The sequence below is a fragment of the Singulisphaera chitinilytica genome, assembly GCF_049331405.1.
Lineage (GTDB): Bacteria > Planctomycetota > Planctomycetia > Isosphaerales > Isosphaeraceae > PoT.
On the sequence record NZ_CP186274.1, the window covers coordinates 4,016,680 to 4,074,350 of the forward strand.

At 63.5% G+C, this 57,671-nt stretch carries 37 protein-coding genes, 1 other RNA gene and 2 pseudogenes (2 of these 40 only partly in view); 26 read left to right on the forward strand and 14 right to left on the reverse strand.

The features are described 5' to 3' along the window. On the forward strand, positions 1-2,014 hold the 3' portion of the coding sequence (locus ACOYYX_RS16190) for a hypothetical protein (RefSeq protein WP_422930949.1). The gene continues 71 nt to the left of window position 1, outside the view; only the last 2,014 of its 2,085 coding nucleotides appear in the window; its start codon lies beyond the left edge, outside the window; the stop codon is at positions 2,012-2,014. A gap of 334 nt (positions 2,015-2,348) precedes the next feature. On the opposite strand, the gene ACOYYX_RS16195 is transcribed toward ACOYYX_RS16190, so the two are convergent. Beyond that, entirely contained in the window at positions 2,349-3,623 is a 1,275-nt protein-coding gene (locus tag ACOYYX_RS16195; RefSeq protein ID WP_422930950.1) for a cobyrinic acid a,c-diamide synthase, read from the reverse strand. A gap of 520 nt (positions 3,624-4,143) precedes the next feature. On the opposite strand from ACOYYX_RS16195, the gene ACOYYX_RS16200 reads away from it, so the two are divergent. Continuing rightward, positions 4,144-7,755, forward strand: a complete 3,612-nt coding sequence (locus tag ACOYYX_RS16200; RefSeq protein ID WP_422930951.1) for a mechanosensitive ion channel domain-containing protein — start codon at positions 4,144-4,146, stop codon at positions 7,753-7,755. A gap of 115 nt (positions 7,756-7,870) precedes the next feature. Here the strand turns inward: ACOYYX_RS16200 and dacB are convergent, their stop codons facing one another. From dacB to rnpB, 7 genes are all read right to left on the reverse strand, one after another. Then, positions 7,871-9,454, reverse strand: a complete 1,584-nt coding sequence (gene dacB, locus ACOYYX_RS16205) for a D-alanyl-D-alanine carboxypeptidase/D-alanyl-D-alanine endopeptidase (protein ID WP_422930952.1) — start codon at positions 9,452-9,454, stop codon at positions 7,871-7,873. Positions 9,455-9,682: 228 nt separating this feature from the next. After that, positions 9,683-10,441 (reverse strand): succinate dehydrogenase iron-sulfur subunit, encoded by a 759-nt coding sequence (locus tag ACOYYX_RS16210; RefSeq protein ID WP_422930953.1) that lies wholly within the window; start codon positions 10,439-10,441, stop codon positions 9,683-9,685. A 213-nt stretch (positions 10,442-10,654) separates the two neighbouring features. Then, positions 10,655-12,502 (reverse strand): succinate dehydrogenase flavoprotein subunit, encoded by a 1,848-nt coding sequence (gene sdhA / locus ACOYYX_RS16215; protein WP_422930954.1) that lies wholly within the window; start codon positions 12,500-12,502, stop codon positions 10,655-10,657. A gap of 61 nt (positions 12,503-12,563) precedes the next feature. Then, on the reverse strand, positions 12,564-13,031 hold the full coding sequence (locus ACOYYX_RS16220) for a succinate dehydrogenase hydrophobic membrane anchor subunit (RefSeq protein WP_422930955.1): 468 nt from the start codon (positions 13,029-13,031) through the stop codon (positions 12,564-12,566). Positions 13,032-13,151: 120 nt separating this feature from the next. After that, a complete protein-coding gene (locus ACOYYX_RS16225) occupies positions 13,152-13,562 on the reverse strand; it encodes a succinate dehydrogenase (protein ID WP_422930956.1) in 411 nt (136 codons plus the stop codon). Between the two features lie 317 nt (positions 13,563-13,879). Then, positions 13,880-14,155, reverse strand: coding sequence for a hypothetical protein (locus ACOYYX_RS16230; protein WP_422930957.1), 276 nt, complete (start codon positions 14,153-14,155; stop codon positions 13,880-13,882). Between the two features lie 263 nt (positions 14,156-14,418). Beyond that, an RNA gene (gene rnpB / locus ACOYYX_RS16235) (RNase P RNA component class A) lies at positions 14,419-14,863 on the reverse strand. A 191-nt stretch (positions 14,864-15,054) separates the two neighbouring features. Here rnpB and ACOYYX_RS16240 point away from each other — a divergent pair. Next, the gene (locus ACOYYX_RS16240; protein WP_422930958.1) at positions 15,055-15,552 is read left to right on the forward strand and encodes an aminoacyl-tRNA deacylase; all 498 of its coding nucleotides are present in this window, start codon (positions 15,055-15,057) and stop codon (positions 15,550-15,552) included. A 111-nt stretch (positions 15,553-15,663) separates the two neighbouring features. Here the strand turns inward: ACOYYX_RS16240 and ACOYYX_RS16245 are convergent, their stop codons facing one another. Continuing rightward, complete coding sequence (locus tag ACOYYX_RS16245) at positions 15,664-18,723, reverse strand: proline dehydrogenase family protein (protein ID WP_422930959.1); 3,060 nt, start codon at positions 18,721-18,723, stop codon at positions 15,664-15,666. Positions 18,724-19,052: 329 nt separating this feature from the next. Here ACOYYX_RS16245 and rplM point away from each other — a divergent pair. From rplM to ACOYYX_RS16260, 3 genes and pseudogenes are all read left to right on the forward strand, one after another. After that, positions 19,053-19,463, forward strand: a pseudogene (rplM, locus tag ACOYYX_RS16250) (50S ribosomal protein L13); the annotation flags it as partial. Between the two features lie 283 nt (positions 19,464-19,746). Continuing rightward, entirely contained in the window at positions 19,747-20,151 is a 405-nt protein-coding gene (gene rpsI / locus ACOYYX_RS16255; RefSeq protein WP_422930960.1) for a 30S ribosomal protein S9, read from the forward strand. A gap of 242 nt (positions 20,152-20,393) precedes the next feature. Further along, positions 20,394-21,266, forward strand: coding sequence for an inositol oxygenase family protein (locus ACOYYX_RS16260; protein WP_422930961.1), 873 nt, complete (start codon positions 20,394-20,396; stop codon positions 21,264-21,266). 294 nt (positions 21,267-21,560) lie between these two features. Here ACOYYX_RS16260 and ACOYYX_RS16265 read toward each other — a convergent pair whose 3' ends face one another. After that, a complete protein-coding gene (locus ACOYYX_RS16265; protein WP_422930962.1) occupies positions 21,561-22,172 on the reverse strand; it encodes a PEP-CTERM sorting domain-containing protein in 612 nt (203 codons plus the stop codon). 394 nt (positions 22,173-22,566) lie between these two features. Next, the gene (locus ACOYYX_RS16270; RefSeq protein ID WP_422930963.1) at positions 22,567-23,817 is read right to left on the reverse strand and encodes a cysteine desulfurase-like protein; all 1,251 of its coding nucleotides are present in this window, start codon (positions 23,815-23,817) and stop codon (positions 22,567-22,569) included. A 240-nt stretch (positions 23,818-24,057) separates the two neighbouring features. Between ACOYYX_RS16270 and ACOYYX_RS16275 the strand changes: the two genes are divergently transcribed. The 9 genes from ACOYYX_RS16275 to ACOYYX_RS16315 all read left to right on the forward strand — a co-directional run bounded on the left by ACOYYX_RS16275 (position 24,058) and on the right by ACOYYX_RS16315 (position 39,996). After that, positions 24,058-25,554, forward strand: a complete 1,497-nt coding sequence (locus ACOYYX_RS16275) for an ArnT family glycosyltransferase (RefSeq protein ID WP_422930964.1) — start codon at positions 24,058-24,060, stop codon at positions 25,552-25,554. 729 nt (positions 25,555-26,283) lie between these two features. Then, a complete protein-coding gene (locus ACOYYX_RS16280; protein ID WP_422930965.1) occupies positions 26,284-28,035 on the forward strand; it encodes a glycosyltransferase family 4 protein in 1,752 nt (583 codons plus the stop codon). Between the two features lie 37 nt (positions 28,036-28,072). Beyond that, a complete protein-coding gene (locus ACOYYX_RS16285) occupies positions 28,073-30,328 on the forward strand; it encodes a GumC family protein (RefSeq protein WP_422930966.1) in 2,256 nt (751 codons plus the stop codon). Positions 30,329-30,532: 204 nt separating this feature from the next. Further along, entirely contained in the window at positions 30,533-32,095 is a 1,563-nt protein-coding gene (locus tag ACOYYX_RS16290) for an O-antigen ligase domain-containing protein (protein WP_422930967.1), read from the forward strand. Positions 32,096-32,342: 247 nt separating this feature from the next. Further along, positions 32,343-35,345 carry a hypothetical protein gene (locus ACOYYX_RS16295; protein WP_422930968.1) on the forward strand — a complete coding sequence of 1,001 codons (3,003 nt, stop codon included), beginning with the start codon at positions 32,343-32,345 and terminating at the stop codon, positions 35,343-35,345. A 139-nt stretch (positions 35,346-35,484) separates the two neighbouring features. Further along, entirely contained in the window at positions 35,485-36,546 is a 1,062-nt protein-coding gene (locus ACOYYX_RS16300) for an exosortase/archaeosortase family protein (protein ID WP_422930969.1), read from the forward strand. Positions 36,547-36,628: 82 nt separating this feature from the next. Continuing rightward, the gene (locus tag ACOYYX_RS16305) at positions 36,629-37,303 is read left to right on the forward strand and encodes an EpsI family protein (RefSeq protein ID WP_422930970.1); all 675 of its coding nucleotides are present in this window, start codon (positions 36,629-36,631) and stop codon (positions 37,301-37,303) included. 81 nt (positions 37,304-37,384) lie between these two features. Then, positions 37,385-38,398 carry a GDP-mannose 4,6-dehydratase gene (gene gmd / locus ACOYYX_RS16310; RefSeq protein ID WP_422930971.1) on the forward strand — a complete coding sequence of 338 codons (1,014 nt, stop codon included), beginning with the start codon at positions 37,385-37,387 and terminating at the stop codon, positions 38,396-38,398. A gap of 182 nt (positions 38,399-38,580) precedes the next feature. Continuing rightward, entirely contained in the window at positions 38,581-39,996 is a 1,416-nt protein-coding gene (locus ACOYYX_RS16315; RefSeq protein ID WP_422930972.1) for an alkaline phosphatase family protein, read from the forward strand. A gap of 144 nt (positions 39,997-40,140) precedes the next feature. Here the strand turns inward: ACOYYX_RS16315 and ACOYYX_RS16320 are convergent, their stop codons facing one another. Then, positions 40,141-41,346: a glycosyltransferase family 39 protein gene (locus ACOYYX_RS16320; RefSeq protein WP_422930973.1), complete on the reverse strand. Its 1,206-nt coding sequence runs from the start codon at positions 41,344-41,346 to the stop codon at positions 40,141-40,143. 423 nt (positions 41,347-41,769) lie between these two features. Continuing rightward, entirely contained in the window at positions 41,770-42,402 is a 633-nt protein-coding gene (locus ACOYYX_RS16325; RefSeq protein WP_422930974.1) for a class I SAM-dependent methyltransferase, read from the reverse strand. Between the two features lie 386 nt (positions 42,403-42,788). Between ACOYYX_RS16325 and ACOYYX_RS16330 the strand changes: the two are divergent. The 7 genes and pseudogenes from ACOYYX_RS16330 to ACOYYX_RS16360 all read left to right on the forward strand — a co-directional run. Further along, positions 42,789-43,307, forward strand: a pseudogene (locus tag ACOYYX_RS16330) (transposase family protein); the annotation flags it as partial. A 128-nt stretch (positions 43,308-43,435) separates the two neighbouring features. Further along, positions 43,436-44,558, forward strand: a protein-coding gene (locus ACOYYX_RS16335) for an IS3 family transposase (protein ID WP_422926310.1) whose coding sequence is annotated in 2 segments (ribosomal slippage) — positions 43,436-43,716 and positions 43,715-44,558 — 1,125 coding nt in all. Because the reading frame shifts where the segments join, the coding sequence is not laid out codon by codon here. Positions 44,559-44,773: 215 nt separating this feature from the next. Beyond that, positions 44,774-45,205, forward strand: coding sequence for an ISAs1 family transposase (locus ACOYYX_RS16340; RefSeq protein WP_422922865.1), 432 nt, complete (start codon positions 44,774-44,776; stop codon positions 45,203-45,205). Positions 45,206-45,325: 120 nt separating this feature from the next. Continuing rightward, a complete protein-coding gene (locus tag ACOYYX_RS16345; protein WP_422930975.1) occupies positions 45,326-46,642 on the forward strand; it encodes a glycosyltransferase family 4 protein in 1,317 nt (438 codons plus the stop codon). Continuing rightward, complete coding sequence (locus tag ACOYYX_RS16350) at positions 46,633-48,027, forward strand: hypothetical protein (RefSeq protein WP_422930976.1); 1,395 nt, start codon at positions 46,633-46,635, stop codon at positions 48,025-48,027. The genes ACOYYX_RS16345 and ACOYYX_RS16350 overlap by 10 nt, the downstream gene beginning before the upstream one ends. Positions 48,028-48,092: 65 nt before the next feature. After that, positions 48,093-49,301 (forward strand): glycosyltransferase, encoded by a 1,209-nt coding sequence (locus ACOYYX_RS16355; protein ID WP_422930977.1) that lies wholly within the window; start codon positions 48,093-48,095, stop codon positions 49,299-49,301. 88 nt (positions 49,302-49,389) lie between these two features. Then, positions 49,390-50,613 carry a glycosyltransferase gene (locus ACOYYX_RS16360; RefSeq protein ID WP_422930978.1) on the forward strand — a complete coding sequence of 408 codons (1,224 nt, stop codon included), beginning with the start codon at positions 49,390-49,392 and terminating at the stop codon, positions 50,611-50,613. Between the two features lie 50 nt (positions 50,614-50,663). Here the strand turns inward: ACOYYX_RS16360 and ACOYYX_RS16365 are convergent, their stop codons facing one another. Continuing rightward, complete coding sequence (locus tag ACOYYX_RS16365) at positions 50,664-51,776, reverse strand: glycosyltransferase family 4 protein (RefSeq protein ID WP_422930979.1); 1,113 nt, start codon at positions 51,774-51,776, stop codon at positions 50,664-50,666. Positions 51,777-52,063: 287 nt separating this feature from the next. On the opposite strand from ACOYYX_RS16365, the gene ACOYYX_RS16370 reads away from it, so the two are divergent. The 4 genes from ACOYYX_RS16370 to ACOYYX_RS16385 all read left to right on the forward strand — a co-directional run. After that, positions 52,064-53,041, forward strand: coding sequence for an AAA family ATPase (locus ACOYYX_RS16370; RefSeq protein ID WP_422930980.1), 978 nt, complete (start codon positions 52,064-52,066; stop codon positions 53,039-53,041). Between the two features lie 150 nt (positions 53,042-53,191). After that, the gene (locus ACOYYX_RS16375; protein ID WP_422930981.1) at positions 53,192-54,568 is read left to right on the forward strand and encodes a DUF58 domain-containing protein; all 1,377 of its coding nucleotides are present in this window, start codon (positions 53,192-53,194) and stop codon (positions 54,566-54,568) included. A gap of 2 nt (positions 54,569-54,570) precedes the next feature. After that, positions 54,571-56,895 (forward strand): transglutaminase TgpA family protein, encoded by a 2,325-nt coding sequence (locus tag ACOYYX_RS16380; RefSeq protein ID WP_422930982.1) that lies wholly within the window; start codon positions 54,571-54,573, stop codon positions 56,893-56,895. Positions 56,896-57,182: 287 nt separating this feature from the next. After that, positions 57,183-57,671, forward strand: partial view of a fumarylacetoacetate hydrolase family protein gene (locus tag ACOYYX_RS16385; RefSeq protein WP_422930983.1) — the 5' portion only. 471 nt of this gene lie beyond the right edge of the window; the window shows 489 of its 960 coding nt (coding positions 1-489); the start codon lies at positions 57,183-57,185; the stop codon falls past the right edge of the window.

Sequence of the window (57,671 nt, forward strand, 5' to 3'; positions counted from 1 at the left end):
CTTACTCGCGCAAGCCCCTCCCGGCCGAGCTGGCCTGCCCGTGGCGCTAGAAGAGATCCGGAAGGCCTCGGTTTCCTGGGAACGCAAGATCGGCCCGAACCGCCGCGTCGTCGACCAGGTCTGCCTCGTCCCCGACGTCGAGACGTATTTCGAGGTCATCGCCACCTGGGACGAGCAGCATTTCTTCCCGGTGCTCTTCGACGACGTCGAATACTCGTTCAAGTTCCTGAGGGCGTTCGCCCCCGCACGGATCGTTCGCTATCCGAAGAAACCGGCGCGGCTTACGCCGGAAAAATACTGGGATGCCGCCGGGCTCGCCGTCGCCCGTTCGTGGACGACCGACGATCAGAAGGTCAAGGAAGGCTCGGCGGCGGAGGTCATCCCCAAGAGCCTGGTTGCGACCCCGCCGGGTGTCGTACTCTCATCGGCGGATGCCCCGATGCTGGCCGGTGCAGTGGCCCTGGCGGCGGGCCGATTCCAACCCCTCCTGCGATGGGATTGCCCCAAGCATTTCGGCGACGTCCTCACGGCCGAGGAGGCCCAGTCCTTGCTCCTCTCGCTGGAGGAGAAGATCGCGCATCGGATTCCCCACTACGACCGGATCAACGACGACTGCGACTTCATCACCTTGGGGGGCGACTGGCCCTATCGCTACGAGGCGAAGGGGGAGCTTGAGGTGCGCGATAAGCGCATCTTGCCCTTCTACAACGCGAACGGAGGACCCCTTTCGCTCGATGACCTGATCGGTCGCGCATCGAACCGAGATCAGCAGCGCTGGGGGTTCACGGGGAGGCTCCTCGGCGACGCCAGGTCCAGCGTCTACGCCGCCATGTGCAGCCTCTTCCTCCAGCCGCGCTCGGCGATCATGGTGAACACCTACGACGAAAACGACAAGATGTGGGCGATGTACACCATGGGGTCGGCCGCCAAGGTCCTGCAGAAGGCCGTCCCGGGAGGCGACGTGACTCACAAGTCGGGGGCCTCGGCCGACCTGTCGAGCTGGCACCGCACCTTCGACCCGGTGAACCGCTTCGGCCTGGTGATGATCAACTCGCACGGGGGCTCGTCTCAGTTCCACGTCACGAACGGCACGGCGACGACGAGCGATGTCCCCATGACCGACCCCGCGGCCGTCGTCATGATCCACAGTTTTTCCGCCACGAACCCGAACGACCCGAGTACCATCGCCGGCCGCTGGATCGCCAACGGGGCGTACGTCTACTATGGCTCGATGAATGAGCCCGCACTCCAGGCCTTCCGCCCCCCGACGCTCGTCTCGCTCCTCATGGCCGAGAAATACCCGCTGGGCGCCGCCTTGCGTCGGTCGACGGTCGAGGAGTTCGGCTGCCCCTGGCGTCTCATCTACATCGGCGATCCCCTCTATCGAGTCAAGCCGGTGAGCAGCATCGCCCGGCTCCGCCCCAAGGACTGGACGCCGGTCGCGAACTGGCCGCGTTACTCGGCCATCCCGACCATCGAGGAGAATGCGAACGACGAGCAGAAGCTCCAGTGGGCGGTCAAGACCTGCATGGCCAGGTTTCAGCGTGAGGAGACGATCCGGTCGAAAGGCGACCTCGCCATTATGCTCCGAACCATCCGACGCGATGGCCTGTCCGAGCCCGTCCGCCCGTTCTTCGACGCCCTCGTGGCGGATACATTCTTCGAGGCCAATCGGCTCAGCGAGTTGAACGATCGGCTCGGGGCCATTCCGAGGGCCTCGCAAAGCCCCTACGTGAAACGGACGCTGGAGACTTGCCGCACGATCCTTTTCGAGCGTTACGCCCAGGCCCGCGACTTCGCAAGGGCCCAACGCCTCTGGACCGAGGCGGCCTCGGCCGATCCCTCGCGACAGTACGTCGAGCAGATCACGTCCAAAGTCGGGGCCCTGGCCGACAGCCCCACGCGCAAGGAAGAGTGGGTAAAGCGTTTGCGAGATGCGGAACGCGACCTCAAGGCCACCGAGGCTGCGGAGGTCATCGCGGCCGAGCGTAAGAAGGTCGAAGCCCAGAAGTAATCCTCGAGTCTCGTAATGACTCTCTAAACTACCTGGGAGATCGAGCAAGGAGCCGAGATTTACTGTACAGGCGTTGACAAAAAGTCGATCTCTCGTTTGAAATCGCGATTCTGCCGCCTATTCTGTTCAAGTGACCAGGTAGGGGCGGCAGCTCTTTCCAAACGGGAGGCGAAGATGGGGCATCCGATACCCGCAGGTCACCATTTGATTTGATGGCGCCCGCCTCGAAGGTGGCGACGAGACGTTCCTCGTCCCACCTTCGAACTCAACGAGCGTCAATTCACTGTGACCTCGGCCGCTATCTGGGTCGCTTTGGACCGAGGTGGAGGATGGCTCAGGGGCGGGAGTAAGGCAGCGTGTAGGAGCATCGGTGCGGGACAGCGAAGGCTGAGACCACTTCCGGCAAGGATCCGAGGTGGAGGTGGATCAGGCTGCCGATGGCCTGCTGGTGGTAGGTGATATCCCCCTGGGTCGTGAGCATTCCGCAGTGCGTGGGACAATCGACAGGCTCGAGGCTGGGGTGGAGTCGCCAACGCCCCGGGTTGTAGCCACGTACGACCGTGCCCTTGGGGCCGATCCAACGCTCGTGGCTGAGGGTGGACGTGACAGCAGTAGGTGCTGAAGGAGTCGCAAGCCTTTCCGCATCGTAGGGGAAGATGCCCGCGCCGCTGACGCGACGACCATCGAGGAGCATCGACTGGCAGAGGTAAGCGGTGCCTCCCCCTTCCGTGTAGATCCTCTGCCCGCGACAGACGTGTGAGCGGAGCGCCGAGATCAGGCTCAGGTTCTCGGCAAGTTGATCGGCATGCTTGTCCGGGAAGCCGCACCCGATCATGACGAGGTCAATGCCGTGAGGTAGGCGCTCGTCGGTCAGGGGCGAGAACTCGACGAGCTCGGCTCCGAGGGCTTCGAGCGTCTCGAGCGTGTCCGGGAAGTACGACCCGAAGGCCTCATCTTGCGCATAAGCGACGCGGAATCGACACGTCCCTCGCGATTCCTCGACTTCGGCCGTGCTGCCGGGGAAGGGCCGGCTCCTGGCGAGGGCCTGGATCGTGTTGAAGTCGGCGAAACGCAGGAAGCTGGCCCGCAACTGTTGGATCATGCTCTCCGGTAGCGCCTGATCCCAGGGGTTCTCGCTCAGGAAGGTGCGAATCTCCGGCAGGGCCTCGACGGCGCCGATCACCGGTCTCCTCGTCAGCATGGAGACGATCGAGCGATATGCGGAATAGGCGTTCGGATCCTCAATGCCGTCGATCAGGATCGCCTCGACCTGGCGAGGCAGGCAAGGCAGATGGAGCTGGCCCCAGGGCTGATACGGAACGACAGCCACGACGGGGAGGTCGAGGGCATCGACGATCGGCTGGAGCTCTCCGGGACGGTCGCACTCGACCTGATCCGGCACGAGCGAGGGTTCTTCGAGCGTCCCTTCGACTATGGCGAGGTCCGATTGCCTCGCGCCTCGCTCGAAGACCTTGCGGCAGACATCCTTGGGCATGAGCCAGGCGTCGAGGTGACGCCCGGGGAGTCCTGTCACCTGTCCGACAGACCCCGTCGCCAGGGGGCAGGCCCGGGAGCGGAAGTGCTGGACCCGGCATCGCCGTTCGGTCATCCCGGCGAGCATCGCCAGGCTTACCAGCGAAGGTTCGGGCCCAGTCGCAGACGTCGCCAGGGCAAGGCGAGCAAGATGGGTCATAGAGGTTCCAAATCGAAAACCCCGGACGTACCGGCAGGTCGCCGAGGCCCATGCTCAGGCCGCGGAGCAATGCCACCAACGGGTTGATACAGGTGTGAGTTCAAAAGCATCATGCGTACCCCCTGACTGGGGGCCACAACTTTCGACGCAGGTGAAGGAATGATAGAGCCGAAGGCGGCTCCGTCAAGATCCGTCAAGGCCGTTGCGGGCCCCGATCTCGCCTTGCCGCCCATAGACACATCGGCTAATTTACCGCACCACAAGTGTCTCCGTGTCTACCGAAAGCCGAGGTAGACGGGTCGGCCGGCGATGCGTGAACACCTCTGAAAACTAGCGCCACAAACGTCTGGATCGACTGTCGTCGCCTGAATCGCGAGCGTGACGACGCGGGCGGCCAAGATGGCTGCGCCTTCATCGACTGAGGAGCATACCAAGGATGGGAAAGACCTGGGCCGGACGCCTTGCATTGTTCCTGGGCATTGTCGGGTTTCCCCTGATCGTCAGCGCAGACGGACCAGCGACTCCCCCCGCGCCGGCCGCAGCCGCAACGCCCGCCCCTGCCCTGCCGCCGGCCGCCGAGGCCATCGCCGATCCCGAGGCGACCCCGATCGATACGGCGCAAATGCGCGCCGAGCTCACCGAGAAACTCAAAGAATCGACCGACAAGACTGGCAAGGATGGCTCCCCCGCCATGCCCAAGCCGCTCCGTGACCTCCTTGAGGAACGATTGAAGCTCCTGGGCGAGTGGGACAAGGCCTACAAGAGTCGCCAGGAGGCCGAGCATCCCAAGAAGTCACCCGAGCAGCAGATCTCCGAGATCAAGGCGGAGCTGGCCCGCGTCCAGAGCACGCTCGACAAGTCGGCCAAGGATACTTCCATCATCCTGCCCGCGGCCTTCCGGCAGCCCGCAAAGGACCTGGGGGCGGTATCCGCGGAGATGAAGGAATGTATCGACGCGGCCAAGGCCGAGCTGAAGGACTGGAAGAACAAGTTCGAAAAGATCCGGAGCGCCGAGGCCTCGAGAACGACGACTTCTTCGATCGCCGCACTGCGCAATCAGCGGGACAAACTCCAGCAGAGCGTGGCATCGCTCGCCCCGCGGCGGAAGGAAATCGAGGCTGCGGTCACGGAAGCGAAATCGCCAGATGAGCAAGCCCTCGCCAACGAGCGTCTCGCCACGTTCGAGCTCGAATCGAAGGTCGAGGTCGAGCGGCTCCTCGGCCAGGAGGCCCGCATCTCCCTCGAGATGAAGCGGATCAGCCTCCCCGACCTCGAGAAGAAGACGTGCGAAGCTCACATCGAGCTCACTTCGAAGTCGCTCAGCCTAATGCAGGCGAAGTACCAGGCCCTGGCGAATGTCGTCGAGCAGAACCTCAAGAAGAATGCGGACGTCGAGCAGGACATCGCCGCGCGGTCGAATGATCCGCTGGTGAAATACCAGGCCCGTTGCAAGGCCCAGCTTCTCGAGCTCCAGGCGCAGGTCGTCAAGCATGAGAACGTCCTGGCCTCCAGCATCTCGCCGTCGCCGGAAGAACAGCGCATCCTTGGGGATCGCGCCGTGACCGACTTCCAGAGCATCAAGCAACTGCTCGACGACGGTCGGATCAGCCACCTCGACGCCATGCGGTTCAACAACGACTTCCGCCGGATCCGGCCGGAACGGGCGCGGATCGTCAGTCGAGAGCTCGCCACGGCCGAGGCACTCCAGGCCCACTTCGAGAACCTCCTCAGCTCGGTCGAACTCGAGCTCCTGCAAGATCAACGGATCGACCAGTACGAGCACGAGACCCTGCTCGAGCAGCTCCCCCCAGAGAAACATGAGAAGGCCAAGGCGCTCTTCGCCGAGATCGACAAGCAGCACCTGGAGTTGCTGAACAAGAACCGGGCGATCCTCATGAGGCTGGCCGCACGGGCCGAACAGACGCAGAAGGAGATCGTGCGTCGGCTCGACATCCTCGACGAGCAGTACGGCTTCATCCGGACCCACATCTTCTGGGTCCGTGACCAGGAGCCGCTAGGGTTCTCGACGCTGCTCCAGGCCCAGCGCGGGACTTACGTGATCTTCAAGGGCCTCTTCCGCCTGGCCCTCGAACTCGGAGACCGATCCCTCTGGGGCCGGATCTCGGCCGAGTTCGTCACCGCCACCGCGTTCCTGGCGATCCTCCCCTGGCCGTTCTTTCGCCTGAGGCAGTTCCTCAGGGCCCGGCCCCAGGCGGCCGAGGGATGCGTCCCGAACACCTGGTCCCTGAATTGCTATGTGCTGCTCTTCGGGATCGCCTCGGCGACGATCTGGCCGGGCTATTTGCTGCTCCTGGCCTATACGACCCGGCAGGCCCCCTGGCCGCGTAACATCGCCATCCCGGTCGCCACGGCGCTCCTGATGCTGACGCCGGCCATGGTCTTCCTGAGCTTCATGCGGTGGTTCCTCCGCCATGAAGGTTGGGCCGAACGCCAACTGTCGATCCCGGCGGAAGTCACCAGGCAGCTTCGTCGAGCCGTCCTGATGCTCGTCTGCATCGGCTCGCCCCTGGCGATCTCCCAGTTCTTGCTCGATCAGAATTTCGTGGCTCCGGGCGGAAGACCGATCTCAGCCCCCTCGGTCACGAGGCTCCTGGGCCTCGGCATCGAGATCCTGCTGATGTACGTGGTCTTTTACCTGACGCGGGGCAACTCGGCGTTCATCCAGTGGCTGTTGCAACTACCACAACGGCTGGGCTGGATCAGCCGGAGGCGGCGTGAAATATGCCTCGCCTGCCTCTTCGGGTTGGGTGGGATCATCGCCCTCGACGTCTGCGGCTATAGCTTCACAGCCCAGCGGCTCACGATGGCGATCGGCCAGGGCATGCTCCTGATCGGGATATGCTTCCTGATTTATCGGACCCTGATCCGCCTGATCGACCAGCACGCCTGGCGCTGGATCCGGATGGGGCCCACGCTCGCCGTCCCCGCGGCCCAGAAGGATCCGAGTGCGCCCGATGACCTGGCCAACCGGCTGCGACGCCTGGTCGCCTTCGCCATGCCGGTCGTGGGCCTCTTCATCGCCGCCTGGATCTGGAGCATCGACTGGGCCCTGTTCGAGTTCGTCAGCAACATCCAACTCGTCAGCGGCGACGAGAAGACCGCGATCACGATCGGGAATGCTTTCGAATGCCTGGTCATTCTTGGAGTGACTTCCTTCGTCTGGCACCACACCAGCACCCTGTTCGCCGTGGCCATCTTCCCCAGGATGAGCGAGGATCCCGGAATTCGGTTCGCCGTTGTCACACTCTCGCGTTACGCGGTGCTGGCCGTGGGCCTGCTGTCCGGGCTCTCGGCGGTCCACCTCGGTCTCGAGAAGATCGGAATGGTGCTGGCGGCGCTGGGCGTCGGCTTGGGATTCGGCCTCCAGGAAATCGTGTCCAATTTCGTCTGCGGCATCATCCTGCTGCTCGAACGCCCGATACGGGTCGGCGACACGGTGACGGTCTCGGGCATGATCGGCACCGTGGACCGGATCAACATCCGGGCGACCACGATCATCAACGGCGACAACCAGAGCATCATCGTCCCGAACCGAGCCTTCATCACGAGCGACCTCGTGAACTGGACGCTGAAGGACAAGATCGTCCGTGTCACGATCCGCGTTCGTGCGGCTCGCGGCTCCGATCCCGATAAGGTGAGCGAGCTCCTGCTCAGGATCGCGCGCGAAGATGCGGACGTGCTCCGCAATCCGATCCCGTCGTCGTTCATGGAGGACTTCTCGGATTGGGCTCAGACGTTCGTGCTGTTCGTCCACGTCCCCGAGCCGAGCCTCGCCGCGCGGGTCAAGCACCGCCTCTTCGCCCAGATCCAGAAGAAGTTCGCGGAGTCCTCGATCGACATCGCCATGCCGACCCATGAGCTTCGCCTGCATTCGATCCCCGAAGCCAGCAACCATCTGCTGAATACGGGCCCCGAAGTCGTGCGAAAGGATGGGACCTCGGTCGTACCCCCGGCTCCCAAGTTCGTCACGCCCCCGCCTCCAATCCCGGCTCCCCTCGAGGAATGCCATCGGGGCATGGACGAATAACTACGCGCCGGACCGGGTTATCTCACGAAAAGAGGCGATCCTCACTCGGCCGCAAACGCGGCCCGCGTGAGGATCGCCTCCTATGTTATCAATAGGCATTCTTACACATGGCGGATCACTTGCCGACGGGCTCGCGGCCCTCGGGGGCATCCGAGAGATAGAACGCCTCGCACAAGGATCCGAGCAAACGCCCCGCGCGGGTCGTGGCCTGAGAAATCTTGCCCTCGCCCGGGACGGAAACCTCATTGACGAAGAAGGCGAAGACGAGAGGGCGTCCCGATGCCGTGTCCATGTATCCGGCCAGGGCCTTGCTCGTCATCACGACCCCTCCGTTGAGGCCGTTCTCGACCCAGAACGTGCCGGTCTTGGCGTGGGCATGCCCCCTGGCGGGGCTGTTCTTGTCCACGGCCTTCGAGAGCGTGCCGTCCTCGCCGAGGACAGGCAACGCGGCTTTATATGCGGAAAACTCCGAACGATCGGCCATCGCCCTCAGCAGCGCAACCGTCGCCCTGGGCGTGGCAAGGTCGGAACGATCCCCGCCGGCCCCTCCGCCGAACGAGATGGTATCGATGTCGACACCCAAGGACTTGAGCGCCTCTCCCTCTCGCCGCAAGCCGTCTTCAAGCGTTCGCTGATTGTGGTGAGCCGCCAGGAGCAAGGGCAACGTGCTGGCGTGGAGGTTGTGGCTGACCTTGAGGATGACCTTAATGGATTCGCGGAGCGGCGGCGAGGTGAACTGGGCCACCTTGGGGAGAGCCTTCACCTCGGCTCGCGAAGGGAGTTCCTCGGCCATGTTGTCCCCCAGCGGCGAAGCGTTGATGCGGACCCCGCGCTTCTGGAGCGTCTCGATCAGGGCGGCCCTGGCGTAGGCGGCCGGCTCCTCGACTTCATAAGGCTTCACGACCGGGGCGTGGCCGACCGGGAGCCGACCTCGGATCGAGAACCGCCGAGGTCCGACGCTGCGAACCCTCAACGAAGCCGGTTCGCCCGAGGTCGTATCGACTTTCGCGTCGAACGAGACGAACGAGGTCTCGGGGACAAGCTTGACGGTGGCGGGATCGCCCGCCTTGGCGCCCGGAGTAATCACGACGTCGATGAGGTTGTCGTTGATCAGGATCGGCGAGACCCGCGAAGGACCGCTCCCCGTGCTATTCGCGGGTTCGAACAGACGGTCGTCGACCAGGACATCGCCCGTGACGACCTTTACGCCCGAGGCCAGGACTTCCTTGGCGAGGTGGTCGAGACCTGCTAGCGGATTCGCGTCGACGAGCTCACCAGACAGGTGCCCACTGGCGTAGGTGTGGTCGTTGTCCTTGAACTGGAGCGTCCCGTCCGGAGCCGTGCGGCCTCCGAAGCTCAGGTCTCCCGATGCTACGAGGATCAGGTCCCCCTTGAGGGTGCCGTCACTGGAGATTTCCCCGCGACGCACGATCGGAGTCTGGAATCGATACTCGGGGCCCAGATCGACGAGCGCCGAGGCGCACGTGAAGAGTTTGGTGACGGACGCCGGGCAGAAGAGTTGATCCGGGTTCTTCTCGTAGACCGTCTTCCCGGTCTTGCCATCGACGACGAGGAGGCCCCAGTGGGCCCCTTCATATCCCTGGGTCTTGAAGACGGCATCGAGCTTCGCTTCCCAGGGGTCGGCTCCCTGGACCTGGCCATTCAGGGCGGCCAGGCTCAGCCAAAACGCTCCACACAAGTACCGCCATTCCACGAGAACACCCCTTTCCCTCGATGAGGGCGCGAAGATTCTTCGGATGCATTCTGGCGTCGTTCGCGTGTTCTCAAAACTCCGGGCCTGCGAAGAAGATCGCGGCCCGGAATCGTGACCTGGCGGGTGACTGTCGAGGCGCATGTCCTCCCCCGCCATCTGTTGTAGGAGGGAGGATTTGGGAGAGATTCGAGCCGGTGAAACGGAGAAGCCCGCTCAGTGCTCGGTCGCGCCGACGGATTCGGCGATGTCGAGGCTGCCCGTCAGCATGGCACGCTTCACTTCCTGGATCGTCTGCGTCACCTTGATCTCGCGAGGGCAGGCGCTGGTGCAGTTAAAGACGGTCCGGCAGCGCCAGACGCCCTCGGTGTCATTGAGGATCTCAAGACGTTCCGCGGCCCCTTGGTCGCGCGAGTCGAAGATGAATCGGTGGGCGTTGACGATCGCGGCAGGGCCGACGTATTTCTGGTCGCCCCAGAAGGGGGGGCAGGCCGTGGTGCAGCAGGCGCAGAGGATGCACTTGGTCGAGTCGTCGAACCGGGCTCGCTCGGTCGGCGACTGGAGGCGCTCGGTGGTCGGTGCCGGATCGTCGTTGATGAGGAACGGGAGCACCGACTTGTAGTGGTCGAAGAACGGCTTCATATCGACGATCAGGTCTTTGATGACCGGCAGCCCGAGGATGGGCTCGACCGTCAGCGTGTCGCTGGGCAGGTTCTTGACCAGGATCTTGCAGGCGAGGCCGTTCGAGCCGTTGATCCGCATGGCGTCGGAGCCGCAGACGCCGTGGGCACATGACCGACGCAGTCCGAGCGACTCGTCGTGGTTCCACTTCACGCTTTGCAGGACGTCGAGGACGCGGTCCATCGGATCGGCTTCGACGACGAATTGCTCCCAACGCGGCGTGTTGTCCTTCTCGGGGTTGTAGCGCTTGATCTTGACGGTAAGCTTGCGGTGATGAAAATTTGCTGTGGTCATGGATCCGCTGACCTTTGAAGGAGTCGTATTGGGAAGGGGAAGCTCCGAGAGACAACCGCCTTTGATGTATCGATCTTGAGACTGGTCGGACCCGCCAATCGCGGGGAGCCCGGTCGCCGACCTCCGACTTCCGGGCCATCGGTTCGACAAGCAACTCGGCTCGCCCTGGCCGTCGTCGCGAAGCGTCGAGCCTCGCGACTCCCGGGCCTTCTCTCAATACTTGCGGATTTCAAGCGGATACTTGGGGACCTGCTCGCCGTCCTTCTCGATCATGACGATGTCGACCGGCTTGTAGGTCACGTTCGCCTGGTTGTCCCCCGCCCTCCAGATCAGGCTGTGGGCGAAGAAACGCGAGTCGTCGCGATCCGGGAAGTCTTCACGCGAGTGCCCGCCACGGCTCTCTTGCCTGGCCAGGGCCCCGGCGACGGTCGCCTCGGATAGGTCGAGGAGGCAGCCGAGTTCGAGGACTTCGAGCAACCCGGTGTTGAAGACCGAGCCCTTGTCGGAGACGCCGACCGACTTGTAGCGTTCCTTGAGGTTCGCGATCTTGTCGCGGGCTCGTGTCAGGCTTTCTTCCGTGCGATAGACGCCGCAGTCGTCCATCATCGTGGCCTGCATCTCGTCGCGGAGCTTGACCCAGGGCTCCGAGCGGGGGCGAGCCAGCAGGGAGTCGATCGACGACTTGGTCGGCCCTTCGGGGTTGCTCGGCAACTCCTTGAACTCGCGATCGAGGGCATAGGCGGCCATCGATCGCCCGGTCCGACGCCCGTAGACGACGAGGTCAACGAGGCTGTTCGTGCCGAGGCGATTGGCGCCGTGGACGCTGACGCAGGCGCTCTCGCCCGCCGAGAAGAGGCCCGGAACGGGATCCCCCTGGGAGTCTCGCAGGACCTGGCCGTTCAGATTGGTTGGGAGGCCGCCCATGGCGTAGTGGGCCGTCGGCTGGATCGGCATCGGCTCCTTGATCGGGTCGACGCCGAGGTAGGTCCTGGCGAAGTCGATGATGTCGGGGAGTCGCTTCTCGACCCAGGCGCTATCGACCGTGCCGCCGGTGGGGCTGGTCTTGTACTTGTTGATCGTCTCGGCGCGGATGTCGAGGTAGACGTAGTCCTTGCCGTCGACCCCTCGCCCTGCCCTAACTTCCTGATAAATGGAGCGGGAGCAGACGTCGCGGCTGGCGAGGTCCTTCAGGTTCGGGGCGTACACTTCCATGAAGCGTTCCCCCTTGCCGTTGAACATGACGCCGCCGTCGCCGCGGCAAGCTTCGCTGAGGAGGATCCCCAAGCGGTAGATGCCCGTCGGGTGGAACTGGTAGAACTCCATGTCCTGGAGCGGGATGCCGTGACGGTAGGCGATCGCCGGGCCGTCGCCCGTGAGTGCGTAAGCGTTCGACGAGACCTTGAACATCCGGCCGAAGCCGCCGGTCGCCAGCATCACCGACTTAGCGTGGAAGACGTGCAGTTCGCCCGTCGCGATCTCGATCGCGACGATGCCCCGGCACTCGCCGTCGACCATGATGAGGTCCAGCATGTGGAACTCATCGAAGAACGTGACCCCCTGCTTGATGCACTGCTGGTAGAGGGTCTGCAGGATCATATGCCCGGTGCGGTCGGCGGCGTGGCAGGCCCGCATGACCGGGAGGCGGGGCTTGGCCGCTTCCGTGCCGGGAGCGGCGGTCGGGTCGTAGTTGGGGTTCGGTTTCGTGTGCCCGCCGAACCGGCGTTGGGAGATCCGACCCTCGGCCGTGCGGTCGAAGGGCAGGCCCATGTGCTCGAGGTCGTAGATGCACTCGACGGCCTCGCGGCAGAGGATCTCGGCCGCTGTCTGGTCGACGAGGAAGTCCCCACCCTTGATCGTGTCGTACGCGTGGTTTTCCCACGAGTCATGCTCGAGGTTCGCGAGGGCGGCGGCGATGCCTCCCTGGGCCGCCCCGGTGTGGGAACGCGTGGGGTAGAGCTTGCTGACCACGGCCGTGCCGACCCGCTTGCTCGACTCGAGCGCGGCCATGAGCCCCGCGCCACCGGCCCCGACGATGATGCAGTCAAACCTGTGATAATTCATGATCGCTCGCGCGTTCTCATAGCGTCCGGTATGCGGTTATGGGAGGAATTCGCGGGCCATCTCAGCGGGCCGGGACGGCCGTGCCGGGGCTGGCCGCCCCCTGGGCGACGACGGGGCTCGCCTGCTTGGCCTTCCACTCCTCGAGATACTGCTCATCCTTCTGGAACATCAGGATGGCATACGTCCCGATCCCGATCATGAACGTCGCCGCCGTCCAGATCAGCGTGTGAACGATGACCCGACGGCCGGGACGGTTGATGTATTCGTCGAGGATCTGGCGGAGGCCGTTGAAGCCGTGCAGGACCGCCAGGTTGATCATCGTCAGGTCCCAGATCCGCCAGACAACGCCCGTCTTGGGGTCGGCCCAGCGGGAGGCGACGAAGTAATAATTGATGTTCTCGACGTTGTTCAGGATGTGCGTGATGAACAGGTGGCCGAGCGAGAGGAAGACGAGGATGAGCCCCGAGATGCGCATGAAGTACCACGCCGACAGTTCGAAACCCCCTGCCGGCTTGACGCGTCGCCCCATCGAATTCTGCCCCCTAAGTCTTCTCGTCTCGATCCGAACCGATTCGCCAAGGATCTTGGTGTCGGACGCAATCGACCGGCCCCGCCAGTGCCGGTCTCGTCGCCCTTGAAATCTGTCATGTCAAAGGACGTGCTTGGCGGTCGGCGCCACAAACAAGGCGGAGAGCACCCAGACGCTCACGAGCAGCATGATCACGAGGAACAGGCTCATGACGACCCAGAAGATTTCCTTCTGGTATCTTACGCCGCTCGGCCAGAAGTCGAAGAGGATGATCCGCACCCCGTTGACGGCGTGGAAGAGCACCGACGCAATCAGCCCGAGTTCCGCGATCCGGAAGGCCCAACGCAGCGGCCAGTAGTATTGCCCGGCGAACACGCCGCCGTAGATCGACACGGTGAAGTCGTATTCGGCCGGGAAAGCCACGACCAGGAACGTGTCGATGATGTGGATGATGAGGAAGAGAAGGATGCCGAGGCCGGTCAGTCGGTGGGCGAGCCACGACCATTGGCCGATCCCTCCCCCGTAACTCAAGCCTTCTGTAAAGCGTGCCCAAGGTCCGCGACGGTAATACCGCGGACTTTGAATTGTATTCGACATGAGAGTCGGGATCCCGAGGAGGGCAATCAAGCGCGGCGGGAATTCAATCCCGTAGCTGAATCAAACACGTGTCGATGCGCCGCCGGATTCGTACCTCCGGCAGGCTCCTGGGGGGTGGCAGAGCCCCGTCTTCAACACGGCACTAGGATTTTGTAGAGGGGGCGAGAGATGGGGTCAAGAGGCAAGTCCGGAAAACGCTCGACGCAAGCTCGTCTTCCGGCTCAAATATCGCACGATTTGCCGCGATGGAATCAACGGGCGAGGCGGAGCTGAGTGGCCGAGACGAAACCGCGGAGCGTGAGTCGGCCGACCGCGGCGACGGGACTGCCGTGGCAGAGGTTCTCGCCGAGATCCTCGAGCCATCCGCGATCGGGGACGAGCGAGGCCTCGGCCTCCACGATCATGAGATCCTTGGGCCGGCCTTGTGGGGCGACTTGAAGCACCAGACGCGAGTTATCACCAACCATGCCGGCGGGCTCGACCCAGGAGTCGATGATCGCGCCGGTGACCACCATTTCTTTATCCATATCACGCTCCTCCCCGCACGGTTGGTCGCGGAGCCCGGAGGGAATCATGCCTTGGCCAGATGCATCCATCATAGCAAGCAAAACCGTGTAAGGCAAGGGCGACCATCATGGAACACTCACGGATCATGCCGACTCGCATGCAAGGGCCGGGCCGAAGAGCACCAGGGAAGCTCGGCCCAACGAATCGCGGAATATAAGTTTAAATTCGGGACGTGGTTGGCAATAAAACCAAGTGTCGCTCAATTGGACCGGATGCGAAAGGGGGTTGCGGCGCATCTATAAGCCGGATTCTGTCGAAAACCGAAGGGTTTTCGGATGACCATTTCTCTCGAACACCGGTTGCCCGATGTTTCCAGCGACCTACCCGGAAGTCGTAGCGGATCGGGCCAATCCGTCAGGTGGCCGCCCATCGTGACGACAGGCAACCGCCTTGCTTCCTTATTTGGTCTTGCTCCCGGTGGGGTTTGCCAAGCCAAGCCGGTCACCCGGCCTGCTGGTGAGCTCTTACCTCACCGTTTCACCCTTACCACGACCGACAGGGCCGATCGTGGCGGTCTGTTTTCTGTGGCACTTTCCCTACCCGACTGCTCGAGCGGTGGGCGTTACCCACCACCGCGCCCTATGGAGTCCGGACTTTCCTCCCCGGCATGACCTCGACCTTCGCGTTTCCGCAAGAACGAGCGCCGAGGCGATCATCCAACACACCGCAACCCATTCACATCTTAACACAAGGCCTCCCATTCTCAAGACAAACGACGCGAAACGCCACTACTCATGCGATTTCTTCCGGCCTCCAGCGTCACGACGAGATGAGAACCACATAATATCGTTGTAGATTTCCCATTTTCTCTAAATAGCCTATACTGTGGATAGCACCTGGATTTTGGAGGACTTCGACGATGTACATCAGGGACTATCTCCAGAGCCGCCACGTCTGGTTCGAGATGCTGCTGCATCCGCCGGTCCCCTCGGCGACGAAGCTGGCACGCGTGACACATGTGCCGGGTCAAAGCGTCGCCAAGGGCGTGCTCATCCGCGCGGCCGGGAATTATGTGCTGGCGGTTTTGCCGGCGACGGCCCGCATCGACCTCAACCTGCTCGCCAAGACCCTCAGCACGAAGGCGGTGGAAATCGCCTCGGAGGACGAGGTCGAGCACGTTTTCGGCGACTGCGAACGTGGCGCCTTGCCGCCGTTTGGCCGACTCTACGGCCTCACCACCTTCGTCGACGCCAGCCTGGCCGGTGGCTCGGAAATCGTGTTCGTGGGGAACACGAGGCACGAAGGAATGAGGATGCGGTATCGCGACTACGTCGCGGTTGAGGACCCGGTCCGGGCCCGATTCGCGGCCACGACCTCGCCCAAACACCGTCGCGAGTCCAATCGTCGCGCGGGCTGAGCGAGTTGCAACGAGGCGATCCATAACGTGAGAGGCCAGGGCCGCAAACCCGCGGCCCTGGCCTCATTTTATTGCGTTCGTTCGCGACGTCTTGAGGACGCGTCTGAAGGGTCAATCGCCGCGAGCCGCGGTGATGGGCACTTCAACTTGGCTCCTCTCCGACCCTTCCTCGGGATCGGGGGCGAAGCCGCGTCGCATGGTGTTCTCGGTGACGCACCTCGTGAGCAAGAACTCCAGCAAGTAGTTGTCGCCGCCGGCCTTGGTGCCAATCCCGGAAAGCTTGAACCCGCCGAACGGCTGCCGATCGACCAAGGCCCCTGTGCTCGGCCGGTTGATGTAGAGGTTGCCGACGCGGAATCGCCGCTTCACTCGATCGATGTTGCCGGGACTCCTCGAATAGATGCCACCGGTCAACGCGAACTGCGTCCCGTTGGCGATCTCGAGGGCGTGGTCGAGGTCGCGCGCCCTGAGGACGGCTAGCACCGGACCGAAGACTTCTTCCTGCGCGATCCTCGCGTCGGGCTTGACGCCCGCGACGATGAGCGGGCCGACGTACTGACCCGCTTTGGGCAGATGCCCCACATCGGTCGTCAGGACCACCTCCCCTTCCCCGGCGGCGATCCGCTGATATTCCTGGATTCGCTCCTTGGCCTTGGCGTCGATCACCGGGCCGACCGCCGTCTCGGGGTCGTCGGCGGGTCCGACGGGGAGGGCGCGGGCCGCGTCCACGAGCCTGGCGAGGAAGGCATCATACGCCTCGTCGAGGATGATGACTCGCGAGCAGGCCGAGCACTTCTGGCCGGCGTAGCCGAACGCGCTGTGAAGGACGCCAAGCACCGCCTCGTCGAGGTCGGCGTCGTCGTCGATGATGATGGCGTTCTTGCCCCCCATCTCGGCGATGACCCGCTTGACGTGATCCTGGCCCGCCGGGGTCTCGGCGGCGCGTCGGTTGATCGAAAGTCCGACCTCGCGTGAGCCGGTGAAGGCGATCAGGTCGACGTCGGGATGATCTACGAGTTCCTGCCCTACGTCACCAAGCCCGTTGACCACGGTCAGGACGCCCTCGGGGAGTCCGGCCTTCTCCAAGACCTCGGCCAGCAGATGACCCATCATCGGCGAACGTTCACTCGGCTTGAGGACGACCGAGTTCCCGGCGACGAGGGCTGCGACGGTCATCCCCGTCGGGATCGCCAGCGGGAAGTTCCAGGGCGGAATCACGGCGGCGACACCCCTTGCGATGTGCTCGATCCGGTTCGTCTCGCCGGCGACGTCGCGATGCTGCTCCTTGCCGAGCCGGATCATCTGCCTCGCGTAGAACTCGCAGAAGTCGATGGCTTCGGCGACATCGGCATCGGCCTCTCGCCAGGGCTTGCCACATTCGTAGACTTCCCAGGCGGCGAGCAGGAACCGCCTCGACCGCATGATCGCCGCGGCGCGGATCAGGACGTCGGCACGCTCGCGGACCGGGGTCTCGGACCATGACTCGAAGGCACGCCTGGCCGCTTGAACGGCGAGACGGGCGTGCTCGGGGCGGGCCCTGACGAAGGTGCCGATGACGTGTGTGGAGTCGCTGGGATCGGTCGAGGCGAGTTCGAGCCCCGTCTCGACCTCCTGGCCACCGATCGAAAGGGGATAGCGTCGGCCCCACTGCTCTCTCACGGAGCCGAGCGCAAGTCGCATCGCCGAGCGTTCAGCAGGCCGAGAGAAGTCGGTCGGCGGCTCGTTCTTGAACGGCTCGAGGGCCTCGTCGTGGGCCGGTCGTTTTGGCTGGACGGATTGCTTGCGACGTAACATTTCGCCGACCTCCTCGGGGTCTCGGAGCAACTCATCGACGTGGGCACGGTCGGTGAAGCTCGCCTTGAGAAAGGACTCGTTCGAGGTGTTTTCCAGGAGGCGCCGGACGAGATACGCCATCCCCGGCAGCATCGCGCCATAGGGGGTATAGAGCCGGACCCGCTTGCCCTGCTCGACGAGGACGCGCTGAATGGGCTCTCCCATCCCGTGGAGCATCTGGATCTCGTACGCGTCGTCGGGCACTCGGTAGGCCTCGGCCGTCGCCATCGCCGCAGACAACGAACGGACGTTGTGGCTGCCGAGGGCCGGGCGGAGGTTCTCGTAATTCTCGAGCAGGAACCGGGTGCAACGCTCGTAGCAGGCATCGGTCTGCCACTTGGAGAGGTAGACGGGGATCGGCCAATCCCACTGTCGTGCCAGAATGACCTCGTAATCCCAGTACGCCCCCTTCACCAGGCGGATCGTGATCGGCGTCCCGCGTTCCTGGACCCAGTCCAGGAGCATGCGGAGGTCGGCTTCGGCCTCGGGCAAGTACGCCTGGACCACGATCCCCACGTCCGCCCAGTCGCGGAATTCGGGCTCGGAGAGGACCGAGCGGAAGATCGCGAAGGTCAGATCCTTGTGGACATACTGCTCCATGTCGATGTGGACGTACGCGTTCACCTCCCTGGCGAGCCGGAATATGGGACGCAGCCGATCCGCGACACGTTTCTCGCTGCCGTCGGCGTAGAGGGCGTCGAACCGGGCCGTGAGGCTCGTCAGCTTCAATGAGAGGTTCGCGCGCGGGATCGGCCCCCGGTGGTCGCGATCGATCTGCGGAATCTCTGGCGAGGCGTTCAGGGGACCGGAGAGGCCGCTGAGGACCTCCATGCAGGTCTGCTGATAGACCTCGGCCCCGTGCTCGCTGATGACGGCCTCGCCCAGTAGGTCGGCCGTGAAGGCGAGACGCTTACGCCTCAGCCTCATGACGGTTTTGAGTGCTTCATCAGGGGTCGCCCCGGCGATGAAACGCTGAGCCATGTGCGTCGCACCGAACCGGGCGACGTCGGCGAGGAGACGCTCGGCCCCGGTCCTCGATGGGGCCATCGCGACCCCGAGCCTGAGCCACCAGGGGACGCGATCTCCCGCTTCTCCCAGATACTCCCGCAGATGCCTGCCGATAGTCTCGGGACTTTGCAGGACGGGCATCGCGTCGATGAACCGAAAGAGCTGGACCTTGACCAGCGGGTCTCCCACGGTCATATCCATCAGTCGATCGTCCCACCAACCGCGCTCCCAGGGGGTCGGACCGTGCCCGATGCGCTCGAAGAGCGCCCGGCCGATCTGCAGGGCGCGTTGGTCGATCGCGTTTGTCCGCTCGACCTGAAGTGACGCCATCGCTCGATTACTCCGGTGCGTTCATGCGATGGGCGGGGATCGCTGCTCGTCGTCTCCTCGAACCCCACCCTTCTGCATTCTACGTTCGCAAGCCTCGGAGGGATTTTCGCGATCTCGGATCTGAGAACAAGGAACACCGGAATGTTGATCTTTTCTCCGACAATGTTCCCAAACGTTGCGTACAGGGTGAAACGGCCGTGGAATTGCATGCACTCACCACAATCACGCGGCAATCGAGCTTGACAGTATCAGTTTCGCGATTACTATTGGTGTTTTGCCTCGCAAAGGCAGCGATGAATATACTGACGTCTGTTAGGTAGCGAACGTTCATGAAGTGTTATCAGGCGAAGGCCGGTGAACTGACCAAGCACTGGTACGTGATTGACGCGACCGATCAGGTCGTCGGTCGGCTCGCCGCACAGATCGCACCGATCTTGATGGGCAAGCACCGCCCGACCTACACCCCCTACATCGACACCGGTGACTTCGTCATCGTGTTGAATGTGGACAAGGTCGTCTTCACCGGCAACAAGTGGCAGCAGAAGTTCTACCAGCGGTACACCGGTCACCCCGGTGGCCAGCGCGATGAACAGGCCTGGAAGCTTTTCCAGCGCCGCCCCGAGCGGATCCTCCAGCTCGCGATCCAGCGCATGATGCCCAAGAACAAGATTGGGCGCCACATGCTGGGCAAGCTGAAGCTCTATGCGGGCAACAACCATCCGCACCAGGCCCAGGCTCCCATCCCGTTGGTAGCCCTCTCGGGCCGCCCTGCCCCGGCCGGTGCGACCTACGTGCCCAAGCCCACGCCGAAGGCCGCTGCCCCGAAGACCGCTCCCGTCTCGACGCCCGCCGTCGCGACCCCCGAAGCGGCCTCGGTCGAGTCCCAGGCCCCGGAATCCACCGCGGGCGCCGAATGAGCTAGGGTTTCACCCAGCTCGCCCGCCGATCGCCAAACCAACGTGAGTACAAGGACGGGGCGGATTCGATCCGCCCCGATTTGGGCATTCGAGGACTGTGAGATCCATGGCTGCCACGGCAACCGTTCCTTTCATCTGGGGCACCGGCCGACGAAAAACGGCTGTCGCTCGGGTTCGTATTCGCGAAGGCACCGGGGCCTTCCTCGTCAACGACCTCCCCGTCGATGACTACTTCCCCCTCGAAGTCCAGCGGACCGACGTCCGTGCTCCTCTCACCTCCACCGAGATGGGCGGCCGCTACGACGTCTTCGTGAACGTCCGGGGCAGCGGGAAGCACAGTCAGTCCGGCGCCGTGATGCTCGGCCTGGCCCGTGCTCTCAAGGAGCACCGGCCCGACCTCGAGGCGGCCTTGCGTGATCACGGCTTCTTGACCCGCGACGCCCGTATGGTCGAGCGGAAGAAGTACGGGCATAAGAAAGCCCGTCGCAGCTTCCAGTTCTCCAAGCGTTGATCGCTCGGAAAACTCCGGAAACTTATTCCTATCCAGACCAAGCACGAGCGAGGCATCAGCCTCGCTCGTGCTTGGTCTTTTTGCATTTCCGCGTATGATGGTTGAGTCAATCTATCTGTGGCTGTGCGGGACGAAGGCGTCCTCAAGGCCACAACCACCCGATTCTGTGTTCGAAAACACGCAAGTCACCGGTCATTCGACCAGATCCATGTGCTCCGGTTCCTCTCCCAAGGAGTCCACCGATGGGTGAATCCTCATCCCGCCCCGCCGCCGGGCCGCTCGAAGACCTCGATGAGTGGGAATCCGTTTTTGAGCCGGCGGAAGCCGACGTCTCGCCAGACGGGGGCACCAAGACCTTCCGGGACTACCGCAAGAACGTCCGCGACGGCGTCCGCGAGTTCTATCGCCTAAACCATCGCTATCAGACCCTCGACTTCGTGCTCGAGAAGAAGGCGGAGTATCTCGAAGACACGCGACGCAGGATGGGCATCTGGGAGGCGATGGAGTACCTCAATACACTGGTCGATGATAGCGACCCGGACACGCAGCTCTCGCAGATCGAGCACCTGATGCAGTCGGCCGAGGCCATCCGCGCCGATGGCCATCCCCGGTGGTTCATCCTTACGGGCCTGATTCACGACCTGGGCAAGGTCCTCTGCCTGTTCGGTGAGCCGCAATGGGCCGTGGTCGGCGACACCTTCCCGGTCGGATGCCGCTACTCCGGCAAGATCGTCTTCCCCGAGTTCTTCGTCGAGAACCCGGACTACTCGGTGCCCGAGTACCAGACCCCTTGCGGGATTTACCGTGAGCACTGCGGACTCGACAAGGTCCATCTCTCCTGGGGCCACGACGAATACTTGTATCATGTCGTGAAGGATTATTTGCCCGACGAAGCCCTGGCGATGATCCGCTATCACTCCTTCTACGCCGCGCATCGCGAGGGGGAATACACCCACCTCATGACGGCTCGCGACCTCGAGCTCTTCGAGTGGGTCCGCAAGTTCAATCCCTACGACCTCTACTCGAAGGGGCACGAACGCCCGGACGTCCCCGCGCTCACGGGCTATTACAAGGAACTGATCGACGAGTTCTTCCCCAAAGAACTCGCCTGGTGAGCCCGCGACGCGTCAAGAAGTGACTCCTTCGAAATGCAGAACCCCCTCCGACTTGAGAGGGGGGACGCGTCCATGCGACTTGGACGCACGCTACGTTGGTGTGGACTCAGCAGGCGATCGAACAGTTCGCGTCAGGCGTGTGCAGGTTCAAGGTGCTGACTAACTCGGCGAAGATCCTTGTCGAGTGTAAGGATCAAGTTCCGCGGCTCATCGGCGAGCCGGAATCTCCGGGGCTTTGGTGCTCGTCCGAGAAGTAGGCCTTGCCTCGTCGCCTGGGGGGGATGCGCGTGTGAATCAGGCTGCTCGTCGGGATCGGAGACGCTGACGGAGGCCGAGGCCCGCGATCGTCGTCAGGAACATGGCGATCGAGGTCGGTTCGGGGACGGGCTTCTCGGTCGGCGTGGTGGTCAGGTGGGCTTCGGCGGTCGTCAACCCATTGTTGGTCGTCGACGGCACGAGGGTGAATTTCAGGCCGGGGAGCGTCAAGGTGTTCTTGTACGGGCCGGTTTGAAACTGGACCGAGCCGATCGGGTCGAAAGTCGCCTGGACGCTCGACTGGGTCCCGCCGGTGATCTTTCCGTTGAGGTGCCCGTTCAGGACGATGGGGGTCTGGTTGGGGCTGGGAGCCTCTCCTTCAACCTGATTCACGACGAGGGTGATGTGGAAGGGAGTGTCGTCGTACGTGGTGCTCTGGCCGGCCGGGAGGGGCGCGACATCGAAATTACCGAGGCTGAAATACGAGGCTGAGGAGAACTGATTCTGATCGAGGCTGACGAAGCTGATGATCGGCGTCCCGGTTATCCCGGTCGACTCGATGGTGCCACTCGTCGTGTACTGGATCAGCGTGCTCGCCTGAGTAGCGTGGCTGTTGAGGGCGGTGAAAGTCAAAAGAATGACGAACGTCAAAGCGCTCCTTCTACGTACCGCACGCATCTTGCATCCTCCTGAAGTAGATTGCGCTGTCCTGCGGTTACTTGGTCGGTTCCTCTAAGGTGAGGTCGAGCGGAGCGGAAGATACTCCAAGCCTCAAAACAGGGAAACCCCGATTTTTCGAAGATCAGGGATTTTTCCTCAAGATTCTCGTCACGGCATCCGACTCCCTACCGGATGGTCGGAACTCAATCTTCACCCAGCTTGCCAAAGCCACGTCATTTGCAAACATTTTGTTCGCATTAACGAATGGACCCATTGATTAAATCGAAAAGTGTTTATTTCAAAGCATCGAAGGACTTCCAGAATTGAACAGGCCGCGTAGGAAGGCTTTTGACCTCCTTACGCGGCCTGGATTGGGTCGCTTTGTTCAGCTCGACTGCGGGAAGGATCTGATGGCGTCGATGACCCGTGCGATTTCCTCATCCGTCGTGTAGCAGGCACATCCGAGCCGCACGAAACCCGACTCGCTCCGCCCGTAGCGCTCGGCGACTGTGCTCGCGTAGAAGTCGCCGTGACTGGCGAAGATGCCTTGCACGGCGAGATGCCGGGCAACCTCGACGACCGGCGTCTCGCCGATACTGAATGAGATCGTCGAGGTCCGATCGGCGTCGGGGGTCGGGCCGTAGAGTCGCAGCTCCGGGATTTCCGAGAGCCCTTCCCAGAGTCGGCGAACCTGCTGCGTCCCGCGGTGATGGAACTCGGTCATGACCGACTGAAGGCGGGCGCGACGGTTCGAGCCGGGCGAGAGCGACGCCAGGAGATTCACGGCCGCGGCCGCTCCTACGATACCTTCATGGTTCTGGGTCCCGGTCTCGCAACGGTCCGGCGGGGTATTGGGCGCCGGCAGGAGCTTGGGGACATCCAGCAACTGGAGCAGTTCTTCCTTGCCGAACACCACGCCGACGTGGGGGCCATAATATTTGTAGGCGGAGCACGCCAGGAAGTCGCAGTCCCAGTCGCGCACGTCGACCGACGCATGCGCCGCGTAGTGAACGGCGTCGACGTAGATGAGAGCCCCCGCCGCATGGGCGTTGGCCGCTGCGGCTTTGACGTCGTTGATCGTCCCCAGGGCGTTCGAGGCCGCACCGACGGCGACGATCCTGGTGCTCTCGTTCAAGAGGCTGTCGAAGTGATCCCAGTCGAGCTGCCCCGTCTCGGGGACCATCCGAGCGACCCGGATCTGAACTCCCCTCTCGCGCTCGAGGGCTCGCCAGGGGGCGACGTTGGCGTGGTGGTCGAGCTCCGTGACGACGATCTCATCCTTGGGCCCATACCCCCGCCCGAGGGCTCGGGCGATGTGGAAGCTCAAGGACGTCATGTTGTTGCCGAAGACGACCTCGGTCGGCGAGGCATTCAGGAAGTCGGCGAGGGCCTGCCGAGACTCGGCCAGCAGGGCGTCCGTCTCCTGGCTGGTCGGATAGGCCCAATGTGCGTTCGCATTGTGGTGGAAGAGGTAGTCGGCCACCGCCGCGACGACGTGGCGAGGGACCTGCGTACCCCCCGGTCCGTCGAAGTAAGCGACGGGGTGACCATTCCAGGTCCGCTCTAGCGCAGGGAAGTGGGTACGGATTTCGGCGACATCGGCGACCGACGACTGATGCTCCCCCGTGGAAACCATGGATCCCTCGTTCCAGAGCTCGAAATGTACCAGTCCGCCGGCCTCGACCGAGGCCGACCTCGCGATGAGGCTGACCATAGTAATTGACGGCACGGATCGTCAACGAGCCGGATCGGCGAACCGCGGAAAAACTCGAAGGTTTCCAATCCACACCTTTGCAACACAACATCGCTGCCCGAAACCGGGTTGTGCTACGATAGTGGTCCTTGAGCGTCCCGAGGGCTGGTGGAGACTGAGTCGATGACTGAGAGCCGGCCGAGCCTTTCACGGAAATTGCCGCTGCTTTTCCAAGGCCTGCTCATCGGCCTGGTTGCCTCGGTCCTGGTGACGCTCGACACCCCCTTCAACTCGCCGCCGCGTTACGACGGCGCCGGCTATGCGACGCTCGGCTGGGGATTGGCCCAGGGCCAGGGCTATCGGGAGTGGCATCATCCCGACGCTCAGCCCCATACCCATTTTCCCCCGGGCTATCCTCTGGCGTTGGCCGGACTCTTTAAATTCGCGGGGAGGTCGGTCTTCGCGGCGCACGTCCTCTCGATCGTGCTGACCGTCTCGGCCTGCATCCTCTATTGGCGCTGGTTCGTGCCTCGATACGGACGCCGCACCGCGTTGATCCTGGGACTCGCCCTGGCCGTCAACTGGACCTGGGGGCGGACCGGCGGGACGATCCAGTCCGAGCCCCTCTTCTTCTTCCTGGGCGCGCTGGTCCTGCACGTCGAGGTTTGGAGCCGAGACAAAGGGCTCGCCGCCGGGCTCCTCCTCGGAGTCATGCTCGGTGCCTGCGTGCTGACCCGTCACGTCGGGACCTGCCTGGCGATGGCCATTGTCGTTCAGGGGCTGATGCAGCGTCGATTCGTCGCCATGATCGGAACCCTACTTGGGATGGGGATGTGCCTGCTCCCCTGGGTCGGATGGCTCGCAACCTCTCAGAACCGCTCCCAGGCCGGTCTTTTCATGGGAGGGAACCTGATTGGCCTGGTGGCGGATCAAACCGGCTTCTACCTGCGACGGATTCCCGACCAGGTCATGGGGCCGGTGGTCGAAATCGCAACCGTCTTCACACGGTCGAATCTCATCGCGGGGCTTGCGACGACCTGGGCGCTACTCGTCTCGGGGGTCGTCGTCGTCGGTTGGGTACGGCTCGCCGGTTCCCCTCGAAGGCGACTAGCCGCTCTAATTCCCGGGCTGACGTTCCCCCTGCTCCTCGTCTGGCCCTTCACGGAGGCGGGTCGGTTCCTCATCCCGCTAGTCCCCTTCCTCATTTTGGGGCTCGCGGAGGGGCTCGCGTTCGTACTCTCCTTCAAGATGAAGCGATCGCGACGATTTGCGGCAAGGCTCGTCTTATTAGTTTCCTTGCCTTACCCATTGTATTCGGCGGCGACCGGACGGGCGGCGGCGCAGGAGCGGACTCATCAGGCGTTCGACTCCGCTTGCTCCTGGATCGTCGCGGAGGGAAACCGGTCGGGACCTATCGTGACACACTACGCGGCCGACCTTTCCTGGCAGACGGGCCGACGAGCGTTAGAGGTCGATACATTCGACCATAAATTGTTCCTTTCGGCGTTACATCGTTATAACGTGGCCTACGTTATTGTAGACGAGCAGCCGTTCGCGAACGCTCCGCCCGACCCCGCGGGCGCGGCCGTGAAAGCGGCTCCGGGTTCGTTCATCCTCAAGTGGGGACCAATTCAAGGAGTGAGCATTTACGAGAGACAACATGAAGTCGAACATCCGTAGCGGAAAATCTCGACGGGATCGCGAAATCTGAGGACCCTTCCCGCGTGCCCCCGGAGGATTCAGTACACTGGTTCATGAGGCGGGAATCGTCGACCACGGTCGCTCTTGAAGGCCGAATTCGCAAGCGAAATGAAGGACGAATTGCCGAGCGTAGCGGCTCCTCGGGAGCGCCCTGATACCGCAACGCGGATGCGTTCCGGTCTTGACCGGAGTCGTCGAAATGCTGATACTCTGCCAATCAGGTGAGTTCCGCCTTGGGCCGTTCATCGAGGTGGACAACAGCAGCTTGAGTCATGGAAGACGAGTCTTGATTGTGAATCCTTGTGCGTGCATCTCGGCTCGTAACGCCCCCTATCCGTTAAGCATCCCCCTTAATCTTCGGCTCATTCGCGAAACCGTTGCGTGTCGATTTTGCTCCGTCCCGCCGATCATCACACAGGTTTTCCGCGTAGTTAACTTAGTTTCCCCGGTCGAAGCTAAGGTGACACTAAATCGGTTACCACGACAACTAATTCGTTGGTTCAACTCTTGGGACCTTCCCTGACGGGGATTGTCACTCAACCGATCGATTTCACCCTGTGTACGGCCTCTAGGCGATCCCTTTGAATTGAAGCGACCTGGGCGATTTGACCTCTGGTCTCAAGCAGGTTGATAAGCCAAGGCGGCTTCCGTCGACGTATTCCTCTCTTGCCTAGAACTCCATCAAGGGTGTTGAGGAAGATCCTGTCCATGATGTTCTCGAACACCTTGCTCTTGATCTTCGCGATCGCCTTCATGGGCTGCGTGCTCGCTACGCCCGTGGTGACCAGGATCGCCATCTGGGCCGGTGCCATCGACCGGCCCGACCAATTCCGACGCATTCACAAGGGGGCGACCCCTCGCCTTGGTGGGCTCGGCCTGGCCTTCGGTATCGGTGTCGGGGTCATGCTCGCTGGGTTTGGAGGATACCTCAACGAATGGTCGGGTTTCGCCGAGTGGTGGTCCAATCAATGGTGCATCCTGGCCGCATCGTTGATCGTGCTGATGGTCGGCTTCTTCGATGACACCATCTCGCTCGGTCCTCGGATGAAGTTGGCTGGGCAAGGGATTGCGGTGCTCGTCCTCTATGTGGGCGGCGTTCAGATCGAAGGTTTCGAGCTACTCGGGAGGGGTATCGACCTCTCTCATCCCAGCATCAATTTGCCGCTCGGCAGCCACATCGTCCCGATCTCACCGAGCCTGGTGGTCACGATGTTCTGGTTCCTGGCGTGCATGAATATCTGGAACCTGATCGACGGGATGGATGGCCTCGCCTCGGGCGTTGGCCTGCTCGTCAGCGGCACACTGACCCTCGTCGCGATCCACCACCAGAACTACGGCGTGGCGATACTCGCCGCGTCGCTGGCCGGCAGTCTCGCGGGGTTCCTCCTCTACAACTGGCACCCGGCCTGCATCTTCCTCGGCGATAGCGGCAGTCTGCTCATCGGCCTGTTGATCGGGATCATCGGCGTTCAGGGGTCACTCAAGGGCTCCTCGGCCTTCTCGATCATGTTCCCGATCCTCGCGATGGGCCTGCCGATCTCCGACACGGCCATGGCGATCTTCCGGCGCTGGGTGCGCAACCTGCCGCTCAGCTCCGCCGATCGTCGCCACATCCACCACCTGCTCATCGGCCTCGGCCTCAACCCCAGGCAGGCCGCCTTACTGCTCTACTGCTTCTCGGGCTTCCTCTGCGGTGCGGTCCTCCTTGGGGTCGCGCTGCGGAACGAGATGCTCGCCATCGTCCTGGGTATGACAGGGTGCCTCGCGTTCCTCCTGATCCTGACCAGCCGCCGAGACGAACTGGCCAATCTCAGGAGCGACCTGCAGGCCCGCATCGCCCGCGGCAAGCAAGAGCGGTTCGCGGCCAAGATCACCTACGAGGCGATTCAACGCATCGAGCTTTGCGACCAGGTCGTCAAGGTCCGAGTTCTGCTCGAAGACGCGGCCAAGACGCTCGGCTGCGAGATCCTCCAGATCTCCTGCACCCGCGACGGGCTCGAGATCTTCGCCCCCAACGTGGAAGTCAGCGGAGAAGGCTATACCGAGCCCACACGAAAGCTGACGGGCCCCTCGGCCGTTTTCCGACTCTCCACGGGCAAGGACCTTTTCTTGACGGTCGCCGTTCATCAGGAGCCGGACGCGACGTTGGCCGCCGACATCGCATTCCGGTTCCTGCAACGTCTGTCTCAAGCTACGGCCGAGCGGGTCGAGCGATTGATTGCCGTCGCCCGGGATGAGTCCGCCAGCACCACCGAAGCCGCTTCGGAAGCGCTCACGGAACAACCCTCGACATCGGACGCCCTCGGTTCGGGGGGCCGCTTAAAGTCTCAAACCGTCCCGGTCCTGGCTCTCTCCCCGGAACCCACTACCCTCGCAAGGATGCCGATTCAATGGCTACGGATGGTCATGGGCTGGGAGTCGAGGACGGTGGCTCATCGCCCCTCCCTCGGGGAGAAATGATTCGAAGGATTCGCTGATCTAAGGAGTGGACCGCCCCATGGAAGGACTACAAGCGTACGCAGGGCCCCCTCGCCCCCCCAGCCTGCCGGCCCATAATTACCATCATCAGCAACAGCACCACCATGCCACGACGAAGCCGTCGAAGGCCCCGGCCGATTATTTCCGGGCCATTCGACGCCGTGTTTGGCTGGTTCTGGCCATTGCCGCGCCGCTGAGTATCCTCGGCGGTATCTGGACGGCGCGCCAGCCCAACGTATATTCCGTCAAAGCCCAGATCCTGATCCAACCCCCGACGTTCGATCCCCATCTCTCGGCGCTGATCGCCAAGGATAGTGGCGGCCCTTCGAACGGGGAGTCGGATGAAAAGTACGTTTCGAACCGCATCGCGATGCTGCGCAGCAAGGGGCTGGTCGAGAAGGTGCTCACCGATCCAACCTTGCTCCAGCCGGATGGGACACCGATCGACTCCGCCGATGAAATCCTCGGCTCCCTCCAGTCCCGGCCGCTCACCGGTACTAGCCAGTTCAATGTCTCCCTCGATGGGACCGACCCCGCGCGGGTTACCCTCGAGTTGAGCCTGATCCTGGAACAGTTCAAAAAAGATGCACTGATCGAGATCGATAAGAAGATCGATACGGCCAAGGAATATGCGCAGACGAGCTTGAACGACCTCGAAGGGGATCTAGGCAAGTTAGAGAAGGATATCTCGACAAAACTGCGAGAGTCCGAGACGATCGGCCCCGAGGGGAAGAATCTGAAGCAGTTGGAATACGAAAAGCACCTCGCAAACATGGAGCGGTTGTATTCCCAGCTCGAAGACCTGAAACAGCAGGCCCACCTCGCTCAAAACTCGCCTGATCCCAAAACCCAACGCGAGATCGCCCGGAAGGAAGCCAAGATCGAGGCCCTCGAGATCGAATACGAGAAGGCCGAAACACACCTGAAAGATTTGAGAAGACGAATCAAGGTTGCCTCGACCGATCCGGCGGTGATCAAAGTGCGGTCTCGCTTGAAAGAGCTCTCCACAAAGCTTACCAAGCTCAAGGCTCCTACCGCGGCCGGTGAAATGCCCCTCGATCCGTTCGAGTCCCTCGTTAGCGCGAAGACGGCCGAGATCCAGAGCATCGAGCAGCAGGCGCAGGCCTGTCTCGTCGGCATGCGTGAGTCGATGCCCGAGCACCAGGCCTTCACCGACCTCATCCGTCGGCAGGAGACCAAGATCCAGCAGATCGCGGCCATGCAGACGCGGATCTGGGAATTCAACATGGTCACGAAGTCTCGCAAGGACCCGGTCTCGATCATATCCCCTCCCGTCGAGCCGACCTCTCCGATCCGGCCCAAGCGGGCTTTGAACGTGGCCCTCGTGATCTTCTTCAGCCTGGGTCTCGGCATCGGCCTCGTCTGCTTCCGCGAGTATCTCGACCACACGGTCAAGTCTCCCGAGCATCTGACCTCGGGCCTCGGCCTGCCTCTCTTCGGCGTCGTTCCGCGGATCCGACGTTCCTCACTCAGCCAGCGTGGCGGCCACCTCTGGACTTCGGCGATCCCCGACTCCATCGAAGCCGACGCCTATCGGAACTTGCGGGCGAGCTTACTCGGGGGCTCCGATCGCCAGGGCCAGCTCGTGAGCCTCCTCGTCACCAGCGCCAAGGCCGGCGAGGGCAAGAGCACCACGGCGCTCAACCTCGCGGCCACCTGTGCCCGGGCCGGCGAGCGGACCTTGCTCCTCGATGTTGACCTGCGACGGCCCAGCCTCGGGAACGTCTTCCAGGACGACCAGGAGAATCCGCTCGGACTCGTGGATGTGCTTCGAGGCGACCTGCCCTGGCAGCGGACCGTCGTCCGCACCGACATCCCCAACCTCGACTTCATCCCCACCGGTGATACGCGGGGCGTCCCGATCGAAATCCTCGGGACACTGGAACTCCGCCAGTTGATCCTGGGCCTGACGCATCACTATGACCGGGTCATCCTCGATGGCCCCGCGATCCTCGGGCTTGCGGACTGCCGGATGCTCGGCCGAGTCGTCGATGGTGCTCTCTTCGTGGTCCGATCGGGGGCTCACGAATTGCGCCCGCTCCAGCACGCCAAGACCATGCTGGAACAGTCGCAAGTCAACATCGTGGGCGTCGTTTTCAACGGCCTCAAGGAAGACCTCAAGCACTGGTCGAGCTACGGGCCGGACACGCCCTACGGGTACACCGAGGCGAGGCTCTCCGGCCGCAACTCGGCCCTCGGCTCGTCTTCCGACAACTACGCCGCCCTGCCCCTGGTCGGGGCCAAGGAAAGCTGAGTCCAGGCCGATGGGATGGGGACGGCATCGCCCTGGTGCCGTCCTTTCCATTCTTCGGCCCTCATTGATTCGCGAGGGGCCCTTCGGGATCGACTCGCACCTCACCGACTTGAAATCACACCTGAGCTCGAACATTCGCGGGTCAATCTCGAGCCTCCCCGAAGCCGCAGCGCTCGGGAAGGTCCATGGATGGAGACTTCCCCTTTGACTATCCGGCAACGACTCCTGAACGGGACGGATCGCGTGATTGCGATCGTGCTCGTCGCCCTCCTCGCCGGCACGACGCTCGCCTTCGGGGGGGCCGTCTGGTGGATGCCAACCGCCACGGCCGGGCTCACGGTCCTCTTTGTGCTGATGTGGCTGATCCACGTCGCGCTCGAAGGCCGGATGCGGATCCTTAAAAGTCCGCTCACGTTCCTCGGACTCATGGCCGTCGGCCTCGGCGTGGCCCAACTCGCCCCGCTCCCCGGTCCGATCGCGAGTCGCCTTTCTACGAAGGCCCGGCAAGTGTATGCCCAGGGATTCTTCGCGGATCGCGCCCAGGCAATCGACCCTTCGGTCGAGCTCCCCGAGGGGGCCTTGCTCCGCTCCCCCGTGTCGCTGGACCGCGCGGCGACGCTTCGTTGGGTGGTGGGGGCCGTGATCTGTCTCGGGATCTTCTGGGGCGCCTCGCAATTCATCGACAGGCTCGAGCGTTTTTATCTGATCCTGGGCAGCCTCGTCGCCGTCTTCTTGCTAAATACTTCATTCGGCATCGCGCAGGTTGCCTGCAATGCGAGCGGGCTCTATGGGAACATGGAGCCGGGCTCGGGGGCGGCCTGGTCTCCTACGCTACATGATTATCTCAAGGCTCCCAACGCCACAGTACTTCGGGTCGGCACGAGCGCCGGGAAGCCGCCGATCACCTGGACTGAATCGATCCCCGAGCGCCCCTTCCTCATGGGGACGTTGATGGGCGGGACGGCAGCCTACCTCGCCCTGGCGTCGATTGCCTTGCCCCTCTCGTTCGGGATCTTGCTCCAGATCATCGCCCCGCGCGGGAGTCGCGAACGCATCGCGGTCCGGCTCAGCGAGTCGGGGCAGAGCGGCCTGGCCTTGTTACTGACCTCGATGCTCTTCTGCAGCACCGCCCTGGTCGGGTTCCTGGTCGATCCGATCTCGAGCCTGCCGTTCGCCATCGCCCTGGTGTTGGTCGGTATCCCGGGTGCAAGGGCCTCGGGCCTCCGATGGACGGCGGTCGGCCTGACGATGTTCATGCTGCTCGGGATCGGCATGGGCCTCTTGCTCCGAAATCTCCTCGAGCGGATCCCGGGTGCGATGCCGGAAATCGGCACAGCAAACCTGTATACTGCTTCACATGTATGGCGTGATGCTTTGCGCATCATTCGCGACTTCCCCATCCTCGGGGTCGGTGTCGGCGGGTTCGGGACGGTCTATCCCTTCTACAAGTCGCAGGACGAGTCGGTATCGACGGCCCTGAGCAGCCTGCTTCAATGGTGGGCCGAGTCGGGCGCGATCGGCATGCTGATCCTGGCCGTGGCGCTCCTCTGGTGCCTCTGGCGTTTACCGAAAGCCATACGGTCCGTGGGAACCGCCGATCGCTCTCTGGTCTTCGGCTTGATCGGAGCGGCGGTTGGGCTTAGTCTGTACGCAACTATCCACTGGACAGTCGAGCTGACCGCCGTCGCCATCGCCGCCAGCGTTCTGGGAGGAACCTGCAATCGCTGGCTAGCCGGGGGGACCGATCTGTTCGTCGAGCGTGGGTAAGCCGACTACTCGGCGCGCTTCAAGGAGGAACACCCCCACGATGCCGGATACCGCTTGCCTTCACATCAGAGCCGGTGACACCGACCCGATCCGCGTTGTCGAAATCGCGGGATTGTCGGTCCGAATAGGTCGCGCTTCGTATTGTGAAGTAAGGCTCCCCGAGCCCGATCTCGCGGAAGAAGAATGCCGCCTGCGTAATCGCGGAGGAGCCTGGCAGATCGTCCCCACGCGGGGCGGTACTTCCCTGATGATCGAAGGCCGGCACGTCGACGAGACCTGCCCGCTCCCATTCGACGTCCCGTTTCGGATCGGCGACCACTGGTTGACCCTGCGCCCCACGAGCTCGGCGCTGCCGGAGTGGGCCCCTCACTCCGTTCCTTCGCGGGCCGAGGTCCCGCCCGTCCTCAGGGCCACCACTGTGTCGACGGAGGCATTCCGCCCCGTCACCCCCCGCGCCGAGGTCTCGAGACCACCGGCCGAAGTCAAGGCTCCCTCCCCGGCCCCTGCCCCACCGACATCGGGGAGCGACCACCTGGCCGAGTGGCGGAACCGCCAGCAAGAACGTGCGACTCGGCCTCGGACGGGGGCGGATCAACGTACCTGGGAACAGCGCTGGAAGGCCGCTGGCGAGAAAATTCGCTCGCGGAACGAGGGGACGGTCTCGCCGGCCATACCTCCCGTGGCCCCGAGGACGGCTCCCATGCCGCCTCCGGCCCGAGCACCTCGCGCGGAAGCCCGATACGAGCAGCCGCGACTGTACGACGTGGCTTCCCACGTCGGCCCCGCTCAGCCTCCGTCGATGGCGGCCGTCGAGCGATTGAAGAGCCGACCAGAGGCGACGGAATCGCCCCGGCCCTCTCCCTACCAGGCCCCCGAGACGCGGCGGCCTCCTCCGGTCGTCCCCTCGGTCGCGGAAACGCGAGACTCCAGGCCTGCTCCGTTCCAGACGCCCGAAATTGCACGCACGCCGACAGTGCCACCTCCGGCAACCGAGCTGACCGTCAAGGCTTGGAACCCGCCCCAGGCCCCGGCCTCGGATGCGAGCGGGAGTTCCTGGGCCGGCTCCCACGTCCCGCACGCGCAGGACAATTCGTTCCACGAGAATTACGCACCTCCCGACCCGCAACGCTTCTCATCTCCCGGGACGCAGGTCGCGACGCTGTCTCCCCCCATCGCCAAAGTGAAGGTGACGGAGTGGCACGAAACCGAGACTGAAGTCGAGGAAGCCGACCTCGAGGAGTCGGAATCCACCCAGGAATCGCCGATTGAGGCCAGCGACGAAGAACTCGCCCCGCCGACGAGTGAATGGGATGCCCTTGAAACCTCGAACGAAACCGTCGAGATCGATGTCGAGGTCCGGTCCGAAGAGGTGACGATCGAAGCGGTTCCGGAAGTGATCGCGCCGGATCCTCAACCCGAAGTCATTGCTGACGCTGAAGCCGAACCGGCGATGGGCGGCCCGACCCACTCGCGGATCCTTCGGCTCCTCTCCCCGATCGTCTCGAAGCCTCGCCCCCAAGTGGCTTCGACAGAGACGGATGAGGCCCCGAATTCTCTCGATGTCGGCGAGGCCAGGGGCATCCTTGAGCCGTCCGACCTCATGGGCCGTAAGGCCAGGCGTACGAACCGCCCGACGCGTCAGACGTCGATCCGAGATTCACTGGTCAACCGCCAAGCCGCGACCTCACGCCCCGCCAAGGCTCCCAGCGAGACGAAGCCGCGCGGCTCCCAGGCCGCCCCAATTGAGGCCAAGACGAACGGGGTCCGTGCGGAGCCGATCAACCCGAAGACCAACGGCTTCCATGCCGCTCCGGCGGAGCCGAAGGTCGGGCCAACGCCTCGACCCGAGGCCCGGCGTCCGGCAGGAACCAACGGCTTCCATCCGCCCCGGGGTGGGTCGAACCAGGCGGGGTTTGGTGCGACCGAGGCAGCTCCCGAAGCAACTTCGCAGCAGGAAGCTCGCTCGCCCTTCGTCAAGACCCTTGAAGGCCCCGCACTCCCTCCCCCTCGCGAGGACGGGGCGAGCCCGCAGGATAGCCCCCGCGAATGGCCGCGTGCCGCCGACATCTTCTCGGCCTACCGAAGGCCCGAGCCTCGCGAGCCCCAGGTCCAGGCCCAGGTCGCGAAAAGCAAGGTCACGGTGCAGCAACTCGCCACCGAGATGTACGAGCCCGCGAGTTGGAGTCTGCCGCTCTGGGCTAGCTGGCTACCCGCTATGCTGATGATCCTGCCCGTCGGCGCCGGGGTGATCATGCTCTCCCTGTCGTGGACGCGCGATGATCAGTCGGCGGGCGTCGTGAGTGGCGTCCTCGCTCATGCGGAAATCACCAAGCCGATCGCCAAAGACCTGATACCCGAACCGACCCAGTGGTGGGCAACTTCGGCCTCCAAGCTCGCACTCTGGGGCTCTTACTTCGAGCGCATGAGCAAGGCCTCGCCCGACCAGATCGAGACGGCCAAGGTCTATTTTGAGGCGGCGTCGAACTCCTCTCCCCTACACTCTCAAACGCTGCTGGCCAGGGCCCGACTCTCCGACTCCGACGAGGCGGACAAGCTCTACGTGGCCTCGTTCGGCCTGAGCCGCGACATCGAGTCTCTCGCCTTTTCCGGCTCGAAGTGCCTCAAGAGTGGCAAGAAAGAGTCGGCGATCAAGCTCTATCGCCAGGCCCTCGAGATGGCCTCGCGTGTCCAGATCACGCGGATGACCTTGCCCAGCTTCAACGACGAGTCCCAGACTCGCCGATATCGCCTGCCGAATGAGGAACTGATTTACCGGATCATCGGCGACATGGCGAGGGAAGAGAGCTGGACGTACGCCGAGTGGTCATCCGCGATTCCCCCTGATAGCCTGATCCAGCTCGTGACGGCCCGGATCCTCACGGAACGAGGAGCTCCCGAAGCCGCGAAGCTCATCGACCAGATCGTCGAGCACGTCGAGAAGAAGCAAGCCCCCGCCTCGGCGCTCGACGCCGCGGCCGAGGCCGAGGCCCTGGCCCAGCGATCCCGCTGGGATGAATCCCAGGAACGTTACAAGCTCGCCATCGACATGATGTCGAACGGCCTCATCAGGCGCTCCTGGTGGATCAACGTCGCCGACCTCGCCAAGCAGGTCAACGACGAAGCCGGCCAGCAGAAGGCGCTCGAATTGGCCAAGGGGACTCAGAATTCCGACGAGGTCTCGAAGCGAGCGACGGAACTCCTGAGATACATAACGATTCGTGCGGACAAGGGTCAAGCACCGCGACGTTGATGCGACTTCGGAATCTCTCACCCACGGACCGGCTTGATTCCATCGTCCGGGACGGATCTTAAGGACAACGGTCATGGCGACGACGCCCAGCGCCCCCTTCACCCCCCCACGGGAGGATTCCGGAGTCACGGAGCCAGCCATGCAGGGAATTGGCGAAGACGGGGCTCGATTCACGATTGATGAATCGGCCCACTCACGGACGAGTCAATCCGAGATCCTGGCCGGACCGGCCAGGACGACGCCCGTATCCTCGGCGAGTGTCGCCGCAACCTCGAAAGTCTCCGAGGCTCCCGCCCGGGAGAGGGACCTCCGGGACCTGGTGCTCGAATCCTGGTCCGACCCGAACCAGAGAGGCTGGTTCGTCGGCACCGTCATCTCGCTCCTGCTCCTCTGCATGACGTTCGAGGTGAATCTCCGCCACTTCGTCTATGCCTGGACGACCGACGAGAACTACAGCCACGGCTTCCTCGTCCCGTTCATCAGCCTCTATTTCGCGAATCTGGCTTACAAACGCGGCCCGATCTCGACCAAGGGGGGCGTTGGCCTCGGCCTGTTCATGCTCGCGGTCTCGCTCTTCGGTCGCCTGGTGATGGTCTTGCTGCCGATCCCCTTCCTCGGCGACCTCGCCTTTTTGCTGGGCGTCGCCGGGGTCTGTGCCTTGATCGGCGGCACACAGGCCCTCCGACGTTACGGCTTCGCGATCTTCTTCCTGATCTTCATGGTTCCGCTTCCCATCGCCCTGTACACGAAGTTTGCCTCTCCTTTGCAGTTGTTGGCCAGCCAGATTGCTACCGTGGTGCTGAACGCCACGGGCGTCCCGGCCCTCTGCGAAGGGAACATGATGTCCCTCCCTGGCGGGATCCAGATGTTCGTGGCCGAGGCCTGCAGCGGCATGCGTCAGTTGACGGGCTTCCTCGCCCTCACGGCGGCCGTCGCCTACCTCTCGGGGCGGCCGGGATGGTATCGCGTCGCGGTCATCCTGTCGGCGATCCCGATCGCCATCACCGCGAATGTCACGCGAGTGATCCTAACCGGCTACATCATGTACTTCGTCGATAAGCAGTATGCTTCGGGGACATACCACACGCTCGAAGGCCTCCTGATGATGGGATTCGGCCTCGCCCTGCTCAGCCTCGGGCGCTCGGCACTCGATCAGGTTGCTTTGCTCGTCAACTCCCCGCCACCGCCGGCCGTCGCGTGACCTTCGGGACGAAGGAACGCACCGAGCAACCCCCGGATATCATCGATAGATCATCGATCATTTATAGAGCCAAGGCAATTTCATGTCACCTTTGACGAGAGTGGTGATCTGCGGAGCCCTCCTGACCTGCGGGTACGCGGCGCAGGCGGCGCTCGAATCGTACGTGAAGATCGAGCGCCCTCCGCTCAACGGCTCATTGGCGACGCTGCCGATGCAGCTCGGCGATTGGGTCGGCCGCGACGAACCGGTCAAGCAGGACATTATCGATCGGGCCCAGACGACCGATTTCATCAACCGGATCTACGAGTGGCGCAAGCAGCCGGGGCGCAGCTTCGGGCTCTGGATCAACTACTCGACCGAGGGCCTGAATCTGCGGCATTCGCCGGAGGTCTGCCTCCCGTCGAGCGGCTGGGCGAAGGTCGAGTCCCTCTGCAAGGAGAAGGACGTCGAGTACCAGCCCGGCAAGAAGCGCCGGATCATGCGGCTGGCCTATACGAAAGAAGACCAGGTTGAGGGAATTGGCTTCTGGTACTACATTTTCGGGGAAGGATCGCTCGAACGCTACGTCAGGAAGCTCCCGATCACGAGCCGGAGCAGCCACGGGCGGACGACGCGAGGGTCGGGGATGACCGTCGAGGTCTTCTGCCCCGGCGACCTCGATCCCAACGGGGAGGCGCTCGACGACTTCGCGAAGGAACTGCTCGTCGCGTTGGAGCCTTTCCTTCCCAAGGATCGGGCCGATTACTATGTCCCTTGAGTTCCACGTTTCGGTAACCCTTCTGAAGGACGGTAGCCCCTGGCCTCGGCCGTCGGGACCTCACCGGAGAGGAATGGACGCATGAAGAGTGCCTTGATCACGGGGATCACCGGTCAGGACGGCTCCTATCTCGCCGAATACCTGCTCTCGAAGCCGGACTACGTCGTCCACGGCCTCGTGCGCCGCTCGAGCAGCCTGAATCGACAGCGGATCGACCACATCTTCAAGGACCCGAACGTCCGCGACCGGTTCCACCTCCATTACGCCGACCTCGCCGACGCGTCGAGCCTTTCGTCGCTCATGGAGGTCGTGCGTCCCGACGAGGTGTACAACCTCGGTGCCCAGAGCCACGTCCGCGTCTCCTTCGACCAGCCGCTCTACACGGCGGACGTCGTGGGCCTGGGTACGCTCCGCCTGCTCGAGGCGGTCCGCCACCTGCACCGGACGCACCCTGTCAAGTTCTACCAGGCCTCCAGCTCCGAGATGTATGGGTCGGCCGCGCCGCCCCAGACGCTCGAGACCCCGTTCCACCCGCGCAGCCCTTATGCCTGTGCGAAGCTCTACGGGCACTGGCAGACCGTCAACTACCGCGAGGCCTACGACCTCTTCGCCTGCTCGGGCATCCTCTTCAACCACGAGAGCCCGCGCCGGGGTGAGTCGTTCGTCACCCGCAAGATTACCCTGGGGGCCACCCGGATCAAGGAAGGGCTCCAGAAGAAGCTGGTGATGGGGAACCTCGAGGCCAAGCGTGACTGGGGTTTCGCCGGCGACTACGTCCGCGCCATGTGGCTCATGCTCCAGCAAGAGAAGCCGGACGATTATGTCGTCGCGACGGGCGAAACCCACTCGGTCCGCGAATTCCTCGAGATCACCTTCTCGCTGCTCGACCTCGACTATCGCGACTTCGTCGAGTTTGACCCGCGCTTCATGCGGCCGTCGGAAGTCGACGTGCTGCTCGGCGACGCGAGCCACGCCGAGAAGACCCTCGGCTGGAAGCCCGAGGTCTCGTTCCAGGGCCTGGTGAAGATGATGGTCGAGCACGACCTCGAACTCGCCAGGCGTGAGAAGTTCGCGGCCGGATACGCCACGGCCTGACACGATTCACGCCGAATCGGCCCGAGATTCGCCCTCGATGAACTGCTTGTCGACCCGATTCGAAGGGTCGGTCTTCGGGCAGCCATCGGCACGGCGGCTCTCCGGGCCGACTTCCGTTGGCAGTCTTTCATACTTACTTTTGCGAAGCGCCGACGGTGACTTCGGCAGGGAGTGCAGCGAGAATGAGCCCCGGGCCTAATACCAAGGTGGTGGTGATCGGTCTAGATTGTGCCGAGCCCAGCCTGGTCTTCGATCGGTATGCCAGTCGGCTACCCAACCTGACGCGACTCCGCGAGCGAGGCGTCTGGGGCCAACTCCGAAGCTGCGACCCGCCCATCACGGTCCCCGCCTGGATGTCGATGATGTCCAGCAAGGATCCGGGGACTCTTGGCTACTACGGCTTCCGCAACCGGGCCGATCGCTCCTATGAGAAGATGACCACGGCGACCGCCCTGGCCGTCAAGGAGCCTCTCCTCTGGGACATGCTGGGTGCGGCCGGCAAACGCTCGATCCTGATCGGGGTTCCGCAGACGTATCCCCCGCGCCCGGTCAACGGCCTGATGGTGACGGACTTCCTCACCCCCTCCATCCAGTCCAACTACACCTTCCCTCCCGAGCTCAAGACCGAGATCGCCGGACTGCCCGACGTCCACCCCTACGAATTCGACGTCAGCGACTTCCGGACCCCGGATAAGGGCAAGATCCGCGACTCGCTCGTCCGGATGACCGACAAGCGGTTCGCCCTGGCCCGACACTTCATGACGACGAAGCCCTGGGACTTCTTCATGATGGTGGAGATGGGCACCGACCGCGTCCACCACGCCTTCTGGCAGTACATGGACCCGGCCCACCACCGCTATGAGCCTGGGAATCCGTTCGAGAGCGTGATCCCCGACTACTACGAGCACGTCGACCGCAAGATCGGCGAACTCCTCGAGATCATCCCGAAAGACGCTAACGTGATCGTCGTCTCCGACCACGGCGCCAAGTGCATGGACGGCGGCATCGCGCTCAACGAGTGGCTCTACCAGAAGGGCTACCTCGTCCTCCACGAACCCCCGACGGCCCCCTCTCGGCTCGAGGCGCTCAAGGTCGACTGGGCCAAGACGACGGCCTGGGGATCGGGCGGCTATTACGGCCGACTCTTCCTCAACGTCAAGGGGCGCGAGCCCCAGGGCCTGATCCCGCCCGAAGAGTACGAGGCGACCCGCGACCGCCTGATCGCGGAGCTCGAAGCCCTCGGCGACCCTCAGGGCCAGCCGATCGGCACCCGCGTTCTGAAACCGGAATCGCTCTACAAGGTCACCCGCGGCGAGGCACCGCCGGATCTCTTCGTCTACTTCGGCGACTTGCGCTGGCGCTCGGTCGGCACGCTTGGCACCGGGGAAATCCACACCTTCGAGAACGACACCGGCCCCGATGACGCGAATCATGCCCAGAACGGGCTCATCATCCTCAACGGCCCCACCATCAAGCCGCATGGCCCCGTGGATGGCCTCCAGTTGATGGATGTGACCCCGACGATCCTCAAGCTGTTCGGGATCAATCCCCCTGCCGATCTCCAGGGGCATCTCATCAAAGATGCCGTCGCCGGCTGAGTCCGGCCGGAAGGCTTGACAGACTGGAAATGACGAAGCGTCCGCCATCCTCGCAAAACGAGGTCGGCGGACGCTTCGTCGTTTAGGGCGCTCCGATCCAGCGGATCGGAGCGGACTTCTGCTCATGTCATGTTGATGAGCCGATCAATTCGCCGAAGGCGATAGGGGCGGGACCGAGTTCGCCGTCCTCCAGGTGCTGGGCGTGCGATAGATGGTATGGACACGCAGGCCCGCCCGGGTATGTCGCGCGAAGGCCAGGTCGAAGTCCGACTTGAGGCCCGGTTTCTTATACTCGCCCGGATAGAACCAGAACAGGACCGCCATGGCCGCTGCGAGGAATGAGAGCCGGCGCAGGGCCTGGTCCGTGGGCGAATTCACCGTCTCCGAAGTCGAAGCGATCGGCTCGGGGGCCCGGCCGATCCCGAGCGTCACCAGCATGAGCAATGCCGGCACATAGTGAAACGCGTACCCGGGAACGCCGAAATGCACCAGGAGATGTGACGCCAGCGGCGGTAGGATGCAAAGTACGAGGATCGCCGCGAGGTAACGCCCATGCGGTTGACGCAGCAACCGTGCCATTCCCCTCGGCGCGAACAGCAAGCCCGGCCCGAGGGTCCAGACCAGAGCCATTGCGGCCTTGACGCCGTAACGCACGGGGGCATCGACGAAGCCGAGATTCCAGATCGAATTGAGATATCCGCAACGATAGGCGAACTCGCGGTTCTGCGCCGAGTAGGCCTCCCAGCCCCCGACGTTGATGACCATCGGGGTGATCCAGGCGAGATTCAACACGGTGAAAAATGCGGCCGTCGCGAATGCCCTGCGCCAGCGGTGATGCCAGAGGATCACGAAGAAGACGGGTAGCCAGAGAGTCCCGATGTCCGAACGATAGCCAGTCCCGACCGCCAGGACCGCCGCAGCCGCGAACGGATGCCAGGGCCTGGGATTGGTGTGTGTCCGAGTCGCGATACCCAGGAGGAAGCATCCGACGGCGACGATCGCCGTGTAGTTCCCCGCCATGGCTCCATACGCCCAGAAGACCGGGCCGACCCCGAGGACGACGGTCGCCGCGATTGCAGTCGAGGGCTTCACCAGCGACCGTAGCCACCACCAGGCGCTCGTGAGGGCCAGGGCACTCATCAGCATGTCGAGGAGGATGATCCCTCGATAGCCGTCGCCGACGAGATTCCCGAGGATCCTTCCGCCGGCGAGGAAGAGAGTGTGCTGCGCCGGGAGAAGGAAGTTGCGGTTGATCTCGATGAAGTTGATCTCGTCGTAATCGACGGGAACCAACCGCATCACCGGCCAGCGCGTGGCGAGGACGCCGAGCAATGCCAGGGCGAATGCCACAACGAGATTCGACGGTCGGACGTCGGGTTGAACTTCGGACTGAGGCGAGAATGTAGGGAGGTTTGATTCAACGATGGTGCTAGCCATTCCCAGGAGGTCTCCATTCCTCGGCAGCGATGTCGGACGCGCGGACCTTGCATCATGCAAAGCCTACTCTACAGACCAGGCGTTTCCCCCGGCAAGCAACTTTTCGTCCGGCATTCGATCGCGTGTCGCATTATGGCCCGAGCAAAAGGAGTTAAGACAAAAGCTGATGGACTCTTTATCGTTGAGCTAGGCAGTAAGGGCGCGCGGAGTCATTGCGGGCACTGGGCCGCGCGGCAAGGATCGAGTTGGAATCGAAGCAAGGGGTCGAGGGGGGGGAAAGGAATTCGTTGATGCGTGGCGTTGGCGAATCCTCGGGAGTGTGGCCTCGAAGCCCGATCAGATTCGCGTCGCGTCCAGGATCATGGACTTCCACAGATAAGGAAGCCGACCGGCTCCGACGAAGCCATTCACGCGAAATCCTTGCTCCTCGAGCAGGGACGTCAGGGTCCTTCGCGACCAGAACTTGATGTGGCCGCCGTCCCAGAGGGGAGACACGTGAACGTCGAAGCCCCCCTTGAGGGCGATCAGCGAATTCTTGAGGTAGCCGTGGTAAGGCGTGGAGAGGATCAGTCGTCCGTTCGGGCGAAGTCCTTCACGCATCCGAGACAGGAAGAGTCGCGGGTCGTAGAGATGCTCGACGACCTCGAGGGAGATGATCGCGTCGAACTGCCGGCCGAAGAGATCCTGGATGTTGTCGTAGACGGAGGCGAGCTTGAAATCGACGGCGGGCCAGAGCCGACGAGCACGGGCGATCCCCGACTCTGCCAGGTCCATCCCGCAAACCTCGAAGCCTCGGTCGTTCAGCTCCTTGGCGAAGAAGCCGGCGCCGCAACCGGCATCCAGGACGTGGCTCCCCTTGGGCAAGGATTCGATGAGCTTAAACAGCGGCGGCCAGACATAGGCATTCGTCTGGTCGGCCTCGTCGGTGGCGTATTCGCTATAGAGATGGGGCCAGGCTGCTGCGGTCATCGTGGAGTCCCTTCCTCATATGGTGCATAACTCGCAGCTCGATTCAATCGAGCCGACCATGGGCCGGACTGCCCACGGAAGCATGGTATCGCTAGGGCAAAACCTTTCCTAGATATTTTGTTCTGACTTACCGTAACTCTCTGGCGCCGCAATGAGATTGAGTTTTATTTTTGCAAGGAATCTTAAGATTCCTCGGGAGTCGAAGGTGGAAAACCCGGGTTTCCTCGCATTCCCGGGGCACTCTAGGCCGGTAGGGACCTGATGTCTCGGAGATTTCACCACAATCGACCGGCCCGACCGCGACTTCCAGGGCTATTGACGGATTCATTGTGGGGAGGTTAGAGAAGCGTCTTCGGCTTAGAACGACCCCTTTCGAGATCCTTGGCATGGACGCACCCTCAAATCTCGGCTTGCTCCATTTCCTCGATGAGGTCCTCGACCCTCGCAGTCGACACGGCCGCCAGCATCCCCTATCGGCCGTCCTCGCCTTGGCCTGCTGCGCCATCATGTGTGGCTCCCGCAGTTATGCCGCCATCGGCCAATGGGCCCACGACCAGGACATCGCGTTCATGCATCGCCTCGGATTCACTAGGCGTCCTCCCAAGTCCGGCGGCATTCGCAAGGTCCTCATGGCCCTCTCGCCGGCCGCACTGGAGGCGGCCTTGACCCGCTGGGCCGAGGCCCTGCTCGGCCAAATCCCCGCGGAGGACGAAGGCCTCCTTGCCCCCTTCGCCCTGGACGGTAAGTCGGTTCGCGGCAGCTTCGATGGCCTGAACAAAGCCGTTCATCTGCTCTCGCTGGTCGCCCACCGATCCGGGCTGACCGTGGCCCAGGCCAAGGTGCCCGACGGCGCCAAGGACAAGACGAATGAACATAAGGCCGCCCTCCAGCTCCTCTCGGGGTTGGTCCTCGAGGGCCGTCTCATCACCGGCGATGCCATCTTCTGTCAACGCGACCTGAGCCGTCAGTATGGTGGACCCCGAAAACTGGACCATCTGTTAAGCTACTCAGACGGGTCTGAGGAGGAGGACGGATGGCGAGGAAGCGGCAAGTCCACACGGCGGCGTTCAAGGCTCAAGTCGCCCTGGCGGCCCTCAAGGGAGACCGCACGATCAACGAGTTGGCCGGCCACTATGGCGTCCATCCCACATCGATCCATGGCTGGAAGAAGCAGCTCATCAGCAGTGCCGAGGAGGTCTTCGGGAGTCCGGCCAAGGCGGCCTCGGCTGACGCCGAGGCACGCCAGGCCGAACTCTTCGAACAGATCGGGCGCCTCAAGATGGAACTCGAGTGGCTGAAAAAAGTCGCCCCATTCAGTTGAGGACCGAAGGCCCTTGATCGAGCCGGATCATCCCCGGTTGAGCGTGCGCCGCCAGTGCGAGTTGCTGGGGCTGAGCCGATCGAGCCTCTACTACCGACCTGCGGGTGAGTCGCCCGAGGACCTGCGCCTGATGCGGTTGATCGACGAGCAATATACGGCATGCCCGTTCTACGGCAGCCGCAAGATGACCGCCTGGCTGGAACAACGAGGTGAGGAGGTCAATCGGAAGCGAGTACAGCGCCTGATGCGGAAGATGGGCCTGGAAGCGATCTATGCCAAGCCCAGGCTGAGTCAGGCCGGGAGAGGCCATAAGATCTACCCTTATCTCTTGCGAGGTGTCAAAGCCCGGCGAGCGGACCACGTGTGGAGCACGGACATCACTTATGTGCCGATGAGTGGAGGGTTCATGTACCTGGCGGCGGTGATCGACTGGTACAGCCGGTACGTGATCGGCTGGCGGCTGTCGAACACGCTGGACGGCTCCTTCTGCCTGGAGATGTTGGAAGATGCCTTGAGGTCGGGGAAGCCCGAGGTGTTCAACACGGACCAAGGGGTCCAGTTCACGGCCGAGGCGTTCACCGGGAGGCTTGAGGCGGCCGGGATAGCCGTGAGCATGGATGGACGCGGCAGGGCATTGGATAACGTGTTCGTCGAACGGCTCTGGAGGACCGTGAAATACGAAGATATTTACATCCAAGGCTACGAGACGGTGCCGGAGCTGCAGCGAGGGTTGAGGCGATACTTCGGCTTCTATAACGAGGATCGGCTCCACGAATCCCTGGGGTACCGGACTCCAGGGACGGTCTACCGAGCGGACAGAGCCACGACGGCCTGATTGGACAGTAGCGAAGGATCGCCGTTTTTTGGTCTAGACAATGGGGTCCACCTCACAGATCGTCGACAGCGGCGGCCATTACCTCTGGGTGGTCAAGGACAATCAGCCCGCACTCCCGGCCGACATCCGAGCGGCCTTCGCCCCGGGAGCCGTAGAGGCTCTTTCCCCCCCGGCAGCGGCGCCTCTGGCTTGAGGCCATCGACACAGCGACCACCTTGGAGAAAGGACATGGCCGCACCGAGCGTCGCACGTCGACGGCCACGACGGCCCTGAACGGCTATCTGGACTGGCCCGGAGTGGGCCAGGTCGGCCGAATCGACTCGGTCGTGCTGCGCGACGGCAAGCGCACCACGGAGACCCGCCACTTCATCACCAGCGTGCCGCGTTCGATGGCCGGTGCCGAGGAACTCCTGCGCTGGTCGCGCGGCCATTGGACCATCGAGAACCGCTCGCACCATGTGCGAGACGTGAGCCTGGGAGAAGATGCCAGCCGGATTCGCAAAGGCTTCGGCCCCGAGGTCTTTGCGGCGTTACGGAACCTGGCCCTCGGCTTGATACGATCGACGGGGAGCACCAACATCGCCGGGGCGATGCGAAGGAATGCCAGCCGCATCAGCGATCTCTTCGCCACGCTGGGCATCTTCTAACTGTGATTAGCCGTGCCGCGACTTCGGCGTCGCTTGACGCGGGCCCCAGGGCATGATTAGGATGCTCGGTGGAAGGATACCACCCACGATCAGGCTCCACGGATGAATGAGCCATCCACCATGAATCTTCCTCCCGCCCGCAATACACTCGTCGCATGCCCCGATGCCAGGCCGCCAGCCTATCAGGCGGTGATCGGCCTGGATCAAGCCGGGCTGCTCGATCGCTTCCTCACAGGTGCTTACTACCGCGGCACCAGCAAGTTGCTGCAATTCGCCGGCCGCCTTGCCCCGAAGCCCTGGGCCAAGGTCGAACGCGTGCTTAATCGTCGGCGTGACGCTGAGATCCCCTCGGAACGTGTCGAGGCCGCCTGGGGTTTCGACGCGGCCATCCAGCTCGAGAACCGGCTCTCGGGACGGTGGTCGTCGAGCCGACGCCGCGTGGCTCGCTGGCGGACTCGCCATTTCGACCGCATCCTCGCCGGCGTGATCAAGCGTCGGCGCCCCGGCACGCTCTTCGCCTTCAGTGACGTCGCCTCCGAGTTCTCGCTGCCCCTCTGCCGGGATCTGGGCATCCCCAGCATCCTGAGCATGGTCCACGGCGACGTCCGCGAGGAGAAGCTGGTCCTGGAGCGCGAGGCCGAATGCTCGCCCGACTTCTTCCCGATCTACCTGGGAGATGGCGTCCTCGACCCGGATGAGCTCGACTGGCTGCACCAGAGGCGGCTCCGAGACCTCGAATTCGCCGATCGGATCCTCGTCCCTTCGGACCACATCGCGAACACACTGGCCCGTTACGGTACCCCTCGCCAACGGATCGAGGTCGTCCCTTACGCGGCCGATACCAGGCGATTCCTCCCCGATCCCGCGAAGATCCACGATTCTTCCTGCACATTCCTGTTCGCCGGGGGCATCACCCAGCGCAAGGGGATTAAATATCTCCTCGAGGCCTGGCGCGAGATCAAGCGGCCGGGATGGCGACTCCAGTTGCTGGGGGCGCTGCCCAAGGATGAGCGGCCGCTCGAGGGCTATCTCGACGACGTCGAGGTGCTCGGGCGCGTCGGACACTCCGAGATGCCGGGGCGGATGGCCCAGGCCGACGTCTTCGTCTTCCCGTCGCTGTTCGAAGGCTCGGCCGTCGTGACTTATGAGGCCCTCGCCTGCGGGCTCCCCTCGATCGTCACGCCCGAGGCGGGTTCGGTGGTTCGAGACGGGAGCGAAGGCTTCATCGTCCCCTCGGGCGACTCCCTATCACTCGCCGCAGCCATGGAGCGGCTCGGGAGCGACGCTGAGTTGCGTGCGCAGTTCGCGGGCTCGGCGCGAGAGCGATCGCTCGCGTTCGACTGGCCCCGGTATCACGCCTCGGTCCTTACGGCGCTATCCACCGTCATCGGAGAGGATCACGTCAATTCTTTGACGAGAGAACTCCAGTGGAACTGAACTACGTCTACGGCACGGCCGCCGTCATGGTCATCTACTTCCTGATCCAACTGATCAGCAAGAAGTTCGACCCATTCGCGCCCGTGTGGCTCTTCTTCGTGGGCTATGTCCAGGTCTATGTCGTTCAGGCCCTTTCCTACCACGACTGGGCCCTTGGGGTTCGCGGGCCGGACGTCGTCCTGGCAGCCAATCAGCGAGCATTCTGGGCCTTGATTTGGTTCCTGTTCGTGTATCACTGCGGGGTGGGGAACCTCCTCTCCAAGCTCTTGCCCAAACCTCCCACGGGCTGGTCTTCCAAGACCATCGGTGCGATCAGTCCGGTCCTGATCATCTGGGGGTTGATCTGCTCGGGGATCATGCTTCGCAACGATCCCGGCGATCAGGTCGAGATCTCGCCGGAAGCGGCCCTGCTCCACTCATTCCCGTTCGTCATGCTGGTGGCCGCCATCATGCTCATCGTGACGGGCAGGACGGGCAGCCCACCCCGGAAGCTCTATTTCTGGGCCGGGGTCGCCACGGGCGGGCTCTACGTCCTGATCTGGATGTTCAACGGAAAGCGTTCTCACTCGCTCGTCGGCGTGCTTTCCGTGATCTGTGCGGTCTACGTCTCGAAGTTTAAGCGACCATCCTGGCCTGTCCTGATCTCGACGGCCGTCTGCGGGCTCATGGCCGTCGTCATCGCGATCAGTTGGCGCTACGACCGTTCCCACGAGAGGACGTTCTCGGGGTTCGTCTCATTCCTGGCGGACTTCGACCCCGCCTGGATCCTCCAGAACATGAACATCGAGAGCGAGGACGACGACAACTACGCGACCACCAAGGAGACGACCGAGTACGGCGGATTCCTGCTCATGATGGACGTGGTGCCTTATCGTTCGGATTTCGACTTCGGTATGAACTACCTGCGCGTCTTCTCGACGTTCATACCGCGGATCGTCTGGCCGGAGAAGCCGCTCTTCGGCCGCGAGCAGTGGGTCAAGGCCTGGATAGCGGGCTCCGAGATGAAACGGGACGCCGACTTCGCCGGCCCCGCCATCGGGCTCATGGGGGCCACTCAACTCAACGGCGGGGCGACGGGCACGTTCATCGTGATGGCCTGCATCGGCATCTTCCTCCGAATGGCCTACACGTACTTCTTGACATATAGCCACGTGCCGTGGGTGCAGACCTACTGGGCCATCAGTTATTATAACGCCTGGTTCATGGTCGTGAACGACGATCCGCTTATCTGGTTCTATTATAATTACGGGTTTACGACGATGCCCCTCCTGGTCTTCCTCTGGTTCGTGAATCGTTTCCTGGGTTCCAGGGCGCCCGGTCCTTTCCCGGGACATGAAGGTGCGCCATCGCCCTCCTATTCACAAGGGTCGTACTCGCACGACTAGCCTCGGCCGGGACCATCTCGCGAACGCATGCGATCCGAAGCGACTCGGCATTGGAAGCAACATCCATGAGCACGACCCTGGCGATCTGCTTCACCAATTTCGGCCCCTATCACCTCGCGCGACTTCGCGCCCTCGCGGTGGCGTTGGAAGAGGATGGCGGGAAGCTCCTGGCCTACGAGATGGCGGGGACCGAGAAGCGGTATCCCTGGCAGCCAGCCCGGGGCGACGAGCCCTTCGCCTGGTCGACCTTCTTCCCGGATCAGGCCGTCGAGCGGCTCTCGGGTGGCGCCTGCTCCCAGGCGATCTACGCGGCCCTCGATCGGGACCAGCCCTCGGCGGTCGCGATCGTCGGTTACGCTCGCCCCGAGTCGCGCGCCGCCCTTCGCTGGGGCTGGAAGCATGACGTGCCCGTCATCCTGATGTCCGAGAGCCAGTCCATCGACCATCCGCGCGTCTGGTGGAAAGAGGTCATCAAGCGAGGCCGGGTCGAGCGGTGCTCGGCCGGGCTCGTGGGCGGTCCCCGGCATCGCGATTACCTCGTCGACCTCGGCCTGCCGGCCGATCGCATCGCCCTGGGCTACAACGCCGTCGACAACGATCATTACGCGACGCTGGCGGACTCGGCCCGGCAGGATCCGGCGGGGCGTTCCGGACTTCCCGAGGCGAGCTACTTCATCGCGGTCAATCGTTTCGTGCCCGAGAAGAACCTGCCGATGCTGGTGCGTGCCTATGCACGCTATCGACGCGGCCTGGCGGAAGGATTCCGGCCGTGGGACCTCGTCCTCTGCGGCGGCGGTCCCAATGCCGATGAGGTCGAAGCGGCCATCGTTGAGAGCGGGTTCGCCGACTCGATTCATCGCCCCGGATTCCTCCAGGCCGACGTCCTCCCTCGCTGGTATGCCCATGCGTCGGCCTTCGTCCATCCGAGCCTGATGGAGCCCTGGGGCCTCGTCGTGAACGAGGCGGCGGTCTGCGGACTGCCGCTACTCGTCTCCGACCTCGCTGGCGCCGTCGAGACCTTCGTCCCCGAAGGGAAGGACTCGACCGGCCGACGCTTCGATCCTCGCGACGAGGACAGCCTCGCCGCCTGCCTCGAATGGATGGCGACCCAGCCGGAGGCCGATCGACTGGCCCAGGGGAGACGGGCCGCGGCGGTCGCCTCGGAGTGGGGACCCGAGCGGTTCGCCCGGGGGACCCTCGAGGCCATCGCCGTCGCCGCCCGGGGCCCCTCGAAGAAGAGGCCGAGGTATCGGCTCCTGGCGTCGGGCTCCTGAATCTCGGACCGAGGTTTCGACAAGAATCACGCATCACGCCGATGCCCTGAGAAGACAACGGCTCCTCGTCGAGCCCTGGAGATGCAACATGGATGCGCCATCTCGTTCGGCCGTCGCCCTGACTACCAAATCACCTCGCACCTCATCCCCACGGACCTTCCGCGAGGGCTGGCTGCACCTCTGCAACGGCCTCGATCCGGTTCGCGACGGCGGCATGGTGCCGAGCATCCTGGGCATGACGGGCGGCCTGGCGGAGCGGAACGACACGCCAGTCACGATCGTGACCCCCACGCATTCGGCGCTCGGGGATACGCAGATCCCGCCCCAGGTCTCGCTCCGGGGGCCCGAAACCGACCTGGAGTCCATGGTCCGCACGGCCGAGGTCGTGCATATCCACGGCCTCTGGCAGGTCCAGACGCGTCGAGGGGCCCGCGCAGCCCGCTCATCCTCGATCCCCTATCTGATCACGGCTCACGGCCATGCCGAGCCCTGGGCGCTGCGGCATAAGGCCTTGAAAAAGAAGATCTATACGGCCCTCATCGAGGGGAAGAACCTTCGCCGCGCGGCATGCCTCCACGCCCTGTCCCGACCCGAAATTGGCTACCTGCGGGCGCTCGCCCCGACGACCCCGGTCTGCTACATCCCCAACGGCGTGAACCTCGCCCCTTTCGATAGCCTGCCCGATCGCTCCGTCCTCGAGGCCGAGTTCCCCGAACTCGCCGGCAAGTTCCTGCTCCTCTTCTTCGGGCGGATCCACGTGAAGAAGGGGCTCGACATGCTCGCCGAGGCCTTCTCCACGATCAAGAACGACTACCCGGACGTCCATATCCTCCTGGCCGGCAAGGACGACGGAGCCCTCGGGCCCTTCCTCGACCGGGCGGCGGCCGACAATTTCTCGTCGCGAGTGACCTGGGTCGGTCACGTCTCGGGCGAGCGGGCCCGCCAGGTCTGGGGCGCGGCCGATGCCTTCATCCTGCCGAGCTACAGTGAAGGCTTCAGCATGGCGATCCTCGAGGCGCTCGGGTCACGCCTGCCGTCTCTGATCACGACGACCTGCTACTTCGACGAACTCGGCGAGGCCGAGGGGGGCATCGTCGTCACCCCCGACGTCGACGCCGTGAGGCAAGGCCTTCGCGACCTCCTGGATCGGAGCCCCGAAGAACGCGCCGAGATGGGGCAGATCGGCCGGGCCCTGGTCGAGCAAAAATACACGTGGGACCAGCAGGTCTCGCGACTCGCCGAGGTCTATCGCTGGGTCTCCGGCGGGGGCTCGATGCCCGAGGCCGTCGCCGCGGCCGAGCCGCACACCTGAATCCGACCTTGAACGACGGACCCAAACGGCCGGCTTAGTCCGGAGTCGCTTCAGACGAGGACGGCCGCTCGCGGTTCACCGGCCGTTTCAAGTGCCAGGATTTCCTGGTAGAGCGTCGCCAACGCCCTGGCTTCCTGGTCGGGGTCGAAACGACTCATGATCGTCTTCTGCCCTGCCTGGCCGAGCATCCGGGCTCGATCGGGGTCTCGCAACAGAGAGATGATGGCGTTTGCCAGTCCCCCCGAATCGTTCGGGACGACGAGAAGGCCCGTCTCCTCGTGCATGACGAGCGAGCGTAGTCCGCGAATGTCGGAGGCGATCGAGGGGACGCCCGCGGCCATCGCCAATCCCAGCGAGCGCCCTACTGTCGGGACGACCGACGTCTGGCAGAAAAGGTCGAGTACGCTCCAAAAATCGAGGCCTTCGACCGGCTGGCCGGCGAAAGTGACGCGATCGGTGATCTTGAGCCGCTCGGCCCGGCGCCGCAGGTCGGCCTCGTCCTCGCCTTCCCCGGCGATCACGAACTCGACGTCGGCTCCGGCATCGAGAACCCGGCGCGCGGCGTTCAGGAATGTCGAGAAGCCCGACGAGGCCGTCAGGGGACCCGCCGTGCCTATGACGGGGACTCGAGCCGAGCGAGGACGATCGGTCTGGGGCGGATTCGCCACGGGCCGCACATCCAGCCCCATGCCGATGGTCGTCATCAAGCTCGCGGGAACGCCGAATTGCTGGGACAAGTCATGCGAGAGTTCGGATGTGACGGGGACCAGCCGCCTGCACCATTTCTCGCTCAGGCGCAGGCGATCGTGCGGCCCGAGGAACTCGTCGACGGTCTGGAGGTAAGGTAGCCGCCAGTGCTCGGCGATGGCCAGACCCGCCGGGGCCGCTTCGGTGTGAATGACGTGAAGGAGGTCGGGGCGATGGATCGACTCGTCGAGGCGGAGGCGACGGATCGCCAGGGCCATTTGCCAGCGGACGCCGAGACCGGGGCATTCGATGATGCGGTCGCCTTCGTCGCCATCCCCCTCATTGGATGTGCAAAGGACCTGGACCGACATCCCCGCGTGTTCGAGGCGGTCCAGGATCGCGTCGAGGGGCCCGTCGGCGTAATGGGTACCGAGGCGCCCGGCCAAGAGGAGAATGTGCCGCGTGGGTTCGGCCATCGCGTCGTCCCTCCCTGGGCCTTGGATGGAGTGAATCGACCCTGTTAATGCCAGCCGATCGCACCGTAACACAAGAACTTCACCTTGGGCACCCAAAAATCCGGGACTTCGCCCGTCTTGTCCGTAATCTCTCGTGCCCCGTCAAGGCACGCGTTGGAATCGAGGGTTCGCGTCGCTTATACTGAGGTGGAGGACGTCTGTGGACAGGCTCATCACGCCCAAGGTCTGTCGATGTTGCAAGTCCCCTCGGCTGCACCGGTATCGATTCGCGATTCGAAGGACACCGCATGAATGCTCCCCAGGCCTCCGAGGTCTCGGCACCCGGCCTTGACGAGTTGACGGCTTCGTTGAACCGCCTGATCGACAACATCGCCTCCGTGGTCCTGGGCAAGCCCGAGGCCATCAAGTTGGCCGTGGTCGCGCTGCTGGCGGAGGGGCACATCCTGATCGAAGACGTCCCCGGGGTCGGCAAGACCTTGCTGGCACGAGCGATCGCCGCGAGCATCGACTGCTCATTCCGCCGCGTCCAGTTCACCCCCGACTTGCTCCCCTCGGACATCCTCGGTTCGAGCGTCTACAATGGGGCTACCGGGGAGTTCGTCTTCAAGCCTGGCCCGATCTTCTCGAACGTGATCCTGGCCGACGAGGTGAACCGGACCACCCCCAGGACGCAGAGTGCCTTGCTCGAGGCCATGGGAGACGGCCAGGTCTCAGTGGAAGGGAAGACCTACGAACTCGAGCCCCCCTTCATTGTACTTGCCACGCAGAATCCGTACGAGTTTGAAGGCACCTACGTCCTCCCCGAAAGCCAGCTCGACCGCTTCATGATCCGGCTCCGCCTCGGCTATCCCCTCCGATCCGAGGAGCGCCGGGTGCTCTCGAGCCATCGCGACGGCGAGCCGGTCGAGACGCTCCGCCCGGTGCTGACCTCGGAGGACATCCTCCAGCTCCAGAAGGCCGTGCGCCACGTCCGCGTCGATGAGTCGATCGCCGACTACCTGCTCGATATCGTCCACGCCACCCGCAAGGGGGAAGATCTTCACGTCGGCGTCAGCACCCGCGGGGCCCTGACCCTCTATCGCGCCGCGCAGAGCCTGGCCCTGGTCTCGGGACGCGACTACGTGGTGCCCGACGACATCAAGACCCTGGCGATCCCAGTCCTCTCGCACCGCGTCGTCGGCAAGTCGTTCCTCCAGGCCGGCGAGTTCGGCGCGGCCGAGGCGATCATCCGCGACATCGTCGATCGGCTCCGCGTGCCGGCCTGATACCCTCTCCTCGGCCAACCATTTGCAGGCCCGGATCGTGAGGATCCCGTTCGGGATCCTCCCATCCGCAACGCCGGTCCCTGACGCCCGCCGGGGCATGGCTCCGGTCCCACATCTCGGTCGATCCACGACGCTGGGGAAGGATGTTCGATGGAGTCTCGAGGACGGATCAGCAAGTTCGGCCATCGGCTCGTCTCGACCCTCTGGCCTACGCAACGCCTGCTCTGGACCCGGGAGGGCCTGGGATACCTCGTGGTCTGGGGCCTGCTGCTGCTGACGGGTTTATATCAACAGATCAACCTGATATTGCTCGTCTCGGGCCTCGCGGCCGGGCCGATCGTCGCGTCGATGTTCGCCAGCGCATCGATGCTCCGCAGGCTCAGCGTGACCAGGAGGACCCCGCCATATGTCTTCTCCGGCGAACCACTCGTCCTGGACTATTTGCTCGAGAATGCTCGAACTTATACGGCCGCACTGGCCCTCGCCATCGAGGACGACCTCGTCCCGATGGATCGGAGCGTCTCGGGCTCGACGAGCGTCACGCCGCGGGTATTCTTCGCTCGCGTACCCGGGCGGGAAAAGGCGAGAGTCAGGTGGCAGGGGAAGAGCCCGAAGCGGGGGAAGTATCGCTTCCGCACGTTGGATATCGTCACGCGATCGCCGTTCGGGCTCATGGAACGCAGGGTGACGGTGACCCAACCCGGCCAGATCATCGTCTATCCGAGGGTTGGGCAGCTCAGCCGACGCTGGCAGCTCATGCAGAGGCAGGCGACCGAGACTCGGCGCGGCCAACGGCACGACCGCTCGGCCCAGCAGCAGGAATACCACGGCCTCCGCGACTATCGGCCCGGCGACAGCCCTCGCTGGATCCACTGGCGGACCTCGGCGAGACTCGGCCAGCCGATGATCAAGGAATTCGAGCAGCAGAACGAGCAGGACCTCGCGATCCTCCTCGACCCGTTCCTCCCCAGGACCAAGGTCACGGCCGAGCAGCGCGAGGCGCTCGAACTCCTGATCGAGTTCGCCGCCACGGTCTGCATGGAGACTTGCCGTCACACGGGACGGCGCCTGCTCCTGGGTTGGACCGGCTCGACTCCCGGCGTCCGTCAGGGGCCCGCATCGGTCAAGTTGCTGCACGAGTTGCTGGAGCAACTCGCCGTCATGCGACCTTGCGGCGAAGGGACCCTTTCCGGCCTCTTCGACGCCGTTCCCCCGGCGACCTTGCGTGAAGCGGCCCTCATCATCGTCTCGACGCGTCCCGTCAACCTGATGGAAGAGACCGAGCGCTCGGATCGCCTGGGTGGCTCCTCATCGCGGAGCCTCATGGGACGCGTCATGCTTCTTGACGTCTCGAATGGCGACCTCACCGACCTGATCCAGTTCCCCGACGACCAGCCCCAGGCCATGCGCGACCTGCCCCGCCCCAGTCGCCAGGAGCTCGAAGAGTCAACGGCCGGGACGGAAGCCACGCCCGAGCCTGAGCCCCAGACCGTCCCGACCGAGGTCCAGAGCGGGGGAGAAGCCTGACCATGAATTTCGCCAGCCTGTATCGAGCCAGCTTCTACCTCATGCTCTTCTTCGCCACGCTCACCATGAGCGCGGACGTGACCGACAACCGATTCGCCTTCCTGTTCCCGGTGGGGGTCGCCTGCGCGGGGGCTCTCGCCTTCCTCACCGTCGACCGAAACGCCAAGCTTAGTTTGTCTCGCCCGTCGGCCAACGCCCTCGGGCTCGCGTCGATCGGGCTCGTTTTCCTCGAGTACACGCTCGACCCGTCGCAGCTATTGATGGCGCTCGCCCACTTCCTGGTCTACCTGCAACTCATCAAAATCTTCCTGGTCAAGACACCTCAGGATGACTGGTTCCTGTTCCTGCTCGGCCTGATGCAGGTTTTGGTCGGGGCGGTCATCAGCCAGAGCGATCGGCTGGGGATGATCCTGTTCATCTGGGCCTTCCTCTCGCTTTGGGTCCTGGCGCTCTTCTCGCTTCATCGCGATGCCCTGCGACACGGGGCGACGACCCTGCTCAATTCCAGCGTGCAAGAGCCCGAAGGTGTCGCCGGCGTCGTTCTCCGGCCGCTCCCGGTGAAGAATGAGCCGGGAGACGCGAGCGAGGACGAGGCGAAAGACCCGTATCCCGGGCTACTCGACTTCCCCTTCGTCTTCTCGGCGCTCCGCGTCCTCCTGCTGACGCTGGCACTCGGCGGCGTGATCTTCCTCGCCATGCCGAGAAGTGGCCAGGCGGGCCGAGCGACGCGAGGCTCGGAGCCCATGGCGAAGCATCTTACCGGCTTCGATGAGGAGGTTCAGCTCGGTCAGCTCGGGGAGATCCTCGAGAACGACAGCGTCGTGATGAGCGTGGAGCTCGAGGACCAGAACGGGGCGCCCTATCTTCCCACCGAGGAACTCCTCTGGCGTGGTGTGACGATGGCGAATTATGAGAAGGGCCGCTGGCATCGGCAGGATCGGGCCAACGGCTACCTCCCGAAATACTCCGACAGCGAGTTGGAGCAGAGGCCCTTCGTCCGCCAGATCATCAAGCTCGAGTCCAACGACTCGCCGGTCCTCTTCGGCCTTCGCCCCGTCCTCAAAGCCACGGCGAACCAGCGCCAGGAGCCCGAGTTGAATGCCATCGATGGCACCTTCTCTCGCCCTGACTCCCGCGGAGGCACATTCGACTACGAGCTATACTCGGACCTTCCTGCTAAGCCCCTGCAGTACGGCGAAGAGCCCCCTTCGCCGGAGCGACTCGCCGCGTATCGGCGGATGCCCGAAGATCTGAAGACGCGATTCTCGGCCATCGCCAAACCCTTGCTCGAGAACATCCCCGAATCCGACGTCGAGGCGAGGGCCCGCGCCCTCGAGAAGTACTTCGCGAACTCGGGAGAGTTCACGTACACCTTGCGGATGTCGACGATCGATCCGAGTCTCGACCCGGTCGAGGACTTCCTGATCAATCGCAAGGAAGGGCACTGCGAGTATTACGCCTCGGCGCTCACCCTCCTGCTCCGCTCCGTCAACATCCCCGCGCGGATGGTCAACGGCTTCAAGGGGGGGGACTGGAACGCCCTGACGAAGGTCATGAACGTGCGCCAGAAGTTCGCCCATAGCTGGGTCGAGGTCTATCTCGGCGACCGGAACGTCAACTCCTCGACCCTGCCGATCTGGCTCACCCTCGACCCGACCCCGGGTCTCGAACGCCGGGAGTCGATCGCCAAGGTGGGGGGCATCAACAGCAACTTCCGCCAGATCACCGACCTCATTCGTTATATCTGGGTATTCTTCGTCGTCGGATACAACGCCGACAGGCAAAGCCGACTCGTCTACGAGCCGATCCAGGAACTGGTCGCCTCGGCCAAGAGCGGCTTCGCCATGATGGGAGACACGATCCGACCCGCCCTGGCGAATCTGCTCCACTTCAAGAATTTCGGGCAGTTTATCAGCATCCGTGGATTCATCGTCTCCTTCGTGGCACTCCTGCTGCTGGCGGGGATCATCCATCTCCTGCGGCAACTCGTGCTGAGACTTTTGCGCTGGTATCGCGGCCCGAATGTCGACAGTGACACGTTCGGCGCCGGAGTCGTCTTCTATCGCAGGCTGATGACGATGCTCGCCGACCTCGGGCTCGAACGTCCCCCGGCCGAGACCCAGTCCGAGTTCGCGCGGCGTGCCTCCCTGCTCCTCTCGCGTCAAGGCTCGAACACCGAGGTCGTCTCCGAAGTCCCTCGGCTCGTGGTGGATGCCTTCTACCGCGTCCGTTTCGGCAACCTGACGCTCTCGCAGGAAGCTCTCGACGAGCTGGAAGCCCGGCTCGATGCGCTCGAGGCGAGCCTGCGGGCGAGTCGAAGCTCTTGAGCTTTGCCGGTGAGCAAGAAATGTCTCGAATCCCGCGACGCTGGCGAGGGGGCCGAACCGCCGCCTCGTAAGACGAGCGAGGTCCAAGGCAATTCGCGAACTGGATTGGCATAGCTTCCCCAATCACTTGTGTCAGCCTCACCCCTAATATTTGACGCGAACGTTGTGGAGGGATGCTGCGTCGCGTTAAGGTAACTCGCCTCGAAATCCGAGGACATTGACGACCGTCTCGTGCGACCACGGCCGGCCGCGGCGTTGAATGCGTGGAACAAGCAGGAGGTTCGAGCATGCGACTTTGCCGATTCAGCCTCGACGACATGATCCTGGTCGGGTTCTACACGGAAGAGCGGGTCATCCCGATCGACCAGGCGGCCGAGGCATACAGCGAAGCGCTCCAGGTTGAACTGCTCCTGCCCACCACCGAAAACCTCCTGGACCTCCTGCCCCCCGACGGGGCCTCGTTCCATGTCATCCGCGAACTTGCGAGATGGATTCAGGATCTCGACGCGGAGACGCTCGACGAGCTGGCGATCCCAACCTCCGACGTCCAGGTCCTCGTGCCGATCGAGAAGCCCGGGAAGATCCTCCTGCTCGCCGGCAACTACGCCGAGCACATCGTCGAGCGCGGAGGGGTGAGCGTTGAGCGCAAGGAGACATTCCCTTATGTCTTCATGAAGCCCACGACGACCCTCACGCATCCGGGCGACCCGGTCGTCCTGCCGGCCTGCTCCCCTGACCACATCGACTGGGAGTGCGAGCTCGGCGTGGTGATCGGG

What these genes read in the sequence shown, in the direction of transcription:
- ACOYYX_RS16195 (WP_422930950.1), bottom strand. Translation starts at nt 3,623, where the DNA reads ATGACCGAACGGCGATGCCGGGTCCAGCACTTCCGCTCCCGGGCCTGC.
- ACOYYX_RS16200 (WP_422930951.1), top strand. Translation starts at nt 4,144, where the DNA reads ATGGGAAAGACCTGGGCCGGACGCCTTGCATTGTTCCTGGGCATTGTC.
- ACOYYX_RS16210 (WP_422930953.1), bottom strand. Translation starts at nt 10,441, where the DNA reads ATGACCACAGCAAATTTTCATCACCGCAAGCTTACCGTCAAGATCAAG.
- sdhA (WP_422930954.1), bottom strand. Translation starts at nt 12,502, where the DNA reads ATGAATTATCACAGGTTTGACTGCATCATCGTCGGGGCCGGTGGCGCG.
- ACOYYX_RS16220 (WP_422930955.1), bottom strand. Translation starts at nt 13,031, where the DNA reads ATGGGGCGACGCGTCAAGCCGGCAGGGGGTTTCGAACTGTCGGCGTGG.
- ACOYYX_RS16230 (WP_422930957.1), bottom strand. Translation starts at nt 14,155, where the DNA reads ATGGATAAAGAAATGGTGGTCACCGGCGCGATCATCGACTCCTGGGTC.
- ACOYYX_RS16240 (WP_422930958.1), top strand. Translation starts at nt 15,055, where the DNA reads ATGTACATCAGGGACTATCTCCAGAGCCGCCACGTCTGGTTCGAGATG.
- ACOYYX_RS16245 (WP_422930959.1), bottom strand. Translation starts at nt 18,723, where the DNA reads ATGGCGTCACTTCAGGTCGAGCGGACAAACGCGATCGACCAACGCGCC.
- rpsI (WP_422930960.1), top strand. Translation starts at nt 19,747, where the DNA reads ATGGCTGCCACGGCAACCGTTCCTTTCATCTGGGGCACCGGCCGACGA.
- ACOYYX_RS16260 (WP_422930961.1), top strand. Translation starts at nt 20,394, where the DNA reads ATGGGTGAATCCTCATCCCGCCCCGCCGCCGGGCCGCTCGAAGACCTC.
- ACOYYX_RS16270 (WP_422930963.1), bottom strand. Translation starts at nt 23,817, where the DNA reads ATGGTTTCCACGGGGGAGCATCAGTCGTCGGTCGCCGATGTCGCCGAA.
- ACOYYX_RS16275 (WP_422930964.1), top strand. Translation starts at nt 24,058, where the DNA reads ATGACTGAGAGCCGGCCGAGCCTTTCACGGAAATTGCCGCTGCTTTTC.
- ACOYYX_RS16280 (WP_422930965.1), top strand. Translation starts at nt 26,284, where the DNA reads ATGATGTTCTCGAACACCTTGCTCTTGATCTTCGCGATCGCCTTCATG.
- ACOYYX_RS16285 (WP_422930966.1), top strand. Translation starts at nt 28,073, where the DNA reads ATGGAAGGACTACAAGCGTACGCAGGGCCCCCTCGCCCCCCCAGCCTG.
- ACOYYX_RS16295 (WP_422930968.1), top strand. Translation starts at nt 32,343, where the DNA reads ATGATCGAAGGCCGGCACGTCGACGAGACCTGCCCGCTCCCATTCGAC.
- ACOYYX_RS16300 (WP_422930969.1), top strand. Translation starts at nt 35,485, where the DNA reads ATGCAGGGAATTGGCGAAGACGGGGCTCGATTCACGATTGATGAATCG.
- ACOYYX_RS16305 (WP_422930970.1), top strand. Translation starts at nt 36,629, where the DNA reads ATGTCACCTTTGACGAGAGTGGTGATCTGCGGAGCCCTCCTGACCTGC.
- gmd (WP_422930971.1), top strand. Translation starts at nt 37,385, where the DNA reads ATGAAGAGTGCCTTGATCACGGGGATCACCGGTCAGGACGGCTCCTAT.
- ACOYYX_RS16315 (WP_422930972.1), top strand. Translation starts at nt 38,581, where the DNA reads ATGAGCCCCGGGCCTAATACCAAGGTGGTGGTGATCGGTCTAGATTGT.
- ACOYYX_RS16325 (WP_422930974.1), bottom strand. Translation starts at nt 42,402, where the DNA reads ATGACCGCAGCAGCCTGGCCCCATCTCTATAGCGAATACGCCACCGAC.
- ACOYYX_RS16345 (WP_422930975.1), top strand. Translation starts at nt 45,326, where the DNA reads ATGAATCTTCCTCCCGCCCGCAATACACTCGTCGCATGCCCCGATGCC.
- ACOYYX_RS16355 (WP_422930977.1), top strand. Translation starts at nt 48,093, where the DNA reads ATGAGCACGACCCTGGCGATCTGCTTCACCAATTTCGGCCCCTATCAC.
- ACOYYX_RS16360 (WP_422930978.1), top strand. Translation starts at nt 49,390, where the DNA reads ATGGATGCGCCATCTCGTTCGGCCGTCGCCCTGACTACCAAATCACCT.
- ACOYYX_RS16365 (WP_422930979.1), bottom strand. Translation starts at nt 51,776, where the DNA reads ATGGCCGAACCCACGCGGCACATTCTCCTCTTGGCCGGGCGCCTCGGT.
- ACOYYX_RS16370 (WP_422930980.1), top strand. Translation starts at nt 52,064, where the DNA reads ATGAATGCTCCCCAGGCCTCCGAGGTCTCGGCACCCGGCCTTGACGAG.
- ACOYYX_RS16375 (WP_422930981.1), top strand. Translation starts at nt 53,192, where the DNA reads ATGGAGTCTCGAGGACGGATCAGCAAGTTCGGCCATCGGCTCGTCTCG.
- ACOYYX_RS16380 (WP_422930982.1), top strand. Translation starts at nt 54,571, where the DNA reads ATGAATTTCGCCAGCCTGTATCGAGCCAGCTTCTACCTCATGCTCTTC.